We start from the raw sequence: 56,390 nt of genomic DNA on the forward strand, positions 1-56,390 counted from the left end.
TGCCGCCGAGCAGGACTGGGAGTCCCAGAAAACAGAACAGGCTGAAGACAATTCCGAACAGCCCCAGGCACAGCTGCGCCACCGCGATCTGAGTCGAGTCGAGATAAAAGCGGCCGACACCGAACAGGCCGAGGAAGAGCTGAAGCAAGCCGGCCGTCGTGGCGGACTTGTCCGACAGGGGCAGCCCGGTCACCGGATCGCGGCCGAACGGCGCCTGCGGGTCGACGTATCCGTGGTACCCGCCATAGCCCGGGTAGCCCGGGAACCCGGGGTAAGCCTGCGGGGACGGATATCCCGGCGGTGGCGGTGGCGGGATGTGGGGATTCGGTTGTGGCCCGTAGCCGGGTGGCTGCCATCCCCACGGTGGCTCCTCGGCGGGATTTCCGGGCGGTGGGGGCGGCGTCGACATCAATTCGAGTTAACACGCCCGATGCCGGGGCCGTCCACCGGGGCCTCCGGGCTTCCGGCGCGCAAAATCCTTGGGCGCGGTCGGCAAATTACTTCAAACTTCACCCCTGCGAGAGCAATACTGGACGGGTGCCTGATCGAAATGTGCTGGGCGGTCCGCTGGAACCGTGCGGCACAGACCCGCTGACCGGCTTCTACCGTGACGGTTGTTGCTCAGCCGGGCCTCAGGACCTTGGACGGCACACGATTTGCGCGGTGATGACCGCCGAATTCCTCGAGCACCAGCGCTCCATCGGCAATGACCTGTTGACGCCGGTTCCCGAGTATCGGTTCCCCGGCCTGCTGCCCGGCGACCGCTGGTGCGTGACCGCGCTGAACTGGCTGCGGGCTCATCACGACGGATGCGCGGCGCCGGTGGTGCTGGCGTCCACGCACGAGAGCACCCTCGAGGTGGTGCCCCTCGAGGCGCTGCAGGCGCACAAAATCGACGTGCCCGACGATCTGGCCAACCTGTAGCAGCCGACCGTCCCTCGGCGAGGTGGGTGAACCAGGGAATCTGGCCGCGGCTAGCGTCTGTGGCATATTTCTCACCTGACACGCGAAGAGGGGTCCCGGTGGGTTCTGCGGTTGACGACATCGACTTCGATGATCTGACCGCGCCCCGGCTGACTGACATCCAGCGTCAGATCCTGGAGTTCACCGAGGCCAAGCGCGTCGACTTCGACGTCGACCTGATGCTCGCGGAGGCCGTCGAACAGACCGGCTTGGACGCCGCGGCGGCCGATCTCGACGACACCGACGGCTTTGCCGACCGGCTGCGCGCGCACGTCGCGGCGATCGAGGCAGACGAGGGCCTGCGCCAGCTCACCCGCGGTTCGCTGCGGCAGCGCATCGTGCGGCTGCTGCGCAACCGGTTGTCACTCACCGAGCTGATCGCGCGGTACCCCGAGATCGAATCCATCCCGATCGAGCGGCCTTTCATCGTGGTCGGGATGCCACGGTCGGGCACCACGCATCTGGTGAATCTCATTGCCGCCGACCCGCGTCGGCGCGCGCTGCCGTACTGGGAGAGCCAGGATCCCGTGCCCGCGCGCGGGCAGGGTCCCGACGTCTTCGGTGTCGACCCGCGATACGCGCGGGCCAAATCCGAACACGAAGCGCTGATGGCCAGCGCACCTGTGGTGGCCGCCATGCACGACCGCTTTCCGGAGGCGATCGAGGAAGAGGTGGAACTCCTCGACCTCGATCTGGCCTCGTATGTCCTGGAATGGCATGCGCGGGTGCCTGATTGGCGTGACTACTACCTGGGCCTGGACCAAACGCGCCACTACGCCTACCTGCGCAAGGTGCTGCAGGCGTTGACCTTCCTGCGAGGGCCGCGTACCTGGGTCCTCAAGAGTCCGCAGCACTGCGAGCAGCTCGGCCCGCTGATGGCGACTTTCCCCGACGCGACGGTGGCCTTCACGCACCGCGACCCCGTTGCAGTGATCCAGTCGGCGATCACCATGATGGCCTACTCGGATCGGCTGCGACGTAACAACATTGACCCGCAGTGGCTGCTGGAGTATTGGAGCGACCGGGTGCACCGGCTGCTGAGCGCATGCGTCCGTGACCGCGACTTGGTGGACACCGAACGCAGCATCGACGTCAGCTTTCACCAGCTGGGTGGCAACGAGATGCCAGTCCTCGAGCGGCTGTATCAGTGCGGCGGCGTCGAATTGCCGCGGCATGTGCGCGATCGCTTCCAGCGCTATCTGGACGGCAATCCGCGCGGCAAGCACGGCCGCATCCACTACGAACTGCAACGGCACTTCGGCATCTCGGCCGACGAACTCCGCGGCCGTTTCGGCTTCTACTTCGACAAGTTCGACGTCCGCCCCGAATGAAGGAGTCAGCAGCGATGACCGAACCTGTCTATCGCAGCAGGCCCGGCGCCGACGCCATGCGCCCGGCGTCCGCACAGAGGGCGGAAGAAATCGCCCCGGGGTTGTGGTGCTCGCCCGGCCTGTCCAACTCGTACCTGCTCACCACCGCGCAGGGCCGGGTGATCGTCAATACCGGCATGGGTTTCGAGGGTCCGGTGCATCGCGCCAACTTTGATGCCGTGGACTCGTCGCCGGTGCGCTACATCATCTTCACGCAGGGTCACGTCGACCATGTCGGTGGGTTGGACAGCGTGCGCGATGCCGACACGACCGTTGTCGCGCAGGCAAACTGGACTGCGTGGCGGGACGATAACGACCGCCTGATTCCCTACCGGGCCAACCGCAGCGCGTTCGCATTCAAAGACACGCTGGCCAGCGGGATCGAAGCCATCCGACGGCGGCTGGGGACGACGCGGCTGGCGGGTCAGAGCGTGCCCGTCGTCGACCTCGACTTCGAGGACACGCTGACGTTGGAACTCGGCGGCCGACGGATGGAGCTGATCTCGGTGCCCGGCGGGGAGACCACCGACTCGCTGGTGATCTGGCTGCCCGAGGAGCGAATCTGCTTGTGCGGGAATACCTTCGGGCCGTTGATCGGACACATCCCCAACCTGGTCACCATGCGAGGAGACCGCTACCGGGACGCGTTGACGGCCATTGCGTCGGTGGAACGGGTACGCGACCTGCAGCCCGAGCTATTGGTGACCGGTCACTTCGAGCCCGTCGCGGGGGCGCAGCGCATCGAGGCCGAACTGACCCGGCTGCGCAACGCCATCGAGTACATCCACGATCAGACGGTCGCCGGAATGAATGCCGGCAAGGATGTGCGCACCCTGATGCGCGAGATCACCCTGCCCGCGGAATGCGAAGTGGGCCAGGGCTATGGGAAGGTCGCCTGGGACGTGCGGGCGGTCTGGGAGAACTACTCGGGCTGGTTCCACCACGAATCGACCACGGAGCTGTACCCGGTCGGTTTCGACGCCGTCGCCGCCGACGTGGTCGAGCTGGCCGGCGCCGATGTGCTCGTGGATCGCGCCCGGGCGCATCTGGCCGCCGATCGCGCACTGCACGCGATCCACCTCGCGCAGCTCGTGCCCGCCGACCATTCGGGGGCTCGCGATGTGCTACGGCAAGCCCATGAAAAACTTCTCGCCGGCAGCACGAACTTTTGGGAAAGCGCCTGGCTGCGCAACCAGATCGCGAGGAACTCATGACGGAATTCGCACTACGGCCCGAAGATTTCTATCACACCGGCATCATCGTGCCCGACCTGGAGGCGGCGATGGCGCGGCTGAGCGCGTTGGGCGGCTATCGGTGGATCAACCCGGTGAGCTACACCTTGCCCTTTCGCACCGCGAGCGGAACCCGGGAGCTGACTTCGACTTTCGTGTATTCGCTGCAAGCCCCGCATCTCGAGCTGGTCCAGGAGGTGCCGGGAACCCCCTGGGCCGCGGCGCCCGGCAATGCGATCCACCACCTCGGCTACTGGACCGACAACCTCGCCGAGACGGCGCAGTGGTTGGAGGACAACGGCTTCACCTTCGAGGCGACCGCCGATACCGCCCCACCGGACCTCGCGCTGTTTGCCTACTACGTCGACGCGGCGGGAACCCGGATCGAGATCGTCGACCGTGCACTGTTCCCCGACTTTCCCGCGTTCCTGCAGGCGGCGGCCGGGCCGGAAGCCTAGGAATCAGGCCCGAACATGCTGTTGACGGTGCTGCGCTTCAACTTCGCCTCCCCGCAAGGGGATCCGCGCGTGCAGGGCGAGCTCCTGTCCGCCGCCCTGGAACTCGCGCAGTGGGGTGAGTCGCACGGCATCACGTCCATCAGTGTCGACGAACATCACGCGACCGGACATGGCTGGAGCTGCAATCCGATCATGGCCGCGGCGATGTTCCTGGCCCGGACCTCGACGCTGATCGCCAGCGTCGATTGCGCGTTGGGCCCGCTGTGGAACCCGGTCCGGCTTGCCGAAGACATCGCCCTGGTCGACAACATGAGCCACGGCCGGCTGCACACCACGGTGGGCCTGGGGTACCGCGCCGTCGAATATGACGCGCTGGGAGCCGATTTCGCGCGCCGCGGCGCGCTGATGGACAGCCTGCTGGAGCGGATGCTGGCGGTCTGGTCCGGTGATGATCCGGAGTCGGGCATCTGCGCAGGGACGTGGACTCGGCCGCACCCACCGCTGTACGTCGGCGGCGGTGTGCGGGCCACGGCGCGGCGCGCCGCCCGGTACCGGCTGCCGCTCAGCCTGGCCGATCACCTGCCCGAGATTGCCGCCTACTACCGCGAGCTGTGCGCCTCGGCGGACATGGCGCCGTTCATTCTCATGCCGGGGCCGATCAATCGCGGAATGATCTACTTGCACGAGGACCCGGAACGGGCGTGGTCCGAACTCGGCGACCACATCCTCTGGGAGGCAGTCACTTACGGCGAGTGGTCGACGGATCAGCGCTCCCTCATGCACCTGCCGGGTGTTCAGACCCTGGATCAGGTCAGGGCATCGGGGCGATACCGCTTCCTGACTCCCGAACAGCTGATCGCCGAGGTGCGTGCGGCCGAGAATTTCGGCCCGCTCGTCATGCACCCCCTCGTGGGTGGCATGCCGGTCGACGAAGCCTGGAAGTCGGTTCAGTTGCTCACCGACAAGGTGCTGCCCGCGCTGGCCTGACGTCGCCAGCCGCTAACCGTCGCGTCGCTGCTCGAGCCAGTCGGCCAGCGAACGGCCGGCATCCAAGACGTGCCGCTCCGCGATCGCGCGGGCGCGTTCGGCGTCCTTGTCGCCCAGCGCGTCGAGAAGCTGTTGGTGTTCGTCGAGCGAATGCTTTTCGTGCTCGGGGAACAGGGTGAGGAAGTTGCTCGGCACCACGCGCGCGACCTGCTTGATCTGGTTCAGCAGGCGGGGCGAGTGCGCGGCGCGATGGATCATCTGATGGAAATGCCAGTTGGCCTCTCCGATGGTGTCGTCACCGGATCGCGCGACGACGTCGGCCGCGAGTTCCCGTAGCGTGGCGAGTTCGGCCGGCTCAATCCGTTCGGCGGCCCAGGCCGCGGCCTGGCCGGTCAACACTCCCAGAATGGTGAAGCTGTCCATGACGTCGTCCGGGCTGATGCCGAGCACTGTCACACCGCTGCGCGGGGCGACCTGAACCAGGCCCTCGAACGACAGCTCCAGCAGCGCCTCGCGTACCGGCGTACGGCTGGTGGCGAATTCCGCGGTGATGGCGTCGAGATCGACCCGGGAGCCGGCCGGCAGGACGCCGGTCAGAATCCGATCGCGGAGCTCGCGGGCGGCACGCTCCCGGACCGTTCCGGAGATGTCGATCCCTAAGGTCGAAGCCACCTGGGCATAATACCAAACGACAGATCTAGCATTTGAAATCTGAAATATCAGATGTTACGTTTCAAACATGCGCACGGACAAAATGGCCCTCGTCGCCTTTATGCAGGCCGGCAGCACCTCGGTCTACGCGGGCTCGTGGCGGCACCCCGCGACCGAACACCGATACCTGGACGCGTCCTACTACGCGAAGATCGGCCGGCAGCTCGAAGAGGGTTGCTTCGACCTGATGTTCTTCGACGACCGCTTGGCCATGCCCGGGGTCTACGGCGGATCGGTGGGCGAGGCCGTGCATTACGGTGCCCGCCCGGTCAAGCTGGACCTCAGTGTGATCCTCGGGGTGCTGGCACAGGCCACGTCGAAGATTGGGCTAGGCGCCACCTACTCGACGACGTACTACCAGCCGTTCCACGTGGCGCGCACGTTCGCCTCGCTCGACCACCTGTCGGGCGGCCGCGCGGCGTGGAACGTGGTCACCTCCGTCAACGACAGCGAGGCGCAGAACTTCGGGGTCGACGCCCACCTCGGCCACGACGAACGGTACGACCGCGCCGACGAATTCATGGACGTGGTGACCGGCCTGTGGGACACCTGGGAGGACGAGGCCGTCCTGCACGACCGGGCCTCCGGGCAGTTCGCCGACCCCACCAAGGTGCACGAGCTGGGGCACGTCGGCCAATTCTTCTCCGCGCGAGGACCGTTGACGGTGCCGCGCACCCCGCAGGGCCGACCGGTCATCATTCAGGCCGGCTCGTCGGGCCGGGGCCGCGAATTCGCTTCGCGGTGGGCCGAATTGATCTTCACCGGCGACCCGGGCATCGAGGTGGCGCGTAGCCACTACGCCGATCAAAAAGACCGCATCGCCGACGCGGGCCGCGATCCCGGCGCCGTGCGTATCTGCCCCATGGCCTACGCGGTGGTGGGCGAATCCGAAGCCCACGCCAAGGATCGCGAGGCCATGTTCCTCAACGACCTCGTGCATCCGATGGCGTCGCTGACGCTGTTGTCGGAGCTGATGAATTACGACTTCGCGCAACACGATCTCGACGACCCGGTGACCGACGAACTGCTCGCCTCGGTCTCCGGTATCCGCGGCCTGGTGCAAAACCTGCGCACCCATATCGGCGGGGACACGGTCACGCTGCGCGACCTCGCCAACCATCGCGCCACCCTGCTGCAGGGGCCCCGGTTCGTCGGCACCGGCGAACAGGTCGCCGATCAGATGGCCGACTGGTTCGAGACCGGCGCGTGCGACGGATTCGTCTTGGCCGCGACGCATCTGCCCGGCGCATTCGAAGACGTCGTGCGCATGGTGGTGCCGGAACTGCAGCGCCGCGGACTGTTCCGCACCGAATATGAATCCTCCACGCTGCGCGGACATCTCGGGCTGCAGCGTCCGACGAACACCCGGGTGGCCGCCGGTGCCCATGCTTGACGGGCTGCGGGTGCTCGACCTCGCCACGCTGGCCGCCGCACCGCTGGTGGCCACCTATCTCGGGGAGTTCGGCGCCGACGTTATCAAGGTCGAGGAACCGCGCCACGGCGACCCGATCCGCGGCTGGGGCAACCAGCGCGACGGAGTCGGCCTGATGTGGAAGTCGATCGCGCGCAACAAGCGATCGATCACGCTCGACCTACGGTGCGCCGAAGGACAGGAGCTGGTGCGCCGCCTGGTGGAGCACGCCGACGTCGCCATCTTCAATACCCGCCCGCAGACGTTGCGCAAGTGGGGCCTCGACTACGAGAGCCTGCGCGCGGTCAACGACCGGATCGTGATGCTGCACATCACCGGTTACGGCCTGAGCGGGCCCAAGAGTGAGCGCCCCGGCTTCGGCACGTTGGGCGAGGCGATGAGCGGGTTCGCGCACATCACCGGTCAGGCTGGCGCGCCGCCCACCCTGCCGCCGTTCATGTTGGCCGACGGCGTCGCGTCGCTGAACGCCGCCTACGCGGTGATGATGGCGCTGTATCACCGCGACGTGCACGGCGGGCCCGGCCAATTGATCGACGTCAACCTGATCGATCCGCTGGCCCGGCTGCTGGAACAGACGCTGTTGGGCTATGACCAGTTGGGCCTGGTGCCCGAGCGGGCCGGCAACCGGTGGGACATCTCGGCGCCGCGCAACACCTATCGCACCGCGGACGGCAAGTGGCTGGCCATGTCCGGCAGCTCGCCGGCGTTGGCGCTGCGGGTGTTCCGGGCGATCGGCCGGCACGATCTGCTGGACGACGCCGACTTCTCCGACCCGCAGCGACGGCTGGCTCGGGCCCGCGAGGTCGATGCCGTGGTCGCCGATTGGGTTGCCACCAAGACACTTTCGGAGGCGATGGACGCCTTCGAAGCGCACGAGGTGGCGGCGGCCCCGGTCTATGACATCAGCGACCTGGTCGCCGACGAGCAGCTGGCGCATCGTGAGGTGTTCATTTCCGTCGACGACCGACAACTCGGGCCCATGACGGTGCAGGCTCCCGTGCCCCGGTTCTCGTCGGCGCCCGGCACGGTCGGGCACCTGGGACCGCGCCTCGGCGAGCACAACTCCGAGGTGTACGGGGAGCTGCTCGGCATGAGCCACGACGAAATCGACGACCTGCGCGCCCGTGGCGTGTTGTGACAGAAGGAAATTGAAACGATGACGAATCTACTCCGCCGCTCCGAGCTCGCGGTGCCCGCCTGCAGCGACAACATGTTCGACAAGGCCGCCGGGTGCGGCGCCGACCTGGTGTTCCTCGACCTCGAGGACGCGACGCCCGCCGCGTTCAAGGAGGAATCACGCGGCAAGGCGATCAGCGCGCTCAACGACCTGGACTGGGGCCGCACCGCGCGGGCGGTGCGGATCAACGGACTGGACACCCAGTGGTGCCACGACGACGTCATCGAGGTGGTGACCAGGGCCGGCCGCAACCTCGACACCATCATCATCCCCAAGGCGCGCACCGCCCGCGACGTCTGGTGGGTGGACGTCCTGCTCACCCAGCTGGAATCAAAGCTGAACCTCGGCAAGACGATTCGACTCGAGGTACTGATCGAAGAAGTCGAAGGGCTGGCGAACGCCGAAGAGATCGCCGCGGCCAGCCCCCGCCTGGACGCCCTGATCTTCGGCGTGGGCGACTTCTCGCTGTCCCAGGGTGCCCGGGTGGACACCAACTTCGTCCCGCTGGGCGAGTACCCGGGCGAGTTCTGGGCGTACGCCCGCAACAAGGTGATCGTCGCCGCGCGCATCGCGGGCATCGACGCGATCGATGCGCCCTACCCCGACTACCGCGACCTCGCCGGGTATGAGCGCGACGCCCGGCGCGCATCGCTGCTCGGCTACACCGGCAAATGGGCGATCCACCCCGACCAGGTTCCCGTCGCCAACGAGGTCTACGCCCCGACCGCCGACGAGATCGCCCGCGCCGAGGCCAACGTCGCCGCCTACCGGGAGGCCGAGGCCAAGGGCCGCGGCGCCGTCGGGGTGAACGGCGTCCTGGTCGACGCCGCCCACGTGAAGCAGGCGGAGCAGACGCTGGCGCGGGCCGCGCTGATCAACGGCAGCGCTTAGGCGGTCAGCGCTAGTCGATCACCACCAAGAGGTCGCCGCCCTCGACTTGTGCGGTGTGCGACACCGCGATTCGCGCGACCTTGCCGGCCTTGCCGGTGGTGACGGCGGCCTCCATCTTCATCGCCTCGATTGTCGCGATCGTCTGTCCGGCCTCGACCTCGTCGCCGACCTCGGCGGTGACCGTGACGACCCCGGCAAACGGGGCGGCGACGTGGTCGGGATTGGCGCGATCGGCCTTTTCGGCCGCCGGCACGTCACTGGCGATGCTGCGGTCGCGCACCACCACGGGACGCAGCTGACCATTGAGGATGCACATCACCGTGCGCATGCCGCGTTCGTCGGGATCGGAGATGGCCTCCAGCCCGATCAGCAACTCCACACCGCGCTCCAGCTGCACGCGATGCTCGTCCCCCTGCCGCAATCCGTAGAAGAACTGGTTCGCGCTCAATCCCGAAGTGTCGCCATAGGCCTCGCGGTGGTCCTCGAGTTCTTTGGCCGGCCCGGGGAACAGCAGCCGATTCAGCGCCGCCTGGCGCTCGGTACCCGGGGCGGCCAACGCTTTCTCATCGTCGCCCGTCAGCTGCTGTTCGGGCTTTGCCGGCCCGCGGCCATCTAATGCCTTGGTACGCAACGGTTCGGGCCAGCCACCGGGCGGATCACCGAGTTCGCCGCGCAGGAAGCCGATGACCGAATCCGGAATGTCGTAGCGGGCGGGATCGTCGGCGAAGTCCTGCGCGCTGACGCCCGCTCCGACCAGCGCCAGCGCCAGATCGCCGACCACCTTGCTCGACGGCGTGACCTTGACGAGGTGCCCGAGGATGGCGTCGGCGCCGGCGTAGGCGTTTTCGATATCCTCGAACCGGTCGCCGAGCCCCAGCGCGATGGCCTGCTGGCGCAGGTTCGACAATTGGCCACCGGGGATTTCGTGGTGATAGACGCGGCCCGTCGGGGACGGAAGCCCGGATTCGAACGGCGCATATACCTTTCGCAGCGCCTCCCAGTACGGCTCCAGGTCGCATACCGCCGGCAGCGACAGCCCGGTGTCGTAGTCGGTGTTGGCCGCGGCGGCCACGATCGACGACAGCGCGGGCTGGCTGGTGGTCCCGGCGAGCGGGGCGGCGGCACCGTCGACGGCATCGGCCCCCGCGTGCCAGGCAGCCACGTAGCTCGCCAGTTGCCCGCCGGGGGTGTCGTGGGTGTGCACGTGCACCGGCAGGTCGAACCGCGATTTGAGCGCCGAGACCAGCGTCGCTGCGGCCGGCGCGCGCAACAGTCCGGCCATGTCCTTGATCGCCAGGACGTGCGCGCCCGCATCGACGATCTGTTCGGCCAACTTGAGGTAATAGTCGAGCGTGTACAGCTTTTCGGCCGGATCGGACAGATCACCGGTGTAGGACATCGCCACCTCGGCCACCGCCGCCCCGGTGTCGCGCACCGCGTCGATGGCCGGGCGCATCGAGTCGACGTTGTTCAATGCGTCGAAGATCCGGAAGATGTCGATGCCGGTGGCCGTCGCCTCCTCGACGAACGCCGTCGTCACCGTCTCCGGATAGGGCGTGTAGCCGACGGTGTTGCGCCCGCGCAGCAGCATCTGCAGACAGATGTTGGGCATCGCCTCCCGCAGCGCCGCCAGCCGCTCCCACGGATCCTCCTTCAAGAACCGCAGCGCCACATCATAAGTCGCCCCGCCCCAGCACTCCACCGACAACAGTTGCGGCATGGTCCGCGCGAGGTAGGGCGCGACCTTGATCAGGCCGCTGGTGCGGACCCGGGTTGCCAGCAGCGACTGGTGCGCATCACGGAACGTCGTATCCGTGACCGCGACGCCGCCGGACTCGCGGAGCCAGGCCGCGAATCGCTGGGGCCCGAGTTCGGTCAAACGCTGTTTGGAGCCCGCGGGCGGGTCCGTAGACAGGTCGATGTCGGGTAGCTTGTCGTGCGGGTACACGGTCGACGGTCGTTCACCGTGCGGCTTGTTGACGGTGACGTCGGCCAGGTAGCTGAGGATTTTGGTGCCGCGGTCGGCCGAACTGCGCGCCGTGAGCAGCTGGGGGCGCTCCTCGATGAACGACGTGGTGATGCGTCCAGCCTGAAAGTCAGGATCGTCCAGGACCGCTTGCAGGAAGGGAATATTCGTCGACACACCACGGATGCGGAACTCCGCGACCGCCCGCCGGGCCCGGCGCACCGCGGTGGGGAAGTCGCGGCCCCGGCAACTGAGCTTTATCAGCATCGAGTCGAAATGCGCGCTGATCTCCGCGCCCAGGGTCGTGCCGCCGTCGAGCCGGATTCCCGCGCCGCCCGGGGTGCGGTAGGCGGTGATGCGGCCGGTGTCCGGGCGGAAGCCGTTCGCCGGATCCTCGGTGGTGATGCGGCATTGCAGCGCCGCGCCGTGTGGGACGATCGAATCCTGGTGCAGGCCAATATCTTCCAGCGATTGCCCGGACGCGACCCGCAGTTGGGCGGACACCAGGTCGACGTCGGTGATCTCCTCGGTCACCGTGTGCTCCACCTGGATGCGGGGATTCATCTCGATGAACACGTGGTTGCCGCATTCGTCGAGCAGGAATTCGACCGTGCCCGCGCAGGTGTAGCCGATGCTTTGCGCGAACGCCACCGCATCGGCGCAAATGCGTTCGCGCAGTTGTGGATCCAGGTTCGGTGCGGGCGCGATCTCGATCACCTTCTGGTGGCGCCGCTGCACACTGCAATCCCGTTCATAGAGGTGGATCACGTTGCCGTGATTGTCCGCCAGGATCTGGACCTCGATGTGGCGCGGGTTGATCACCGCCTGCTCGAGAAACACCGAGGCATCCCCGAAAGCGGATTCGGCCTCCCGGCTGGCCGCCTCGATCGCCTCCGGCAGCGCCGCCGGGTCGCTGACCCGGCGCATCCCGCGACCCCCGCCACCGGCGACCGCCTTGACGAACAGCGGAAACGTCATCGACTCGGCGGCCGTCACCAGCTCGTCCACCGACGTCGAGGGCGTCGAGGATGCCAGCACCGGCAGGCCCGCCGCCCGTGCCGCCGCGATCGCCCGCGACTTGTTGCCGGTGAGTTCGAGCACGTCGGCGCTCGGGCCGACGAACGTGATGTCCGCCGCCGCGCACGCCGCCGCCAGGTCCGGGTTCTCGGACAGGAAGCCGTAGCCGGGGTAGATTGCGTCCGCCCCGCAGGCCTGCGCCGTGGCGACGATGTCGTCGACCGACAGGTAGGCGCGGACCGGGTGGCCCTCCTCACCGATCTGGTACGACTCGTCGGCCTTCAGCCGGTGCACCGAATTGCGGTCCTCGTAGGGGTAGACCGCCACGGTGGCCAGTTCCAGCTCGTAGGCGGCGCGGAAGGCGCGGATAGCGATCTCGCCGCGATTGGCGACCAGGACTTTCGTCAACACGGTACTTACGATAGAGCGCGCTGCGGCGGTCCGACATACTCGCTCAGCGGACGGATCAACGCGTTGGACGCGGTCTGCTCGATGATGTGCGCCGTCCATCCGGTGATCCGGCTCATCACGAAAATCGGCGTGAAGGCCCCGATGTCGAAGCCCATCAGGTAGTAGGCCGGGCCGGTCGGAAAGTCCAGGTTCGGTTTGATGCCATTGGCCTGCGCCATCCCTTTCTCCAGGACTTCGTAGATGTCGAGCCAGTTCTGGCCGCCACGCGCCGCGGCGACGCGCTTGAGCGCCTCCTTCATGGTCGGCACCCGGGAGTCGCCGTTCTTGTAGACGCGGTGGCCGAAGCCCATGATCTTGTCTTTGCGCTCGAGCTTGCCGTGCAGCCACTCCGAAGCCCGCTCGGCATGGGCGATTTCGAGCATGTCGTGCATGACCGCTTCGTTGGCGCCGCCGTGCAGCGAGCCCTTGAGCGCACCGATGGCGGCCGTGACCGCGCTGTAGATATCGGACTGGGTCGAGGTGACCACGCGCGCGGCGAAGGTCGAGGCGTTGAAGCTGTGCTCGGCGTAGAGCACCATCGATTGTTCGAACGCGTCGACGATCACCTGCTCGGGGACGTCGCCGAAGCACATGTGCAGGAAATTCTGGGCGTAGCTCATGTGGCTGTGGGGCGCGATCGGTTCCAGGCCGCGCCGGCGGCGCATGTCGGCCGCGACGATGGTGGGCAGCACCGCGAACATCCGCAACGCCTTGGCGTAGTTGGCCGCCGGGCTGCTGTCATCCTCGTCGGGGTCTTCGGCGCCCATCGAGCTGATGAAGGTGCGCACCACGTCCATGGGGTGGCAGGTGTCGGGCAACTTGGTCAACAGCGACAGCTGGGACCGGCTCAGCCGCCGGGCCGCCCGTTCCCGCTGGGTGAACAGCGCCAGCTGCTGCTCGTCGGGGAGCTCGCCGTGCCACAGCAGGTAGGCGACCTGCTCGAAGCTGCACGTGGCCGCGAGGTCCTGCACGGCGTACCCGCGGTAGGTCAGGGAGTTGGTCTCCGGGACGACCTTGGAGATGGCGGTGGTGTCGACGACGACGCCGGCCAGGCCCTTGTAGATGCGGGGCTTGTTGTCTTCGACGGTGCTCATGGCGGGACTCCTTAGCGGGGCGGAAGTTTCAAATCGCGAAGTTGTAGACGTCGGAATCGAATTGGTTGTAATCGGCGTAGCGCAGCAATTCGTAGAGCCGGCTGCGGTGCTGCATCCGGTCGGTCAGCCCGGATTGTGTTCCCGTCTCGGCGATTTCACGAAGGCCGATCTCGACGGCGTGCATGGCCAGCCGCAGCGTGGTGACCGGGTAGATCACCGCGTTGTAGCCGATGTCGGACAGCTGCTGCGCGGTCAGCAGCGGCGACTTGCCGAACTCGGTCATGTTGGCCAGCAACGGCGTGTCCACCGCGGCGCGGAATCGCTCGAATTCCGTTGGGCTGTACAGGGCTTCGGTGAAGATCAGGTCCGCACCCGCGTCGGCGTAGGCCTTGGCGCGTTCGATCGCCGACGGCACCCCCTCGATGCCGGCGGCATCGGTGCGGGCGCAGACGATGAAATTCGGGTCGCGCCGCGCGGAGACGGCGGCCCGCAGCCGTTTGGTCATCTCGCCGGGCGGCACCACGGCCTTGCCGTCGAGATGCCCGCAGCGCTTGGGGTTTTCCTGGTCCTCCAGGTGGCAGCCGGCCAACCCGGCGTCCTCGAGCACCGTCACGGTGCGCGCCGCGTTCATCGGCTCGCCGAAGCCGGTGTCGGCGTCGATCAGGGTGGGCAGGTCGGTCACGGCCGCGATCTGGGCGCCGCGCCCGCTGACCTCGGTCAGGGTGGTCAGGCCGATGTCGGGTAGGCCGAGGTCGGCGGCGAGCGCCGCCCCGGACACGTACACGCCGTCGAACCCGAGCTCTGCGACGAGTTTGGCCACCAACGGTGAGAAGGCGCCCGGGAACCGTTGCAGCTGACCACTTTCCAGCGCGGCGCGGAAGCGCGCCCGCTTGTCACTGGCCGGCACGGCGCCGGCGATCAGGCCACTCATCAGAAGATCCCCGGCGGGATCGTCGGCGCCTTGTCGAGCACCAGCGGACTGACCGTGATGTTGAGCGCGCCCAGGGCGCCCGCCTGCAGGTCGGCAAGGGCTTCGGCCGCGGCCAAGAACCGCCGCTGTTCGGCTTCGGCGACCACGCCCTCGGCCAGCTCGGTGAACTTTCCGATGTACTGCTTGCGCTCGAACGGCCGCGCTCCCAGCGGATGAGCGTCGGCGACGGCGATCTCGTCGACGATGACCTCACCGTTTTTGAGGGTGACCTCGGCGCGCGCGCCGAACGCCTTCTCCGCCGGATCCGCGGAGTGGTAGCGCCGCGTCCACTCAAGATCCTCGACCGTCGAGATCTTGTGCCACAGCTCGACGGTGTCGGGCCGGTGCGCCCGCTGCGGCGCATACGAGCGCTCGTGATGCCAGGTGCCGTCCTGCAGCGCGACCGCGAAGATGTACATCACCGAGTGATCCAGCGTCTCGCGGGAGGCGTCCGGGTCGAACTTCTGTGGATCGCCCGAGCCGGTGCCGATCACGTAGTGCGTGTGATGGCTGGTATGCAGCACGATCGTCGCGACCTGGTCCAGATCGCCGATCCGTTCGCGCATCCGGCGGGCCAAGTCGATCAGCGCCTGACTCTGATACTCAGCCGAGTGCTCCTTGGTGTAGCTGTCCAGAATGGCCCGCTTGGGCTCGCCGGGCTCGGGCAGCGGGACGTGATAGGTGTGCTCGGGCCCCGAAAGCAGCCAGGCGATCACGCCGTCCTCGCCCTCCCAGATCGGGGCCGGCGCGCTCTCGCCGCGCATGGCGCGGTCGACGGCCTCGATGGCGACCTTCCCCGCCCAGGCGGGCGCGTACGCCTTCCAGCTCGAGATCAGCCCCTTGCGCGACTGCCGGGTCGACGTCGTCAGGTGCAGCGCCTGCCCGATCGCAGAGTAGATGGTCTCCTTGTCCAGGCCCAACATCGTGCCCAGCCCAGCGGCTACCGACGGACCCAGGTGGGCGACGTGGTCAATCTTGTGCTCGTGCAAGCAGATTCCCTTGACCAGGTCGATCTGGATCTCATAGCCGGTCGCGATGCCCCGGATCAGGTCGGCACCGCCGATCCCCAGCTGCTGCGCCACCGCCACCAGAGCGGGGATGTTGTCACCCGGATGCGAGTACTCGGCGGCCAGAAACGTGTCGTGGAAATCCAATTCGCGTACCGCGACGCCGTTCGCCCAGGCCGCCCACCCGGGGGAGTAGTCACCCTCGATACCGAAAACCTTGGCGCCCTTGGCCACGGCGGGATGTGCCTGCGCCTGAGCCCGCGCGACCGCCACCGGCCGCCGCACCAGTGAGGCCGCCGAGACCGCGGCGTTGTCGATGATGCGGTTGATCACCATCGCCTCGACCTCGGCGGGCACGGCGACCGGATCGGCCGCGACCTCGGCGATCTTCCACGCCAGGTGTTCCCTACGAGGGAAGTCGTCGGCGCTACGACGGGTCCGAACATCATGAATGCGCATAACTCGCACAGTACGCAGGGCTAGAGACCCCGTAAATCCCCTGTAAGAGCGTAATCTTGTGTCCTTATCCGCCTGGATTTGCGAATGTTGTGAAAGGGGTTGGGCGTACGGTGGCATCCGTGGCGAAGACGTTCGCCGGCGCACGGCTACGGCGACTGCGCGAGGAACAGGGGCTGACCCAGGTGGCGCTGGCGCGCGTCCTGGGGCTGTCGACCAGTTACGTCAACCAGCTGGAGAATGACCAGCGCCCGATCACCGTTCCGGTATTGCTCACCCTCACCGAACGATTCGACCTGCCGAGCCAGTACTTCGCACCGGAGTCCGACGCCCGGCTGATTTCCGACCTGCGGGAGGTGCTCGCCGAGGCGCCCGCGACGGTGGGGCAGGTCGAGGAGCTCGTCGCCCGCATGCCCGCGATCGGCCAGACCCTGGTCAACCTGCACCGGCGGCTGCACGACACGACGGCGGACCTGGAAGCCCTGCACAGCCGCGCGAATTCGGAAGTCTCGGACGCGTCGTCGCTGTCCCAGCAACCCATGCCGTTCGAAGAGGTCCGCGATTTCTTCTACGACCGCAAGAACTACATCGGCGAACTGGACCTCGCGGCCGAAGAGCTGTTCACCAAGAACCACTTGCGAATCGGCGGACTCGACGGTCAGCTCGCCGAACTGCTCGCCGAACAGCTCGGCGTCTCGGTGGTGATCGACGACGGTCAGCTGTTGGATCCCAACTCCAAGCGCCTGTTCGCGCCCGAATCGAAAACCGTGTACCTGGCTCGGTGGCTGCATCCGGGCCAGCGTGCCTTTCAACTCGCCACCCAGATCGCCCTGCTCACCCAGCCCGGGTTGATCACCGGGATCATCGCCGGCGACGACCAACTCAGCGACGACGCCCGCGGTGTGGCGCGCATCGGGCTGGCCAACTATTTCGCCGGCGCCCTGCTGCTGCCGTACCTGAGATTCCTCGACGCGGCCGAGGTCGTCCGCTACGACATCGACCAGCTGGCAAGGCGATTCGAGGTGGGCTTCGAAACCATCTGCCACCGGCTGTCCACGCTGCAGCGCCCGAACGCGCGGGGCGTGCCGTTCATCTTCGTCCGCACCGACAGCGCCGGGAACATCTCGAAGCGCCAGTCCGCCACCGCCTTTCACTTCTCCCGCGTCGGCGGCAACTGTCCGCTATGGGTGGTCCATCATGCGTTTTCGCGGCCCGGCCAGTTTTTGACGCAAGTCGCGCAGATGCCAGACCAGCGCACCTACTTCTGGGTGGCGCGGACCACCACCACGGAGCCGAGCCGATACCTGGGCCCGGACAAGAGTTTCGCGATCGGACTGGGATGCGACATCGCGCACGCGGAGAAGTTGATCTACTCGGTCGGCATCGATTTGGCCGACGCCGAGTCGATCGTGCCGATCGGTGCCGGCTGCAAGATCTGCGACCGGCCCGCCTGCCCGCAACGCGCGTTTCCCTACCTCGGCCACCCTGTGTACGTCGACCCGCACAGCACCACCGATCTGCCGTATCCGCCGGCGATCACGCCCTGAGCGCGCTGAGGTCGGGCCGGCCGCCGAGGCGCTGGACCGTGGAGCTGGCGGCCGCGGCCGCCAGCTCGCCGGCCTCCGGCGGTGTGGCGCCATCACGCAGCGCGGCGATCAGACCGGCCACGAACGCGTCGCCGGCGCCGGTCGGGTCCATCACGTCGACGTCGGCGAATTCGAAAAGCTGGCTGCCGCCGCGCCACGACACGAGGTCACCGACCTTCGGAACCGCGATGGCAACCAGTCCCGGACCGCAGGTCAACAGGTTGTCGGCCAGCTCGAACGCCTGCTTCGCCGTGGTGATTTCGCGGCCCGCGATGAGTGAGGCTTCCGTGGTGTCGGCGCGGATCACGTCGACCGCCGCGAGCAGGTCGGCCCGAACGTGCGGGGCGGGCGCGCCGTCAGCCACCACGCGCAGCCCCCGCCGCCGCGCGCGTTGCGCCGCTTCCAACGCGGTGGTCGGCGGCTGCTGCAGCTGAATGGACACGGTATCGCCGGTGTCGAACAACGAGGCTGACCGATCGAGGTCGGCGACCTGAACCAGCGAGCTTTCCGGCACGTCTTCGAGGAGCATGCGTTCCGCCGGTTTTGGGACCACGTCGATCAACAGGGCTGTGGTGCCGCGACGCGCAACGCCGCCGACGTCGATGCCGTCCCCCCGGGCCTGCGCCAGTACCGACTCCCCGACGTCGTCGTCACCGGCCACCCCGATGAGCGCGACCGGTACACCCAGCTGCGCCAGGCCCACCGCCTGATTGGCGCCCTTGCCGCCGAGCAACTCCTTGCGCTGCAGGATCGTGGCGGAATCGTCGGTCGTCGGCGGCCCATCGGTACGCAGCACCAGATCGCGCGCTATCTGGCCGATCACCACAACGCCCATGGGTACACAGTGCCCGGTCTTGACGGGCGCGGCAACGCAATGATCCAGTGAGCCATGCCGTCGATCGGGGAAAATGCGTGCCCAAAGTAGCGATACTCGACGACTACGCCGGGGTGGCCTTGCAGGTCGCCGACTGGGCGCCGGTGCAGATGCGCTCTGACGTAACCGTTTTCGACCGCCACCTCTCCGAAGGCGCGGCCGCCGAAGCGCTGCGGCCGTTCGATGTGGTGTGCACCCTGCGCGAGCGGATGGCGTTTCCGTCGACGTTGATCGCGCGGCTGCCGAACCTGAAGCTGATCACCATCGTCGGCACGAGCCTGCCCAACCTGGACATGGGCGCGGCCACCGAGCGCGGGGTCGCGGTCGCCCATTCCGATTTTGCGCTTCCCCGATTCAGGGCGATGCGCGATGCGACGCCGGAACTCGCCTGGGGCTTGATGATCGCAACGGTGCGCCGGCTGGCAGAAGAGCATCGCAACATGCGCGACGGCGGCTGGCAGAGCGCCGCGGGCATGACGCTGGCGGGCAAGACGCTCGGCCTGCTCGGTCTGGGCCGGGTCGGCAAGCGAATGGCGGAGTATGCCAAGGCGTTTGGCATGGACGTCATTGCGTGGAGCCAGAATCTCACCGAGGACACCGCCGCGAGCGTGGGCGCCCGGCGGGTGGAGAAGGCGGTCCTGTTCGAGGCCTCCGACGTGGTCTCCATCCATCTGGTGCTCTCCGAGCGCACCCGGGGGCTGGTCGGTGCGTCCGAGCTGGCTTCGATGAAGCCGCACGCCTACCTGATCAACACGTCCAGAGGCCCGATCGTCGACGAGGCGGCCCTACTGGCCGCGTTGGAGTCCGGGCGTATCGCCGGTGCCGGGCTGGACGTGTACGACATCGAGCCCCTGCCCAGTGATCACCGGTTGCGGCGGCTCCCGAATGTGACGCTGTCTCCGCACCTGGGGTACGTCACCCGCGAGATGCTCGGCGCCTTCTACTCCGACACCGTGGAGTCAGTGGTGGCCTGGCTGGACGGGAAGCCGATCCGGATCGCTAACCCCGAGGTGTTGTAGCGACGCTGTCCCCGGTCACTTCCGCTTCCAGTGCGGACTCTTGACCGCGTCGAGCGCCTCGGTGACGTAGCGGTCGAGCGGCCAGGGATTTCCGGATTGCCGTACCCACTGCTGGAAGGCGTAATCGGCTGCGGCGAAGGCGATTTGCACGAGCAAGCCGGGACGGAGGTCGACGGCCGGGTCGACGCCCATCCGCTCGGCGATGAGCTTGGTGGCCCGCTCCTTGTCGGCGGGCCGGTGCACCGTGACCTTGTCGAGCAGGTCGGGGACTACCAGCAGCGCCTCACGCCATTCTTCGGTGTCGGTCTGGTCGAACGAGCGGGTGCGGGTGATGATGGCGTTGATCAGCGCGATGTCGGGCGATTCGGCGGCCGGGCGGCCTTCGAGGAGATTGACGATCGCGGCGCCGCCGTAGCGCACGGGCGCAAGCAGCAGCTCCTCTTTTGCCGGCACGTGACGGAAGAAGGTGCGCGGGGAAACGCCTGCTGCCGTGGCGATCTCTTCGGTGGTCACCGCGTCATACCCACGCTCGACGAACAGCCGGAAGGCCGCGCGCCGGATGTCGGCGCGGATCTGTGCGCGCTGCCGATCGCGAAGCGACTCTGGTCTGGTGGGAGAGGTCACCGGAAGCTGCCGATCCCGCCGTCCACGTGGATGGTCTGCCCGGTGATGAACGTCGCGTCACTGCCTAGCAGGAACGCGACCAGCGCGCCCACGTCCGTGCGTACGTCGCCGATGCGCTTCATCGGGACGCGCCCGACGGCCTTCTCGTATTCCTTGGGCGCGAAGGACTTCCAGTATTTGACGCCATCCGACTCCGCGAACGGGCAGATGACGTTGACGCGGATGTTGTCGCGTCCCCATTCGAGCGCCGCGACCTTGGACAGTCCGCGGATGCCTTCCTTGGCGGCCGCGTACCCGCCCCACTTGGGCTCGCCGCCCGTGCCCGTCCCGGAGCCGAGGTTGACGATCGAGCCGCCCCCCTGTCTGACCATCAGCGGGTGTACGGCCTGCATGAGCAGGAAAGTCGCCCGGGGGCCCACGTCGTAGCCGAGCGCGAGGTCTTCGGTGGTGATGTCGACGAACGCCTTGGGCTCGTTGGTGGCGATCGCGTTGTTCACCAGACCATGCACGGCGCCGAAGGCGTCGATCGCCGCGGCCGCGATCCGCTGTGCGCTGTCGGGGTCGCGCAGGTCGGCGACGAGCCGTTCCACCGTCCCGATCGCCTCGAGTTCGGCGGTGGTCGCCGCGAGGGCTTGCTCTTGGATGTCGACCAGCAGCACGGCCGCGCCGCGCTCGAGCAGCGCGGTGGCGACGCCCTTGCCGACGCCCTGGGCGGCGCCGGTGACGATCGCGACGTGCCCGCGCATCGAATCGGGGTGGCTGTAGCTCATTCGGCGGGTCCCATCTGCAGTTGTACGCCGCGGTGCATCTCGTAGGTGCTCCGTGCCCCGTTGGGCAGTTCGATGAACTCCACCGGCGTCCCGTCGGGATCCTTGACGAAAAACATTCGGACACCGCCGATCTCGAAGGGCTCCTGGTCGGGGGTGTAACCGGCGGAGACGATGCGGCGATGGGTGTCGTCGAGGTCGGTCACCGACAGCGAGACGTTGTGGATCCCCGTGATGCCCCGTCGCTGTTTGTGTTCGGTCGGCGTGGCGCCGATCGACAGCAGCTCGATCATCAGCCCACCCAGCAGGCCGCCGACGACGCGGCCCTCCTGCTTGCGGGTCGCGTGCAACACCGCGTCGAAGGGCTCTCCGGAGATGAGCGTTTCGAAGACCACGTCCATGCCGAGGACATCCCGGTAGAACGCCAGCGCGCGGTCCATGTCGGTGACGCCGACGACGAGGTGGCAGAACGACACGTCGCCGAGGATCATGGCGTGCCCGCCGCGAGGTTCGGGCCCGGCCGGCCGGCGAACAACGGCAGGTCGAGGTAGGTCTTGATGCCCGGTTCCGCGGCGCAGACGTCGGGAACGGCGTTGATGCAGTGGTTGGCGGTGACCACGACGCCCGGATTCTTGATCAGCCCTTCGGCGATCGTCTCCGGCTGCAGCCCCTTGAAGGTCAGGTTCACGTCGGGGTCCCCGGTGATCTCGACCTCGAAGCGTTCGCCACGCCCCCCGAAATCCCAGGCGGGATCGAGGTTTTCCTCACCCATCAGCCAGTTGACCGCGGCGGTGATGACCGGCTCGCCATCGACCAGCGCTTGCCAGCGGAAGCGGCGCGCCGCCACGGTTCCGACGGTGATCGGGAACGGGTCGTAGTCGATCTCGGCGGTCGCCACGGCGACGTCCTGGATGGTTCTTATGTTGGGGTCGATGCGAAATCCCATGTGGTCGGCGATCATTCGCACCGACTGTTTGAAGCCCCCGTCGAGCAGCCCGGCCATCGGTCCTTGGGTGGCTTCCTCCGGGGTGCCGCCGAACCCCATGATGTGGCGCACCACGTCGGGTGCGTTGTAGGTGCGGATGTCGGAGAACTCCTCGGCGCGCACGTGCGTGATCGCGGACGACAGCGAGGACACCATGAGCGGGAATCGCTCCGTGATCCCCCCGGGATGGATCCCCGAACCATGCAGCGTCACACCGCTTTCCGCCGCGGCGTCGGCGACGGCCTGGTGACGGGGGTTGGCCGGATCGGGATAGACCCACCCAACCGGTGTGACGACATTCTTGCCGGACCGCAGGATCGCGATGACCTCGTCGTCGTTGGGTATCAGCGGGCTGTACATGACGCAGTCGGCGTCCAGCGCCAGCACCTCGTCAATGCTGGTGGTCGCGGTGACACCCAGGTCCTGCGTGCCGATGATCCGCCCGACGTCGACCCCGTTCTTGTCCGCGCTGTGCACCCAGCACCCGACGAGTTCCAGCTGCGGGTGATTGAGGACGCACTGGATCGCCGCCTTACCCACACCCCCGGTGGCCCACTGGATGACACGAAGCTTGGACGGGCTACTCATCATTGACCTCCCGGACGGCAGTGCGCGGCCTTTACACATCGACGAACAAAATGGCAGGCTATGACTTGCTGACAGTGACTGTCAATGATCGGCGGTTCGGGAAAGGTCTGTTGATGAGCGTCCTCGACGGGAAGATCGCGATCGTGACCGGCACCAGCCGCGGCGTGGGCGTCGGCATCGCCCACGAGCTGCTGCGGGCGGGCGCGACGGTAATCGGCTGCTCCCGTTCGCCGCTCGATGGCCTCCCCGGCATCGAAAAAGACTGGGCGCCCCGCGCTTTCCAGAAGGTCTGCGACCAAGGTGACCATCGCTCGATCGACTCCTTCGTCGCGGACGTCGTGGCCGCCCACGGCCGGGTCGACATCCTGGTCAACAACGCCGGCGGCACCGTTCCGGCGCCGCATGCCGAGGGCATTCCCGAACTGGTGCAACGCATCCAGGGCGCACCCGCCAGCGACGACGAGTACGCGCGCACCGCGCTCTTCCATGCGTTCGCGGTGCAGATGAACCTCATCAGCCCGCTGTGGTTCGCCATCCGCGCCTACCGGCAGATGCAGACCCAGGACGGCGTCGGCGCCATCATCAACATTTCCAGCGGTGCGGGACATCCGGCGGGATCGCCGACGCTGGTCTCCTACGGCGCGGCCAAAAGCGGGCTCAACCACCTCACGCGATCACTGGCCGAGGAGTGGGGCCCGAAGGTGCGCGTCAACTGCGTGGCACTGGGGCCGACGATGACCGAAAATTTCCGATCGTTCGTGCTGCCCAAGGACGATCCGACCGGCGAGAAGTACTTCGCCGCCGTCCCCCTGCGCCGCGCCGGCGAGCCCGCGGAGGTGGGGCGGGTCTGCGTGTTCCTCGCGAGCGGGCAGGCCGACTTCGTCAACGGCACCACCATCGAATGCGACGGCGGGATGCTGCCCGGGGTCCTGTACGACGCGGGCCTGAAGACGATCACCGACCTGCTCTGATCCCGGTCGGCGTGCTTCCAGAACACAGCTAGGGCAAGGAGATTCACGTGAGCAGCCTGGAACCGACTGCCGAACAGCTCGCCGTGCTGGCGGCGCGACCCGCCGACGCGCCGGTGGTGATGGTCAACCTGTTGAAGTTCAAACCCGAGGGCGGCCTTCAGAGCTACCTGCAATACGGCCAGGAAGTCGTTCCGCATCTCGAACGCGTGGGCGCCACCCTGCGCTACGCCGGGGGAGCGCCGTCGGTCGTGATCGGCGAGGGCGAACGGCCTTGGTGGGACGTGATTCTCATCGTCGAATACCCGACGCCCCAGGCCTTCATCGACATGGTGACCACGCAGGAGTATGCCAAGGTGCACGAGCATCGCGCCGCGGGTCTGGACCGCGGAGACCTGATCGCGACGTCGACGTGGTCGGTCGTGGCTGACTAACCGGCGGCAGATCGGCTCATCGCCGATCTGGGCAGACATCCACACGCTGGCGCCAGTCGCGGTCTAATGGGTGGATGGAACTGATGATGCCGACCGACGCGATCTTTCTTTTGGGTGAGTCTCGCGAACATCCCATGCACGTCGGAGGCTTGCAGTTGTTCGAGCCGCCGCCGGGCGCCGGGCGCGGCTTCGCCCGTGAGCTGCACAAGCAACTGGCCGCCCAGCGGGACTTTCAGCCCACGTTTCGCAAGCATCCCGCGAAGTTCGTCGGCGGTATCGCAAACCTGGGCTGGTCCTACGACGACGACATCGATGTCGACTACCACGTCCGGCGTTCGGCGCTGCCCTCACCCAAACGGGTCCGCGAATTGCTCGAGCTGACCTCGCGGTGGCACAGCAGCCTGCTGGATCGTCATCGGCCCCTGTGGGAGACACACATCGTCGAGGGCCTCAAAGACGGCCGGTTCGCCATCTACACCAAGGTTCACCACGCCCTGATCGACGGTGTGTCGGCGCAGAAGCTGATGCAGCGCGCGCTGACCACCGATCCCGACGACCCCGAGATCCGTGCCCCGTGGAGCCTGCGCAAACCCAAGCGCAAACCCAGCCCGTCATCTCCGTTGAGTTCGTTGGCCCGTACGGCGGGATCCCTTGCAGCGCTTGCCCCCTCGACAATTGGGTTGGCGCGCGCGGCGCTGCTCGAGCAGCAACTGACGTTGCCTTTCGGGGCGCCGAAGACCATGTTGAACGTCAAGATCGGTGGCGCTCGCCGCTGCGCCGCACAGTCGTGGTCGCTGGACCGCATCAAGAGCGTGAAGAGGGCTGCGGGCGTCACAGTGAACGACGTCGTCCTGGCGATGTGCTCGGGGGCGCTGCGCTATTACCTGCTCGAGCAGAACGCGCTGCCGGACACGCCGCTGATCGCGATGGTCCCGGTGAGCCTGCGCACCGAGGAAGAGGCCGACGCCGGCGGCAACATGGTCGGCGCCATCCTGTGCAACCTCGCGACCGACGCCGACGATCCTGCGCAGCGTCTGTTGACCATCAGCGATTCGATGCGCAGCAACAAGAAAGTCTTCTCGCAGTTGCCGCGGTTGCAGGCGCTCGCGCTGTCGGCCGTCAACACGTCGGCGTTGGCGTTGGCGGCGGTCCCGGGCTGGGTGGCATCGACGTCGCCCCCGTTCAACATCATCATTTCGAACGTGCCGGGACCCACGGAGCCGATCTACTACGGGGGAGCCCGGCTCGACGGCAATTATCCGCTGTCCATCGCGTTGGACGGCCAGGCGCTGAACATCACCCTGGCCAGCAACGCCGGCAATCTGGACTTCGGTCTGGTGGGATGCCGACGCAGCGTGCCGCACCTGCAGCGTCTGCTACCGCATCTGGAATCCTCGCTGAAGGATCTGGAACGCGCTGTGGGAGAATAGAAGTCGATGCCGAAGCTGAGCGCGGGGGTGATGTTGTACCGGATCCGCGACGGCGTCGTCGAGGTGTTGCTTGCGCATCCGGGCGGACCGTTCTGGGTCCGCAAGGACGACGGCGCGTGGTCGATCCCGAAGGGCGAGTACCCCGAGGGGGAGGACCCCTGGGCGGCCGCGCAGCGCGAGTTCTCCGAGGAGCTGGGCTTGTCGGTGCCGGCCGGGCCGCGCGTCGATCTCGGTCAGCTCAAGCAATCCGGCGGCAAGGTGGTGACCGCCTTCGGCGTGCACAGTGACCTCGACGTCACCGACGCGCGCAGCAACACTTTCGAACTGGAATGGCCAAAGGGGTCGGGCACGCTGCGGGAGTTTCCCGAGGTCGATCGGGTGGGCTGGTTCGCGGTGGTGGCGGCGCGCACCAAGTTGCTGAAGGGCCAGCACGCTTTTCTCGACCGCTTGATGGCCGATCCGGCTATCGCCGGACTATCCGAAGGGACCTGAAATGCAGACGCTGCGCACACCCGACGACCGATTCGACGCGGTTCCTGATTTCCCTTACCCGCCAAGGTATTGCGAACTGTCCGACGATGACGGCGGCACGTTGCGCGTGGCCTGGATCGAAGACGGCCCACAGAACGCCGATCCGATTCTCATGCTGCACGGCGAGCCGTCGTGGTCCTACCTGTACCGCAAGATGATTCCGATACTGGTGGCCGAGGGTCACCGGGTCATCTGCCCGGACCTCGTCGGGTTCGGCCGCTCGGACAAGCCCACCCGGCTCGACGACCACAGCTATGCGCGCCACGTCGAATGGATGCGCGCGCTGGCGTTCGACGTCCTCGACCTCCGCAACGTCACTTTGGTCGGTCAGGACTGGGGCGGGCTGATCGGATTGCGGCTCGCCGCAGAGCATCCCGAACGGTTCGCCCGGGTGGTCGTCGCCAACACCGGGCTGCCCAACGGGGATCAGCCGATGGCCGACATCTGGTGGCGCTTCCGGGAGGCCATCACGTCGGCGCCGGCGCTGGACATCGGCGCGTTCGTGCAGGGCGGCTGTCGCCGGCAGATGAGCGACGCCGAACGTGCGGGCTACGACGCGCCGTTTCCCGCTGACGAATACTGCACCGGCCCGCGGGCCATGCCCGGGCTGGTGCCCACGTCACCGGAGGACCCCGCCGCGGCGGCCAACAAGGCCGCGTGGACCAAGTTGTCGGTCAGCCCGACGCCCATGCTGGTCGCCTTCAGTGACAGCGACCCCATTACCGGGCCGATGGCCGCGATCTTCCAGCGCGAGATGCGCGGCGCGCAAGGGATCGACCACCCGGTGATCCGCGGCGCCGGACACTTTCTGCAGGAAGACGCCGGCGAAGAACTGGCCGGCCACATCGCGGCGTTCCTGCGCCGCTGAGCAGGGTGGGATGCGACGGATCAGACTCCGGGCACAATGTCAGGATGACGACCGCCCCTACCGAGGCCGCCGAATCCCAAGGGCTGTTGCTGCAGCTGCTGGACCCCGCCAACCGGGCCGACCCGTACCGGCTCTGCGCGCAGTTTCGTGACCGCGGACCGTTGCAGCTGCCGGACGCCAACCTGGCGGTCTTCTTGAGTTACCGCGACTGCGACGAGGTGTTGCGCCACCCGTCGTCGAGCAGCGACAACGTCAACTCGACCGTCGCGAAGCGGCAGGCGGAGTCCGGCACGACGCCGGCCCGGCAAGGCCCACCGGGTTTCTTGTTCCTCGACCCGCCCGATCACACCCGGCTGCGCAAGCTGGTCAGCAAGGCATTCGCGCCGAGGGTGGTGAGCGCGATGCAACCCGACATCAGCTCGCTGGTCGACGGACTGCTCGACCGGGTCGCCGAAAAAGGACGATTCGAAGTCGTCGAGGATTTCGCCTATCCGCTGCCGGTCGCGGTGATCTGCCGGCTGCTCGGTGTGCCGCTGGACGACGAGCCGCAGTTCAGCCGCGCGTCGGCGTTGCTGGCCCAGGCGCTGGACCCGTTTTCGACGATCACCGGTGTGCCGGAGGAGGTCGCCAATGAGCGACAACAGGCCGGCACCTGGCTGCGTGAGTACTTCCACGGCCTGATCGACAAGCGCCGCTCACGACCCGGCGACGACCTGCTGTCGGGGTTGATCGCCGTCGAGGAGTCGGGCGATCAACTGACCGAACAAGAGATCGTCTCCACGTGCAACCTGCTGCTCATCGCCGGGCACGAGACCACGGTGAACCTCATCGGGAACGCCGTGTTGGCCATGCTGCGCAACACCGGCCAGTGGGCAGCCCTGGGCGCCGACCCCGACCGAGCTTCGGCGATCGTGGAGGAGACCCTGCGCTATGACCCGCCCGTACAGCTGGTGGGCCGGATTGCGCTCGCCGACATGGTGATTGGCGGCATCGAGGTGCCCGCGGGTGACGTCATGATGCTGTTGCTCGCCGGCGCCAGCCGGGATCCCGCCGAATACGATCGCCCGGACGTGTTCGATCCGGATCGGAAAACCATGCGGCACTTGGGCTTCGGTCGCGGGGCGCATTACTGCCTGGGCGCGCCGCTGGCCCGGTTGGAGGCCGGCGTGGCGCTGGCGGCGGTGGCCGCGCGCTTCCCGAACGCGCGCTTGGAGGGCGAACCGCAGTACAAGACCAACGTCACGTTGCGCGGGCTGTCGGAGCTCGTGCTCGCGACCTGATCAGCGGTCCCAGGGCGGGCTTTCGTCCATCTTCCTGTAGTACTTCGCCAGGTGGCTTTTGATCCGATCGACGTCGGAGTCGGGCACGTCGATGCCGCCGCGCGCACCGTCCATGATCGCGCCGGCCGCCATCACCCCGCGGGGCACCGCCTTGAGGGTGCCGCCGATGACGTCGGCGATCAGGAGCTTGTACCCGGTGAAGTTGTCCTTCTTGTCGCCGTCGTACCAGACGTGGGCGTCGCGGTACTTCTGGTTGGGGGCATCCTCGGCGCCGGCCCACTTGCGGACCCGCTTCTCGGCCGCGTCGCCTTCCCACTTCCGGTCGCGATCGGCCAACGGCAAATCTTGAAAGGCTGTGACTGACATGCGGGCCGCGTGCCCGCTTCGGCGGGGCGTTAAACGCGCGCATTCGAAGTTATCCACAGTTGGAAGTTCGTCCACAAGCTGACTTTTGGGCTGGGTTTCGTGTCCGGGTGCACGGCTACAGTCGAAGGCATGTTCGATTGCGAGTTACCGAGTGCCGAGGCGCTGGCATGCGCCGATGACGCGACAGTGGTGACCGCGATCGCCGAATGCGCGCGGATCGAGGCGGCGGCCGCGGCGCGCCGGCTGGCGGCTACCGCGGAACTGGTGCACCGCCACGCCAACGGTCCCACCGACTGCGCGCACTGGTCATGTGACAACTGGGATGCGATGGCGGCGGAGGTGGCCGCCGCGCAGAACATCGGCCACGCCATGGCCTCGGGACAGATGTATCTTGCTGTGGCCCTGCGTGATCGGTTGCCGCGGGTGGCAGCGTTGTTCGCCGAGGGCGCCGTCAGTGCCAGGCTGGCGGCGACGATTGTCTGGCGCACCGACCTGATCAAAGACCCAGAATCGCTCCGGTTGGTCGATGCGATGCTGGCCGAGGATGCGACCGGCTTCGGGCCGATGACGGCGAACAAAACCGCACAAGCGATCGACGCCGTGGTGGACCAACACGATCCGGGAGCTTTGCGGCGCACCCGCACTGGCGCCCGCGCCCGCGACGTGGTCATCAACCAGGCCGATGACGAGTCGGGCACCGCGGACCTGTGGGGACGGCTCTACGCGACCGATGCGGCCATGCTGGATCGGCGCCTGTCGCAACTGGCCCACACGGTCTGCCAGGACGACCCGCGCACCCTCGGCCAGCGGCGTGCCGATGCGTTGGGTGCGCTTGCCGCCGACGCGGATCGGCTCGCGTGCGCATGTGGCAACCGCGATTGCCCGGTCGGCACCGCCGACGACGAGCGGGCCGGCAGCGTGGTGATTCACGTTGTCGCCCAAGCGTCGACGTTGGACGCCGACCCGGATCCGCACATGTGCGGAGAACGGCCCTCCACGCCCATCACACCGGAGATGACCCTGGCCGAGGCTCTGACGCCCGACCCGGAACCCGACGTGCCCGCCGAACGCAAGCCTCCCGCTCTGATCACCGGCGGCGGCGTGATTTCTCCCGCGCTGGTCGCCGAGTTGGTCCGCGGTGGGGCGAAGGTTCGGCCGGTACACCATCCCGGCGACGCCCCGCCCGAATCGGGATACCGGCCATCGGCCGAGCTGGAACGGTTTATCCGCTGCCGGGATATGACCTGCCGGTTCCCCGGTTGCGACCGGCCCGCCGAGTTCGCCGATATCGACCACACGGTGCCCTACCCGCTCGGGCCGACTCACGCGTCCAACCTCAAATGCCTGTGCCGAAAACATCATCTATTGAAGACTTTCTGGACGGGCTGGCATGACGAGCAACGGCCCGACGGCACCATCGCTTGGACATCGCCAAGGGGGCACCGCTACGTCACCCGGCCAGGCAGCCGACTGTTCTTTCCAACCCTTTGCGCGCCAACCGGCAAATTATCAACCGCTCCAGGGCAATACCGCCCTCCCGGCAATCGCGGCGTCATGATGCCCGCGCGACGGCGGACCCGTCAGCAAGACCGTGCCCGCCGCATCGATGCCGAACGCTCGCTGAACGCCGCACGTGTCGCCGAACGCAACCAGCCGCCGCCGTTCTAGCCCGGGCCGAGGCCCGGCACGATCTCGCCGAGACTGAACGTCACCGGCTGTTCCAGCTGCTCGTAGGTGCACGAGCGCGGGTCGCGGTCCGGGCGCCACCTGTTGAACTGCGCGGTATGACGAAACCGCCGCCCCTCCATGTGGTCGTAGCGGACCTCGACCACACGCTCGGGGCGCAGCGGCACAAAGGAGAGATCCTTGCCGGCGTTCCACCGCGAGTATTCGTTCTTGCGGGGCGTCCGCTCGCCGGCTTCGTGGGCGGCCCAGTTCCACGGGTGATCGGTGAAGTCGGTGACGAGCGCCTGCAGTTCGGCGAACAGCCGGCGCCGCTCGGCCATCGGGAAGGCGCCGATGACGCCGACCGACGCCAGCTGCCCATCATCCTGGTAGAGCCCCAGCAGCAGCGACCCGATCGCGTCGGCGCCGGACTTGTGCACCCGGTAGCCGGCGACAACGCAGTCCGCGGTCCGTTCGTGCTTGATCTTGAACATGACCCGCTTGTCCGGCTGGTAGGTGACGTCCAGCGGCTTGGCGATCACGCCATCGAGGCCGGCACCCTCGAACTCGTCGAACCACCGCTGCGCGGTGCTCAGATCGGTCGTGGCGGGCGTGACATGGATCGAACGCCCCGGCCCGCCCACCGCATCGACGAGGGCCGCCCGCCGCTCGCTGAACGGCCGCCGGGTGTAGTCCTCGTCGCCGAGCGCCAGCAGGTCGAACGCGATGAAGGACGCGGGCGTCGCCTCGGCCAGCATCCGCACCCGCGAGTCGGCCGGGTGGATGCGCTGTTGCAGCGCCTCGAAGTCCAATCTGGTGCCGGTGGCTCGCGTAGTGGATATGACGATCTCCCCGTCGATCACGCAGCGCGGCGGCAGCTCGGCCTTGACGGCGGCGACCAACTCCGGGAAGTAGCGGGTCATCGGCCGCTCGTTGCGGCTGCCCAGCTCGACGTCGTCGCCGTCGCGGAAACAGATCGACCTGAATCCGTCCCACTTGGGCTCATACGACGCGTCGGGCGGAATCGAGCGAACCGACTTGGCCAGCATCGGCGACACCGGCGGCATGACAGCGAGGTCCATAGCCTGATTGTGCTGGAATCGGTGGTATGGCTGCTGCAGAGGAGCTCGAAGTCGACGGCATTGCGGTCCGCCTGACCAATCCGGACAAGGTGTATTTCCCCAAGCTGGGGTCCAAGGGCACCAAGCGCCACCTGGTCGAGTACTACCGCGCCGTCGCGGGCGGGCCCATGCTCGACACGCTGCGCGACCGGCCCAGCCACCTGCAGCGATTCCCGGACGGCATCGACGGCGAGGAGATCTACCAGAAGCGGATTCCCCAGCACCATCCCGACTACCTGGAAACCTGCCAGGTGACGTTTCCGTCGGGACGGACCGCCGACGCGCTGAAGGTCACCCATCCCGCCGCGATCGTGTGGGCGGCGCAGATGGGCACGATCACCCTGCACCCGTGGCAGGTGCGCTGCCCGGACACCGACCACCCCGACGAGCTGCGCATCGATCTGGATCCGCAGCCCGGCGTCGCCTTCGAACAGGCGCGCACCGTCGCGGTCGACGTGTTGCGGCCGCTGCTCGACGAGCTCGGTCTTGTCGGCTACCCGAAGACATCCGGGGGCCGCGGGATCCACGTCTTCCTGCGGATCGCCACCGACTGGGATTTCATCGAAGTGCGCCGCGCGGGCATCGCACTGGCCCGCGAAGTGGAGCGCCGCGCGCCCGACGCCGTCACCACGGCGTGGTGGAAGGAAGAACGGGGCGAGCGCATCTTCGTCGATTTCAACCAGAACGCCCGGGACCGCACCATGGCATCAGCCTATTCGGTGCGGCGCACGCCGATCGCGACGGTGTCGATGCCGCTGACATGGGACGAATTGGCCGGCGCCGAGCCCGACGAGTACACCATGGCGACCGTGCCCGAACTGGTCTCGCGCCGGGAAGACCCTTGGGCCGCAATGGATGATGTCGCTCAGTCGATCTCACCGCTGTTGGAGATGGCCGCGGCCGACGAAGAGCGTGGCCTCGGCGACATGCCGTATCCACCGAACTATCCGAAGATGCCCGGCGAGCCCAAACGCGTTCAGCCCAGCCGGGATACGGATCGCAAAAACGGGAAAAAATAAACCGAAATCCGTTACCCGATCATCCCGAGGTAACGGGCTTGCCGCCCGCGATGGGCCCGCGGTTACCCCTCTCACATGACTGAACCGCCTGCCCATGCGAGCGTCTCAACGCTATCATTCGCCGGGGGTGCGCGGAAGTGAACCTCTTGTGCCCCAGGGAATTAGGAAAGTGGACCCGAACCACACGAATTCCCCTACCCGAACTGCCAGGGTGTCGGGGCCGACCGCGTCCAGCGCTGTTTCGCTGAGGCGATCAGTCTACCGCGAACCCGTGTAAAGGGCACCAACGAATTCGCGACGGGCGTGCGCACGGCCCGAAGGGTGCGCACGCCCTCGCGTCGCCGAGATGCCGCGCCCGCTGAGGAGTGGTCGGGACAGGACTCAACGCGCAGCGCTAAAGCCTAGGTGCCCAGTCACTTTCGCGAGCCGCGGCCGCGCCGGTGTTGTCACGGCGTCGTCCGATACGCGAGGGGATGGTATCGGCTTCGGCCGTGCGAGGAACTGGCACCCAATGCCGATAAGGGGAAGGGGTACCGGTTGAGGCGACGCCAGTAGTCGGGGCGCGCCTTATGTGCAGGTGAGGCCCGCGGGAGTGCAGTCGATAGTAATCGGCACCATGCATCCCGAGGTTGTCAACGCGGTGGCGGCAAGAAAAAGGCCGAGAACAACTTTGTACTTCAAACGAGACATGACCACTCCATTCGTCCAGAAGGAATGCTTCGCCCGAGGAGCGTTATATTACGTGAGTACAATGCGGAATGCTATGGGATCCAGTGAAATAAAGGCGATTTACGTCAACTGATTGAATTTCTTCGGGCCGCATCTTTTGCCGGTCCAAGGCCCCGCCTTGGCTGCGGTTTCCGCCTATCGAGAACGACGCCAAACGTATTCGGGGGAGACGGGATACCCGTTAAGCGGGAGAACGCCACCGGCGAAGCCGACGTCGGTCGCGTCGCGCGAACGGGCAACACCGCAAATATGTTTCGCGCCGCCAGGGGCGAAGTTGGATGCCAAGAAAAGTAAGCTCTGTTGCCATGCCAGTGGCTTCTCGAGCGTGGATTGCGGCCTGCGCGCTGATGCTGTGGGCCGGCGCCGGGGTCATCGCACCCGCTGCGGCCGAGCCTCCGGCCGCCGGCCTCGGCGAGAAGATGGTCGGCTGGGACACCTACCGTCGATTGGATCGGCTGCCCTATCTGGACACCGAATCGCAGACCCTGCAGGTGTCGAGTTTCGACCGCAGCGGCGGTGATTTCGACATTTCCACCGGGAACCGAAACGGCACCGGCGGCTGTTTGGCGTCGGGTGGTGCCGGCTGCCTCATCGCGGAGGATCGCGGTGCCGGGGAGGTTGATTCGATCTGGTTTACCCGCGACGGGGGCAATGTTCATGCCATCGGAAACATCCGCATCGAGCTGGATGGGCAGACCGTCGTCGACGCGCCATTGCAGTCCCTGGTCGACGGTGAACTGGGCGCACCGTTCGCGTGGCCGCTGGTGGCCAACGCCGCCCAGTCGCCGGGCGGGGTCTATATCAAGGTGCCGATGCCGTATCGGCGATCGATGCGGATCAGCGTCGCATCCCATCTGGAGTATTACCACGTCGACTATCGCCAGTTCGCGAATGCCGATGGGATAAACACTTTTTCGCCCACCGATCCCGCGCTCGATGTGCTCAACACTCTGCGCGCCGCGGGAACCGCCGATCCCAAACCGCCGACCGGCCCTGCAACACACAGTAATCGGGTCGTCGACCTTGCCGCGGGGACCGAACAGACCATCGCCGAATCCAGCGGCCCGGGCAGCATCTCGGCGCTGCGACTGCAGCTGCCGGGGCCGGCGGATGAATTCCTGGCCGGGTTGCGCCTGCGGATCCAATTCGACGGCCGGACAACGGTCGACGCGCCCCTCGGGGAGTTCTTCGGCGCGGGACTCGGTGCCAACCCCGTGCGATCGCTGATGTTCGCCGCCACGCCGCAGCCCGACGGTCCACTGGTCTTGCGGGCTTGGTGGCCGATGCCGTTCGCGAACACGGCCCGCGTCACGCTCGTCAACACCACCGCCGCCACGGCGCCGGGGATAGCCAGTGACGTCACCACCACACCCGACCCCCAATGGGCGGCGGCGCTGGCCGGCGGTCGCGCCGGCTACTTCACCGCCCGCGCCCACGCCGGCCCGACCCTCCAGGGTCAGGACTGGGCGTTCGCCGACGAGCAGGGCCACGGCAAATTCGTCGGAGTCAGCCACACCATCCGCGGCCGGCGGACCAAAACGGCGTTCAGTGAGGGCGCCCCTTACTTTCTCGAAGGGGCCGAACGGGTCTACACCGACGGCGCCGCATCCCCGCAGTGGTACGGCACCGGCACCGAGGACCTCTACGAGGGGGGCTGGTACTTCAAAGACGGCACCCACTTCAGCGACCCGCTCAACGGTCAACCCGACCAGCGCACGGCGACCGGCGGGTGCGCGGACTACTGCGTCGCCGTCTACCGGATCATGCTGGCGGACGCGATCGGGTACCACTCCGCGCTGCGCTTCGGCATCGAGCACGGCAAACGCAACATGGTCCAACCCGACTACAGCTCAACCGCCTTCCTCTATACGCAGCCGGGCGCGGTCCTGACCGGCAGCGACGACGTCCGCCCCGCAGATCCCGTCGATCGTGTCCTACACGGCTATACCGACGACGACGCCACCGATCAGCTGTTGGTCAGTGAGTACGAGGGCACCGAGGACACCCTGCCCGTCATCGGCTCGGTCCGCAGCACCGCGGGCGCGATCACCTTCCATGTCCAGCTTGATCCCGACAACCACGGTGTCCTGCTGAGGCGCACGTCGGATCAGGCGAGCGGTTTTCAATCGGCGGATGTCGCGGTGGATGGTCTGGCCGCGGGTACGTGGCTCCAGCCGCGCAGCAACACCTTTCACCGCTGGCTGGATGACACCTATCTGGTGCCGCAGTCGGTCACCGCCGGCAAAGCGCAGCTGACGATCACCCTCACGCCCAGCGCGGATTCGCCGCCCTGGACCGCCAGCCGCTACCACGTCGATGCCCTGACGGGTCCGGCCTAGAGAGCGGTGATGGCGGCGACGGCCGCGTCGGCGGTCACGATGGCCGAGGCGTAGTCGGGCAGATTGACCTCGAGGGCGGCCCGCATCTCGGTGTCCGAATAGTCGGCCCGGGCGCATGAGTTGCAGATCCAAATCGGCTCGGCGACCTTGACGGATTCGCGGACATGCTGCTAGACATGGCCTGCGCCACAATTTTGGGCGATCGCCCAAAACTCGATGGGTGCGGGGATGCCGGCGGCTGCCCGAAGCGAGGAAATCGATGACCGTCACCAACGACACCGACGTCTATTACGATCCCTACGACGTCGGTATCAATGCCGACCCGTATCCGACCTATGCGCGGCTGCGCGACGAAGCGCCGATCTACTACAACGAAAAGTACGATTTCTGGGCGCTGTCACGGCATTCCGATGTCGAGCGGGGCTTGGCCAACTGGGAAGCCTTCTCCAGCAAGCGAAGCGACATCCTCGAGCTGGTGCAGTCGAAGTTCGACATGCCCGGCGGCGTGATGATGTTTCAGGACCCGCCCGAGCACACGAGGCTGCGCGGCCTGATGTCCCGCGTCTTCACGCCACGCCGGATGGCCGCCCTGGAGGACCAGATCCGGCAGTACTGCGTTCGGTGCCTGGACCCACTCGTCGGGTCCGGCGGATTCGACATCATCGCCGAGCTGGCTTCGATGATGCCGATGCGGGTCATCGGGATGCTGTTGGGAATCCCGGAATCCGAACAGGTTTCGGTGCGTGATGCCAATGACGCCAATCTGCGCACCAAGCCCGGTGCGCCCCTCAAGGTCGCCAACGCCGACTCCATCGCCGACGGCCGGATCTACGCAGATTACGTCGAATGGCGTTCGAAGAACCCATCCGACGACCTGATGACGACGCTGCTCAACGTCGAGTTCGACGACGACCGGGGCGTGCACCGCAAGCTGACCCGCAAAGAGGTGCTGCACTACACGCAAGTAGTCGCCGGGGCGGGCAACGAGACGACCGGCCGGCTGATCGGCTGGCTGGCCAAGGTGCTCGCCGAGCACCCCGATCAACGCCGCGAGGTATACCGGGACCGGTCGCTGTTGACCCGCACCGTCGACGAGACCCTGCGGTTCGAACCGACCGGTCCCCACGTCGCCCGTTGGATGGCACAGGATTTCGAGTGCTACGGGACGACGGTTCCGGCCGGCAGCGCCATGCTGCTGCTGTTCGGCGCCGCCAATCGCGACCCCCGCCGCTACACCGATCCCGACACCTACAACATCCGCCGCGACAACATCTCGCACATCACGTTCGGCAAGGGCGTGCACTACTGCCTGGGCGCCAACCTGGCCCGCCTCGAAGGCCGCGTCGCGCTGGACGAGATCCTCAACCGTTGGCCCGAATGGGACATCGACTACGACACAGCGCAATTGGCGTCGACGTCCACGGTTCGCGGCTGGGAGCGCCTGCGGGTTGTGCTGCCCTGACGGGGGCTAATTCTGCAGCTCGAAGCGGTCGATGAGCCGGTGGACCAGGGCGACGGCCTCCTCATGGCCGCCCGTGGTGCCCAGCGCCTGTTCCAGGATGAGCATGCGACCGATCGCGGCGATGATGACAGCGATCCCGGCGGGCGGAAACTCGCTCTGGTCCAATCCGCGTTCGCGAACGATGAAACTCAATGCGGCGGTTTGTGTTTCGCGCCATCGCTCCGACCACGCGGCGATCTCGGCGCCGATCTCCTTGCGATGATTGGCCAGCCCCATGAACTCCAGCAGCAGTCGGGTGTCCTTCGGCTCGATGAGCGTGTCCCAGAAGGCGTGAAGTGGGCGGTCGGAGGCCAGCGCTTGCTGTTGGCGCTCCAGATAGGCGGCGGCCCCGCGCCGGAAGACGTCAAGATACAACTCGTCCATGGTGGGGAAGTAATAGTGGACCAAGGCGGGCTTGACGCCGGCTTCGTTCGCCACCCGCCGCGAGGTCGCCGCGGCGTATCCGTCCTCGACCATGACCCGGATCGTCGCGTCGATCAGCATGTCGCGAGTGTTGGAGTCGCGCGCTTTCGGCCGTCGGGATGCGGTCATGTTGTACGTCTTTCCCGCAAGGGGTGGTGGGAGCCGGTTTTGGGCAATCGCCCAAAAGCTTAGCCCAGCCCGGAACCGGCCCGCGATTAGGAAGTCGGCCGATCGGGCAATTGACTTGCTATTGCTCCGATCCAGCCAAATCCGTAGGAAGGCAAGGCAGTGGCCCCCAGCTTCACCGACGTCATTCAATCCAAGTACTTGCTGCTGACCACGTTCACCAAGGACGGCCGGCCCAAGCCGACGCCCGTCTGGGGGGCGCCCGACGGCGACGGCAAGCTATTGGTTATCACCGACGACGGCTCGTGGAAAACCAAGCGGATCAACAACACACCCAGGGTGACGATCGCGAAGAGCGCGGCGCTGGGCAAGCCCAAGAGCGACGAGGTCGAAGCCGTGGCCCGGGTGATGCCGAAGTCCGAGACGCGGCGCGTCTACAACGCCGTGCTCAAGCGGTACTGGTACCACGCGTGGTGGTTCTACGCGCACACGATCGTCCGCGGCGGCATCGACAAGGTGCACGTCGGCCTGGAGATCACACCCGCCGCCTGAACCGCCTGAAACGCCCTGCGGCTATTCGCTTTCCACGCGCATCGCCGCGAACGTGTCCGCCACCGTCTCGTGGGGATCGCGATAGGTGATGCCCAGTTCCCGTTCGCTCGGGGAATCGTCGGAGGCCGGCATCTGGGTGTAGTACTGCATTCCCGCCCAGGTGAACGGAGTCTCGAAGGGCAGGAAGCGATTCGCCCGATCCAGCACCGCGCCCGCCACCCGCAGCGCGGTGTCCGGGATCGGGACGGCCACCATCGGCGTCCCGGCGACCTGGCCGAGCAGGTTCGCGAGGTCGGCCGCGGGCACCCGGTGACCCCCGGCGGTGTAGCGCCGCGGCCCGCGCCCGGGCTCGAGCAACGCCGCGTGCACGGCGGCCAGGTCGCGGACGTCGACGATCAGCCATGCCGCGCTGCGCCCCGGGATCGCATGCATCTGCACGGCCGCCCGCACGCCCTCGCCGGCCTCGCCGAACTGGTCGCCGACCGGCGGACCGAGCACCATGCCCGGATACGTGATGTTGACCGGCGCGCCCGCATCCTGCAGGCCGCGAGCATAGATCTCGACCTGCGCCTTGGACGTTCCGTAGCCGTCCGCCCCGCCCACCACCGGCAGATCCGCCGTCAGCGTCTCCAGGTCCGGATGGAACAGCGCGGTGAAACTCGACACGTGGACGATCGGATCCAAACCGAGCTCGACGGACTGACCGAGCACGTTCTGGGCGCCCTGCATGTTGGTGGCGAGCATCTGCGGTGTCTGGCGCGGATCGGTGGCCACCAGGGCGGCGCTGTGCACGACGGCGTCGCAACCCTGCAACGCGTCGCGTACCGCGACGCGATCGGTGATGTCGGCGACGGCGAAGTCCGAGGTGTCCACACCCAGCTGCGCGACGGTGGTCTGCAGCTTTGCGGGATTGCGGACCAGGAACCGCACTGAATGCCCCGCATCGGAAATGGCCTTGGCCGTCCACCCGCCGACAAAGCCCGTACCGCCCGTGATGAGAACCCGCATGACGGCCTACAGGTGGCCGGCGGCGAAGTCGGCGGCTTGGCTGGTCATGCCGTTCCCCGGATAAGAGGTGTGGGCGGCCAGGCCCCCGTCGCCGCCACTGGCACAGACCGGATCGCCCGGCGCGCACAGTTTGATCGTCTTGGGCTGATACAGCGGCCCGATGGTGAGCGGCGGCGCGTTGTACTTCTGCAGGAACTGCCCCGTCGGCGTGCCGAACAGCGTGACGGCGGCGACGTGTTGCGCGACGGCCGGCGGCATCGGCGGTGGCACCTTGTCAGCGGGAACGCCCGGCGGCACGGAGGCCGAGGTGGTGTAGCCGGCCACCGCGGCGCCCTGCGAGTAACCGCCGAGCACCTCACGGGTGTTCGGGCAATCCGCCACCATGGATTCGAGATGCGAACTCGCGTCGCGGATTCCGTCGACGACGGTCCCCGGGAAGGCGGGATTGTCGAAGTCAGTGCTGGCGGGGTAGTTGACCGCATACACCGTCAGCGACTTGGCACCGATCTGCGAGCGCAGCGCGTCGACGAAGGGCCGACCGATGCCGCCGATGCCGGGCGGCTCGCCGGATCCTCGGGCAAACACCACCTCGACGTCGGGACACGGTTCCGCCGTCGCCGAGGGCGCGCTTGCGACCGGGGAACCGAATACGGCTGCCGCTGCCAACAAGGGCAGCGGCAGGCGGCGCATCGACCGGACGGTCAACACATTCCGGATTGTCATTACTTTCTGAACGCGTCCTTCACCTTTTCACCGGCATCCTTCAAAGCGGACTTCGCTTGATCGGCCCGCCCTTCGTCCCGGGTTTCTGCATCGCCCGTGGCTTTGCCGAGGGTCTCCTTGGCGCGGCCGCCGAGGTCCTCGATCTTATTCTTCAACTTGTCTTCTGCACTCATGGCGTGCTGGCTACCCGGCGGCGGGAGACATCGAAACACCGGCCCTGTCATCATGGACTCCGTGAGCACCGCGATCGTGGTGGCAGTAGTGGCGGGCTTGATGCTGCTGGGCATCGGCATGGTGGTCAATCAGCTGCTGCGGCTGCGGCGCTATCTGAGGGAAGCGCCGCCCGATCAAACCCCCGGTATGAATCCCGAGCCCCCGCGGCATCCCGACTGATAGCTTCATCCGATGAGCGCTCGAGGCGTCGCGGCGCAGTGACCCCGTCGACCCTGCTGGTCACCGACGACGGTTTGCCACGCGGCGTGTCCGGCGCCGCCGATCCGCGGTTCGCCAATGTCATCAGGCTGTTCGGCCGCTTGTTCCCCGGGCGCCGGTTCGGCGGGGGAGCGCTGAGCGTCTACGTCGACGGCGTGTCCGTCGTGGACGTCTGGACCGGGTGGTCGGACCGCGCCGGCACCCAGCGCTGGGCCGCCGACACCGGCGCGATGGTGTTCTCGGCGACCAAGGGCATCGCGTCGACGGTGATCCACCGGCTCGCCGACCGCGGCCTGCTGTCCTACGACGCGCCCGTCGCGCAGTACTGGCCCGAGTTCGGCGCCAACGGCAAGGCCGACATCACGGTCCGCGACGTCCTGCGGCACCGATCCGGCTTGTCGCACCTGCGGGGCGTCACCAAAACGGACCTGATGGACCACCTCCTGATGGAGGAGCGGCTGGCGGCCGCGCCCGTCGATCACCTGCGCGGTGTGCAGGCCTACCACGCCCTGACCTACGGATGGCTGTTATCCGGTCTGGCCCGGGCGGTCACCGGCAAGGGCATGCGCGAGCTGATCCGCCAGGAGGTCGCCCGCCCGCTCAACACCGACGGGCTGCACCTGGGCCGCCCCCCGGAAGGTGCACCGACCCGGGCCGCCGAGATCCTGATACCGCAGGGACGGCTGCGCGCCCCGGTGTTCAACTTCATCGCACCGAGAATGGCCGGCCTGCCGTTTTCCGGCGCGCTGGGCGCGATGTACTTCCCCGGTGTCATCTCGCTGATCAAGGGCGACACCCCGTTCCTGGACGGCGAGGTCCCCGCCGCCAACGGCGTGGTCACGGGGCGGGGTCTGGCCAAGATGTTCGCCGCGCTGGCCAACGACGGCCGCATCGACGGCAAGAAGTTCCTGTCCGACGAGCTGGCGCGGGGACTCGCCGGGCAGGCGCGCCGGAAGTGGCCCGACGCAAACATGGTGGTGCCCATGCCTTTTCACCTCGGCTACCACGAGTCGCCGGTTCCCGGCCTGCTCCGCGGCTTCGGCCACGTCGGGCTGGGCGGAACGCTCGGCTGGGCCGACCCCGAGACCGGCAGCTCCTTCGGTTTCGTCCACAACCGGCTGCTGACGCCGCTGCTGTTCGACATGGGATCCTTTGCGGGCCTTGCTCGTCCGCTGCGCAACGCCATCGAGGCCGTCCGCGAGCAGGGCCCGCTCGCGGTGCCGCCACTGGGCGCCCGCTACGCCAAACCCGCGAGGCGGCGCAGCGCGGCCCTATGAACCGATGTGTGCGTTGCCGCGGGGCAGCGTCAGCGGGAGGTCGGCGTAGGTGGCGATGCCGGGCGCGGCGGCGACGACGGCGGGGATCGCGTTGATGGCCGGCATCGCGGTCATGATGTGACCGAGGTCCATGAACTCTTCGATGGTGGTGGCCTCGAAGTAGGGCGGCGGCAGGAAACCCACTTTGGTGGTCACCGTGGGCTGCCCGTCGATCTGGATGACCCAGCCGTCCTGCTCGATCTTCCAATCCGGATCGAGCGTCTGCCCCTTGCGCCACCGCACGTTCAGGTCGATCAACGTCTTGCCGTTGACGATTCCCTGCCAGCTGATGTATGTGCCCGCGACGTGTCCAGCGGGGATGGTCCAGGACGCCATCACGAGGTCCTCGGTGGTCTGGGCGAACTCGGCGACGCAGCGCACCTCGTCGAGCTCGACGCCGAGGGCGTCGCCGACCAGCCGGACGGCCTCGCCGAAGATGGCCGTCCCTTTCGCCGCCATCGCCGGCAGGTCCGGATGGTCGATCGGCTGGCCGAAGCCCACCGGCTTCTCGGTCTCGGGTGAGTCGTAGAACGTGGTGTCGGCGGCCTCGTTGACCGTGACCTTGTCGATCCGGTTGCACACCATCGCCGAGACGATGGCCAACAGCTCCGCGAAGCCCGGGCTGACGCCGGAGCCGAAGATCGTGGCGCCGCCCTTCTGGCAGGCCTCCACGATGCGGTCGCGGCCGTCGCCGAGGTTTCCGCCGGTGATGAACGACGCGGTGGTCACCACGTTGACGCCCGCGGACAGGATGCGAACCAGCTCGTCGACGTCGAACCACATCGGGTTGTAGACCACGCAGTCCGGCTTGAGGCCCAGGAGCTCGTCGACGTCATTGGTGGCCGCGACGCCCACCGGCGCGATCCCGACGAGCTCGCCGGCGTCGCGCCCGACCTTGTCCTTGGACCAGGCGAAGCACCCGACCAATTCCAGCGTGGGGTTGGTGACGATCGACTTCAGCGAGCTCTTGCCGACGTTGCCGGTGTTCCACTGAACCACTCGATAGTTGTTTGGCACTCGCTCAGCATAGGGGAACTTAGCAGGCCTTAGTAGGCAGTTCGGAAGCCAATATTTCGGCGGGGAAGGGCACGGAAGCGGGGTCGACGGCGCCGCTAGTCCTCGCTGACGGTGTCGTCGACGGCGGTGCCGGCCGTCGTGCTCCGGCGCCGCATCCGGTGCGACCCCTTGCCCGTCGGGCGGCGGTTCTGCAACTTGGCCCGCGGCTCTTCGCTCTCCGCGGTCGCGGCGGCGGTGTCTGCTACCGGGGCCGCCTCGGTCTCGGCGGGTTCGTCCACGGCTTCTTCGGCGGCGTCCGTCTCGTCCGGCTCGCTTGCCTCGGCCTCGGCCTCGGCCGTCTCGTCGGTGGCCGTCTCGTCGGTGGCCGCTTCGGCGTCGGCCTCCTCGCCCTTCTTGCGGCGCAGGCCCCTCTTCTTGGTTTCCTTGGGCTTCTTCGCCTTGATCGGTTTGGGCGGAGGCGGTGGCAACTCGGCGACAAAGGAGAGATAGAAGGCAAAGAAACCGAGCAAGGCGATCGCGGCGGCCGCCCCGTAAATCCCGAACAACCACCGCCCGGCCACGTCCAGGCTCAGCCAGATCTCGCTGATCGCCGTCCCGATGATCAGCACACCGGCCAGCACGTGGGCCACGATCGAGATGACCCGGATGGACAGCGCCAGCTGCGGGGTGCCCAGCTCCGGCTTGCGGGTGCGCAGCAACGTGAACACCACCGGCAACGCCGCGAGCGCGACGAGCGCACCCGTCACGATGCGCAGCGCCGTCCCCAACGAATGCGCGGTGTCGCCCATCAGCTCAGGCCAACGGGGCAACACGAAAAAGAAGTAGAGGAAGCCGGCGGCGATCGCGAATGACGCGTGCCACGGGATGGCGACCTTGCGCCCCATAAGCCTCCTCATGCTGGGTTGGCTCGAGCCGGCCTAAGGGCGACCGACTCGACACCACGCCGCTTTGTGCGTGCCCGCTGGGCGGACCGATGGCGGAGGATGCGGGATTTGAACCCGCGAGGGCTGTTAACCCAACCCGCGTTCCAGGCGAGCGCCATAGGCCACTAGGCGAATCCTCCGTGGCAATGGTAACCGAGGGCCAGACGGCCACCGCCGGTTGCTCCGCGGAAGGTATTAGACTCTCGGTGGACCCCGCGCGGCGTCTATCCTGTGAACTCCCCCAGGGCCGGAAGGCAGCAAGGGTCAATGGGCTCTGTCGGGTGCGCGGGGTCCCCCATGTCGGGGGCCGAGGCTCGTCCACTGCAACAACCCCGAAGTCACCGCGTTCCACAGCGAAAGGGTCCATGGTGTCGCTGGAGTCCCTCGGCCCCGCCGAGCTTGCCGCTGCACACGCTCGCCACCAGCAGGATTACGCGGATTTGCAGGCTAAAAAGCTGGCCCTGGATCTGACCCGCGGCAAACCGGCACCCGCCCAGCTCGACCTGTCCAATCCCCTGTTGAGCCTGCCCGGCGACGACTACCGCGACGGCGACGGCACCGACACCCGCAACTACGGCGGCCTGCACGGCCTGCCGGAGCTGCGAGCCATCTTCGGTGAGCTGCTCGGCATCCCGGTGCAGAACCTGATCGCGGGAAACAACTCCAGCCTGGAACTGATGCACGACCTGGTCGCCTTCTCGATGCTGTACGGCGGCGTGGATTCGCAGCGGCCCTGGAAGGACGAGGCCGCCGTCAAGTTCGTATGCCCCGTTCCCGGCTACGACCGGCACTTCGCCATCACCGAGACGATGGGCATCGAGATGATCGGTGTCCCGATGCTGGCCGACGGACCCGACGTCGACCTGATCGAGGAACTCGTCGCGGCGGACCCCGCCATCAAGGGCATGTGGACCGTGCCGGTGTTCGGCAACCCGACCGGGGTCACCTACTCCTGGGACACGGTGCTGCGGCTCGTCCAGATGCGCACCGCCGCGCCCGACTTCCGGTTGTTCTGGGACAACGCGTACGCGGTGCACACCCTGACGCACGACTTCATCCGGCAGGTCGACATCCTCGGCCTGGCGGCCGCGGCCGGAAACCCCAACCGCCCATACGTGTTCGCGTCGACCTCCAAGATCACCTTTGCCGGCGCCGGCGTGAGCTTCTTGGGCGGATCGCTGGGCAACATCGCCTGGTATCTGCAATACGCGGGGAAGAAGTCGATCGGACCGGACAAGATCAACCAGCTGCGGCACCTGCGCTTCTTCCGCGACGCCGACGGGGTGCGCCTGCACATGCTGCGGCACCAGCAGATCCTGGCGCCGAAGTTCGCGCTGGCGGCCGAGATCCTGGATCAGCGGCTCAGCGATTCCAAGATCGCCTCGTGGACCGACCCCAAGGGCGGCTACTTCATCAGCCTCGACGTCCTGCCCGGTACGGCCAAGCGGACCGTCGCGCTGGCCAAGGACGCCGGGATCGCGGTGACCGAGGCGGGCGCGTCGTTCCCGTACCGCAAAGATCCCAACGACACGAACATCCGGATCGCGCCGACCTTCCCGTCGCTGCCGGATCTGCGCGACGCGGTCGACGGCCTGGCCACCTGCGCGCTGCTGGCGGCCTCGGAGTCGCTGCTGGTCCGCGACCCGGTGTGAGTCCACGCCGGGCGCGCGCTGAGGGTGGGAAAATCGCCGAAATCCCGCCCTGTGTTCACACTCGACGCCGGGCGGGTTCTCGTCACCGCGCGCCGGTAGCCTGCTGACCGTGGCCCTCTACCGCAAGTACCGTCCGGCAACCTTCGCCGAAGTGGTGGGGCAGGAGCACGTCACCGAGCCGCTGTCGATCGCGCTGGAAGCCGGCCGCATCAACCACGCGTACCTGTTCTCGGGTCCGCGCGGCTGCGGCAAGACCTCCTCGGCGCGCATCCTGGCCCGGTCGCTGAACTGCGCCCAGGGGCCGACGGCCACCCCCTGCGGGGTCTGCGACTCGTGTCTGGCGCTGGCACCCAACGCGCCCGGCAGCATCGATGTGGTCGAACTCGACGCCGCCAGCCACGGCGGCGTGGACGACACCCGTGAGCTGCGGGACCGGGCCTTCTACGCGCCGGCGCAGTCGCGCTACCGGGTGTTCATCGTCGACGAGGCGCACATGGTGACTACCGCGGGGTTCAACGCGCTGCTCAAGATCGTGGAGGAACCGCCCGAACACCTCATCTTCATCTTCGCCACCACCGAGCCGGAGAAGGTGCTGCCGACGATCCGGTCGCGCACCCATCACTACCCCTTCCGCCTGTTGCCGCCGAAGACCATGCGGGCGTTGATCGGGCGGATCTGCGAGCAGGAGGGCGTCGTCGTCGACGACGCGGTGTATCCGCTGGTGATCCGTGCCGGCGGCGGCTCGCCGCGCGACACCCTGTCGGTGCTGGACCAACTGGTGGCCGGCGCCGAGGGCGCCCACGTGACCTATCAGCGCGCGCTGGGCCTGCTGGGGGCCACCGACATGGCGTTGATCGACGACGCCGTGGACGCGCTGGCCGCCGCGGATGCCGCGGCGCTGTTCGGCGCGGTGGAGTCGGTGATCGATGCGGGCCACGACCCTCGCCGTTTCGCCACTGATCTGCTGGAGCGGTTCCGCGATTTGATCCTGTTGCAGGCCGTCCCGGACGCGGCCGCCCGCGGCGTGGTGGACGGTCCGGAGGACGTGCTGGAGCGGATGCGCGACCAGTCGACCCGGCTTGGGACGGCGACGCTGACCCGCTACGCCGAGGTGGTGCAGGCGGGGCTGGGGGAGATGCGGGGCGCGACGGCGCCGCGGCTGCTGCTCGAGGTCGTGTGCGCGCGACTGCTGTTGCCCTCGGCCAGCGACACCGAAGCCGCACTGCTGCAACGCGTCGAGCGGATCGAGACCCGGCTGGACATGTCCATTCCCGGCTCCGACACCGCGGCCGGGGCTCCCCGCAGTGCGCCGGCCGAGCCCGTCGAACAGCCGGTCCGCTTCACCCGACCGTCCGCGGCGGCCGCCAAACCCGAGCCGAAGGCCGAGCCCAAGCCTGAGCCGAAGGCCGAGCCCAAGCCCGAGCCTGCACCGACACCCGAGCCGGCCACCGCTCCGGTCCCGCCACCCGCTCCAGAGCCCGCCCCCGCGGCCGAATCACCCTCTGCGCCTGGGGAACTCAATGCCGCCGCGGTGCGGAGCATGTGGTCGACCGTGCGCGACAAGGTCCGTCAGCGCAGCCGCACCACCGAGGTGATGCTGGCCGGCGCCACCGTCCGGGCGATCGAGGGCAACACGTTGGTGCTGAGCCACGAATCGGCGCCGCTGGCCAAACGGCTGTGCGAACAGCGCAACGCCGACGTCATCGCCGAAGCGCTCAAAGACGCGCTGGGAGTCAACTGGCGGGTGCGTTGTGAGGCCGGCGCCCCGGCGCCTGTGGCGGCCAACCCGCTGACCCCCAAGCCGGAAGAGCCTGCACCCGAACCGGATTCGGCCCGGCGGGCCGAAGAAGAACACATGCTTGCCGAGGCGGTCCGCGACGAGCCGCCCGGCCCGCGCCGCGATCCGGAAGAGGTTGCGCTCGAACTGCTCCAGACCGAGCTGGGCGCCCGCCGCATCGACAACGGCTAGTGGCTCGGAGCCGTCAGGCCGTCCACCACGGCCGTAGCGGCAGGTCGTCGTCGCCCCGCGCGTCGGTCTTGGCCGCCAGCACGTGATGCAGCTGAAGGTTGTTCTGCTCGAACGCAACCCGTGACGCCGCCATGTACAGGCCCCATACCTTCGCGGTCGGCAAGCCGACCTCGCTGACCGCGGCGTCCCAGTTCTCAACCAAGTTCCGGCACCAGTCCCGCAGCGTCATCGCGTAGTGGTGGCGGAAGTTCTCCGCGTGCAACACCTCGAAGCCGCAGTCCTGGACATCGCTGGTGATGCGGCCCGAGCCGGTCAGCTCCCCGTCCGGGAAGACATAGCGATCGGTGAATCCGCCGGCGAACGACGTCGAGGTGTTGTCGTGGCGGGTGATGCAGTGGTTGAGCAGCAGGCCGCCGGTGCGCAGCTTCGACTTCAAGAACCCGAAATAGGCGGGATAATTCTTGACGCCGATGTGCTCGGTCAGCCCGATCGAGGACACGGCGTCGAACGCGGCCTCGCCCACGTCCCGATAGTCGCTGTGGCGCACCTCGGCCAGGTCCGCCAGGCCTTCCTCGGCGATCGCCTGCTGCGCCCACTTCGCCTGCTCGGCCGACAGGGTGGCGCCGATGACCCGGACGCCGCGCCGCGCGGCGTAACGCACCATGCCGCCCCAGCCGCATCCGACATCGAGCAGCCGGTCGCCCGCCTTCAGCCGCAGCTTCTCGAAGATCAGCCGGTACTTGTTCTCCTGCGCCTCTTCCAGCGTCGCGTCGGCATCGGGATACACCGCGCAGGTGTAGGTCATCGACGGCCCGAGCACCAATTCGTAGAAGGTGTTGGACACGTCGTAGTGGTGGTGGATGGCCTCGGCGTCGCGGGTCTTGGTGTGCATCAGCCCGTCGGCGATGCGGCGCCACCGGGGCAGCGCCTCCTGCGGAGGCGGTGCGACCGGCAACAGCCGCTCGACGCCCAGCGAGCGCACGACGTTGGCCAGCACCCGCGCCGGCGGCCGCTTGAATTCCACCCGATCGGTCAGCGTCTTGAGCAGTTGGTACGGGTCGCCGGGATGAACGCCGTAGGCCTGCAGGTCGCCCGACACATAGGCCCGGGCGAGACCGAGCTCGCCGGGAGCGGTGGCCAGGTACGTGGCGCCGCGGGGGCTGCGCAGGTCCAGGCCCAGTTCGGCGTCCTCGCTGCCGGCGGTGCTGCCGTCGTAGGCGGTGAACTTCAGCGGATGTCGACCGGTGGCGGCGAAGACCTCCAGGATCTCGGCCATGCTGAGTTTCCCGTGCGCCGTGCGGTGGGGTTCCCTGGTAGTCGTCATCGCCGTTGTACCGCCTTTGCGTAGAGGTCGAGTAAACGAGAATCGGGGTCGTAGGTTTTCTTGACGGTGTTGTAGGCCTCGCCGCCGTACAACTCGTCGAAGTCCTCGCGGGAGTAGAAGGAATCGGAGTACAGGGATTTGTGCCCGTCGAGTTCGCTCACCTTGGCTTCGATCATCCGGTTGGTGGCGCCTTCGGTCGCGCCCCCCGGCACCGACGACCAGAAGCCGACGTTGACGTACGTGTGATCCGGTCGCATCGGGTACAGCGGCCAACCGTGGCGATCGCGAAGGCGTAACGGGCACAACCAGATTGGTGTGATGGGCACGTTGTCCAGGAACCACTCCAGGAAGTCGCAGGTCCGTTCGACCGGAACCTCGACGTCCTGCACCACCCGTTCGCGCGGGGGCCGGCCGTTACGCGCTTCGATGCGGTCGGACAACCCGAAGCGCTGGTCCATGGCGATCAGTTTGGAGTAGACGCTGCTGCGCCGATAGCGGCGCGGCCACCAGCGTCGCAGCCGCGGGTTCTGCGCGCCGAACGCGCGCGAGCACCAGAACCAATCGGTGTCCCAGCGCCAGAAGTAGTCGTGCATGGTCAGCCGGTCATCCTTGGTGGCTTCGGGGCCCGCTGCGTCGTGCCGGATGGACTGGTAGTAGATGTCCTTGCCCGTGTAGTCGCTGACCGGGCCGGGGGTGGTGGTCCGTCGGCCCACGCACAGGTAGCTTTCGTCGGCGCTGAACACCACCCCGTCGAGATAGTCGACCGGGGTTCCGCCCTGTCCGCCGGTGTCGATGATGCGCTCGACCGCCGCGATCAGGGCGGGCAGCGAGCGGAAGCGGATGTGACGCAGCGCCACAAACGGTGCGACGGATTCCAGCTCGATTCGCAACCGCGTCGAATACCCTAGTGTCCCATAGGAATTCGGGAAGGCACGGAACAGATCCGGGTGCTGGGTGCGTGAGGTGGTGAGCAAATCGCCAGCGCCGGTGAGGATATCCATCTCCAACACCGATTCATGTGGCAACCCGTTGCGGAACGACGACGACTCGATCCCCAGGCCGCTGACCGCCCCGCCGAGGGTGATGGTCTTCAGCTGCGGGACGACCAGCGGCGAAAGGCCGTACGGCAACGTCGCGGCGACCAGGTCCGCGTAGGTGCACATGCCGGCGACGTCCGCGGTGCGGGTTTCGGGGTCCACGCTCAGCACGCCGGTGAGTCCGGAGGTGTCCAGGCCGGGCGCGTCGCGTTTGGTGCGGGCGCGGAACAGGTTTGACGTCGGCTTGGCCAGCCGGACCGCGGACGTCGCGGGGATGGATCGATAGCTTGCCAGCAGCCGGTCAACGCCCGACTTGTGGGGCGAGAGTGCAGATCCAAGGACAGGCACCACATATACCCTAGTCTTCGACAACGGCCGGTGCATCCGTCGCGAGCGGCCGCACCGGGGAATTCATCACGAGGAGGGGTCGCCTTGGGACAGGTGAGCGCCGACAGCACCATCTTGATCAACGCCGAGCCTGCGGCAACCCTGGCCGCCGTCGCGGACTATCAGACGGTGCGTCCGAAAATTCTCTCGCCGCAGTACAGCGACTACCAGGTGCTGCAGGGCGGGCAGGGGGCGGGCACGGTCGCCAAGTGGAGGCTGCAGGCCACCAAATCACGCGTCCGCGACGTGCAGGTCAACGTGGACGTGGCAGGGCACACCGTCATCGAGAAGGACGCGAACTCGACCATGGTGATCAACTGGACCGTGGCGCCCGCCGGGCCCGGCTCCAGCGTCACCGTGAAGACCACGTGGACCGGCGCGGGCGGCGTCAAGGGCTTCTTCGAAAAGACCTTTGCGCCCTTGGGCCTGAAGAGGATTCAGGGCGAGGTGCTGGACAACCTGAAGAAGGAACTCGAAAGCTAAGCGCTTCAGCGCGCCTGGCCCTGCGAGGCCAGGAAACCCGCGACGCCGCGGACCATCGCGTCGGCGTATTTCTGCCGGCCCTCCGCGGACTGCATCAGCGCCGAGTCCGCCGGATTCTTCATGTTGCCGCACTCGACCAGAACCGACGGGTACTGCGCGAGGTTCAACCCGGCCAGGTCGGAGCGCCCGTACAGCCCGTTCTGCCCGATGTAGTTGGCCGGCGGGATGCCCGACGCCTGCATCTGGTCGCGCATGATGCGGGCGTACTGCACCGAGGGCCCGGCCTGCGCCTGGTTGAGCGGGGGCGCCGAATAGTTGACGTGGAACCCGCGGCCGGACGGCGGGCCGCCGTCGGCGTGGATGGACAGGATCGCGTTGGGGTGCAGCGCGTTGGCCATGCTGGCGCGCTCATCGACGCACGGTCCCAGCCCGGTGTCGTTGGCGCGCGCCAGGGCGGTCCGGACTCCCAGCGCGGTCAACTCGGCGCGCACCCGCAGCGCGGTGTCCCAGGTGAAGGTGTGCTCCTGATAGCCGGCGGTGGATGCCGTCCCGCTGGCCTGGCAGTCCTTGGTGCCGCCGCGGCCGGTCGGCACCTGCCGGTTGATGGACGCGTCGTTGGAGCCGTTGTGGCCCGGATCGATGAAAACCACCATGCCGGCGATGTTGGAGGGAACGCCCCACGCCGCGGGGGTGATCGCCGTCGAAGCGGCAACGAGCACCCCAACCGCCACTTTGATCCCGACACGTCTGCTCAGTCGTAGGTCCACGGCGCAAAGGTAACGGCGCGCGGTTTACGCTGGGTGTTCCGAATCGCCGGAGACTCACGAGCGAAATCAAGTCGAGACCAAGATGCGAGGGGACTGTCATGCAACCCGGAGGCGATATGTCGGCGCTGCTGGCCCAGGCGCAGCAGATGCAGCAAAAGCTCATGGAAGCCCAGCAGCAACTGGCGAACGCCGAGGTGCATGGTCAAGCCGGCGGGGGTTTGGTCAGCGTCGTCGTCAAGGGCAGCGGCGAGGTGGTCGCCGTGAAAATCGATCCCTCCGTCGTCGACCCGTCGGACGTCGAGACGTTGCAGGACTTGATCGTCGGCGCCATGGCCGACGCGTCCAAGCAGGTCACCCGGATGGCGCAGGAGCGGCTCGGGTCGCTGGCCGGTGGGTTCGGGGCGCCACCGGGGCAACCGCCCGCGCCGGCGCCGGGGATTTAGACCCCGCTCCGACATGTTCGAAGGACCCGTCCAGGATTTGATCGACGAGCTGGGCAAGCTGCCGGGCATCGGGCCCAAGAGCGCCCAGCGCATCGCGTTTCACCTGTTGTCCGTTGAACCGCCGGACATCGACCGGTTGACCGCGGTGCTGGCCAAGGTGCGTGACGGCGTGCGGTTCTGTGCGGTGTGCGGCAACGTCTCCGACAACGAGCGGTGCCGGATCTGCGCCGATCCCCGGCGGGACGGCTCGCAGGTGTGCGTCGTCGAGGAACCGAAGGACGTGCAGGCCGTCGAGCGCACGCGCGAATTCCGCGGCCGCTATCACGTGCTGGGCGGCGCGCTCGATCCGCTGTCCGGGGTGGGGCCCGAGCAGCTGCGGATCCGCGAGCTGCTGAGCCGGATCGGGGAGCGGGTCGACGACGTCGACATCACCGAGGTGATCATCGCCACCGACCCGAACACCGAGGGCGAGGCGACGGCCACCTACCTGGTCCGGATGTTGCGCGACATCCCCGGCCTGACCGTGACGCGGATCGCCTCCGGGCTGCCGATGGGCGGGGACCTGGAGTTCGCCGACGAGCTGACGCTCGGCCGCGCGCTGGCCGGCCGCCGGGCCATGGTCTGACGTTCGTCAGGTCTTGCTCAATTGGAACGACCTGGTGAAGGTCTTCCCCGCCTCTCCACCGCACGCGTCGGTCGTCGTCTGCTGGCCTTCGCCGGCAAGCGTCACGGCGTCGAAGCTGTAGTTGACGGTCACCGGAGCCGATGCGCCGTTCGGGCACGGGGCCGGGGCCGTGCCGCTGTGCGTCCATCGTCCATTGGCGAGGTGGAATTCCCAGCTGATGACGAACGTCCCGCCGTCTTGGGAGGTCGCCAGGATGCAGTCCGATCCGCACGGGACGAAAAGCCAGGTGGTCGGTTTGTCGTTGTCCGCGTAGAGCACGTTGTACCGGCCGTTGAGCACTTCGGGGTTGGCGTGCGCCGGTGTCGACGACGCGATGAACGCGGTGACCAGTGCGGCACCGGCGGCCAGGCTTTGGCGGATCGTCGTCATCTCGGCAAGCCTCATCGCGCCGCCAGCCGCTCGCGGCGCAGCAGGTCCACTTCCGGCATCGGCAGCGGGGACAGCTCACCGACGACCGTGGTCAGCAGTAGGTCGGCCAGCTGCGGGTTGCGGGCCAGGCAGGGCCCGTGCATGTAGGTCGCGATCACGCTGCCCTGCACGACGCCGTCGAATCCGTCTCCGGTCCGGTTGCCGGCGCCCTTGACCACTGCGCCCAGCGGCGCCGCCGACGGGCCCAGCACGGTGCCGCCGCGGTGGTTCTCGAACCCGGTGAGGCGCTCGGTCAGACCGGCCAGCAGGGGCTTGGTCGCCAGCTCCCCGATGGTGCGCGCCTCTTGCGGTGACGTCGTCGCGTCCAGCATGCCGACGCCGTCGACGCGTTCCCCGGCCGAGGTTTCGTACCAGTGCCCGAGCACCTGCACGGCCGCGCAGATCGCCAGGACCGGCGCGCCCCGTTCGGCGGCACGCTGCAGGCCCGGGTGCTTGATCAGGTGCCGGGTGGCCAGCCGCTGCGCGTAGTCCTCGGCCCCACCCAGCGTGTAGAGGTCCAACGACTCGGGCACCGGGTCGGCCAGGGTGATCTCGACGATCTCGGCGGGGATGCCGCGCAGCAGTAGCCGCTGCCGCAGCACGAGCGCGTTGCCGCCGTCTCCGTAGGTGCCCATCACGTCGGGCAGCACCAGCCCGATCCGCACCACCGAGTCAGCCATGGCGCGCCAACGCTCGCTGCAACTGAAGGAAGGCGGTGTAGTTGGCGACGACCTCCACCCGCCCGGGCGGGCATGACGCGATCGCGGCGACGGTGTCGTGCACCAGGCTGTGCTCGACGCCCGCGTAACCGAGGCGCACCGCGAGGTCGGTGCCGCGCTCGCCGGCGGCCACGACTTCCGTTTGCTCGAAGTGCTCGAACCGCACGTCCCACAACCAGGACAGGTCCTCCCCGTCGGGCACCTGGCCGTTGACGGAGATGACGACCCCGGCGGCGCGCTTGTCGACCATCGACAGCGCCTCCTGCCAGCCCGCCGGATTCTTGGCCAGCAGCATCCGCACCTCGTGGTCGCCGACGCGGACGATCCGGTAGCGCCCGGCGACCTCGTCGACCGCCGAGACGGCCGCGACCGCCGCCGTGGGATCGGCGCCCAACGCGACCGCGGCGGCCACCGCCTGAGCGGCGTTGCCCCGATTCACCGCGCCCGGCAGCGTCAACCGCATCGGCAGGGACAACCCGTCGGGGCCGTGCAGGGCGTGATCGTCGAACCACCACTGCGGGCTGGGCCGCTTGAAGTCGGCGCCGGTGGAGAACCAGTGCCCGTGCTCGCGGACGATGACCTCGCCGCTGCGCGGGCAGCTCACCGAGTCGTTCGACCACGAACCCCCGGCGGCCACCCACACCACATTGGGGCTGTCGTAGGCCGCCGACGTCATCAGCACGTCGTCGCAGTTGGCCACCACGACCGCGTTCGGGTGTCGGGCCAGCCCCGCGCGCAGGGTCCGCTCGATGACGTTGATCTCGCCGACCCGGTCCAGCTGGTCGCGCGACAGGTTGAGTAGCACGACGACGCCGGGCTCGACGGCGTCGGAAACGTGCGGGACGTGCATTTCGTCGACTTCCAGCGCCGCCAGGGACGCATGCCGGTTGGCGGCCAGCGCGGCCACCAGGCCGGCGTCCATGTTGGCGCCCTCGGCGTTGGTGGCGACCGGGCCCAGCGTTTCCAGCGCGGCCGACGTCATCCGGGTGGTGGTGGACTTGCCGTTGGTGCCGGTGACCACGACGGTGCGCCGCCCGGTGGCGAGTTGGCTGAGAACCGAGCGGTCCAGCGTCATCGCGATCAGGCCGCCGATCATCGCCCCGGCGCCGCGACCCGTCACCCGCGACGCCCAACGCGCGCTCGCTCCCGCGGCGAGGGCCAGACGGGCGCGGGTGGTAAGCACCCGGGAAGTTTAAGGGCAGCGGGTCACCCGCATCGATTCCCGGGCGATCGGCAGCGCGGCGCTTGCCGCCGGGCGCAGCGGGTCGCCCGCATCGATTTCCGGGCCGACACGGCGCCGCGTGACACCGGCGATGTCGGTCGGCCGTGCCATCCTCAGTGCATGAGCGCGGTGTGCTGGGGTCGGCCTGCCAGCGAACCGGACGCGGGGTGGGCCGTGATCGACGTCGAAACCTCGGGCTTTCGCCCAGGTCAGGCACGGATCATCAGCCTCGCGGTGCTCGGTCTGGACGCCGACGGCGAGGTCGAGCGGTCGGTGGTGAGTCTGCTCAACCCGGGCGTCGATCCGGGGCCCACCCACGTGCACGGCCTGACCGCCGCCATGCTGGAAGACCAACCGCAGTTCGCCGACGTCGCCGCAGACGTGATCGACGTGTTGCGCGGCCGCACGCTGGTGGCCCACAACGTGGCGTTCGACTACGCCTTCCTGGCCGCCGAGGCCGAACTCGCCGACATCGAACTTCCCGTCGACTCGGTGATGTGCACGGTCGAGCTGGCCCGGCGCTTGGACCTCGGCGTCGACAACCTGCGGCTGGAAACGCTGGCGGCGCATTGGAGCGTGACCCAGGAGCGACCTCACGACGCCTTCGACGACGCGATGGTGCTGACCGGCGTGCTGGCCTCGGCGCTCAAGCTCGCCCGCGACGGCGACATCTGGCTGCCGGTGCATCCGGTGACCCGGCGCCGCTGGCCGAACGGCCGGGTCACCCACGACGAGCTGCGGCCGTTGAAGGTGCTGGCCTCCCGGATGCCCTGCCCGTACCTCAACCCGGGCCCCTACGTGGGCGGCCGGCCACTCGTCCAGGGCATGCGGGTCGCCCTGGCCGCCGAGGTCGGCCGCACCCACGAGGAACTCGTCGAGCGGATCCTGCACGCCGGGCTGGCCTACAGCGACGCCGTCGATCGGGAGACGTCGCTGGTCGTCTGCAACGACCCCGCCCCCGAGCAGGGCAAAGGTTATCTGGCCCGCAAATTGGGGGTGCCGGTGATCTCCGACGCGACGTTCATCGACCGCGTCGGCGCCGTCATCGGCGGCACCAGCATGGACGATTTCACCGACACCACCGACTCGGACCCGCAGCTCGCACTCTTCTGATCAGGCGCGAGTCTGATCAGGCGCGAGCGGCGCGGTTGACCGCCGACACCACCGCCCGCAGCGACGCCGTGGTGATGGACGGCGCAATGCCGACACCCCACACCGTGCGGCCGTTGACCGACGCCTCCACGTAGGCCGCCGCCTGCGCGTCGTCACCCGAACTCATCGCGTGCTCGGAGTAATCCAGGACGGCCACGTCGAAGCCGACGTCGCCCAGCGCGTGGACGAACGCGGCCAGCGGGCCGTTGCCGGCACCACTGATCTCGGTCTCCGCCCCGTTGAGCTTGACCGTCGCGGCGATGCTGGTGACGCCGCTGTCCTCCTCGGAAGCGTCGACGCGCTGCTTCACCCGCTCCAGCGGCCATACCGGGGCCAGATACTCCTCGGAGAACGCGTCCCACATCTCCTTGGGGCTGACCTCGCCGCCTTCCCCTTCACTGATCTTCTGCACGACCTGGGAGAACTCGATCTGCAGCCGCCGCGGCAGGGCCAGCCCGTGATCGGCCTTCATGATGTAGGCGACGCCGCCCTTGCCGGACTGCGAGTTGACCCGGATCACCGCCTCGTAGGTGCGCCCGACGTCCTTGGGGTCGATCGGCAGGTACGGCACCTGCCAGAGCATGTCCTCGACGTCGGTGTCCGCCGCATCCGCGTCGACCTTCATCTGGTCCAGGCCCTTGTTGATGGCGTCCTGGTGGCTGCCGGAGAACGCGGTGTAGACCAGATCGCCGCCGTAGGGGTGACGCTCGTGGACCGGCAGCTGGTTGCAGTACTCGACCGTGCGGC

Annotated in this window: 56 protein-coding genes, 1 tRNA gene and 1 other RNA gene (2 of these 58 running past the window's edge); 30 read left to right on the plus strand and 28 right to left on the minus strand. The window is 67.7% G+C overall.

Features of this window, described 5'->3' with window-relative positions; genetic code table 11:
* A protein-coding gene (locus G6N26_RS19220) for an NINE protein (RefSeq protein ID WP_083016684.1) crosses the window boundary here: on the minus strand, positions 1–409 show its 5' portion. 77 nt of this gene lie to the left of the window's left edge; the window shows 409 of its 486 coding nt (coding positions 1–409); its start codon is at positions 407–409; the stop codon falls past the left edge of the window.
* A 128-nt stretch (positions 410–537) separates the two neighbouring features.
* Here G6N26_RS19220 and G6N26_RS19225 point away from each other — a divergent pair, with 128 nt between their 5' ends.
* From G6N26_RS19225 to G6N26_RS19245, 5 genes are all read left to right on the plus strand, one after another.
* The gene (locus G6N26_RS19225; protein ID WP_067173294.1) at positions 538–924 is read left to right on the plus strand and encodes a DUF2237 family protein; all 387 of its coding nucleotides are present in this window, start codon (positions 538–540) and stop codon (positions 922–924) included.
* A 98-nt stretch (positions 925–1,022) separates the two neighbouring features.
* Positions 1,023–2,294: a sulfotransferase family protein gene (locus G6N26_RS19230; RefSeq protein ID WP_083016681.1), complete on the plus strand. Its 1,272-nt coding sequence runs from the start codon at positions 1,023–1,025 to the stop codon at positions 2,292–2,294.
* Between the two features lie 14 nt (positions 2,295–2,308).
* Positions 2,309–3,547 carry an MBL fold metallo-hydrolase gene (locus tag G6N26_RS19235; protein WP_083016679.1) on the plus strand — a complete coding sequence of 413 codons (1,239 nt, stop codon included), beginning with the start codon at positions 2,309–2,311 and terminating at the stop codon, positions 3,545–3,547.
* Positions 3,544–4,023 carry a VOC family protein gene (locus G6N26_RS19240; RefSeq protein WP_083016676.1) on the plus strand — a complete coding sequence of 160 codons (480 nt, stop codon included), beginning with the start codon at positions 3,544–3,546 and terminating at the stop codon, positions 4,021–4,023. The genes G6N26_RS19235 and G6N26_RS19240 overlap by 4 nt, the downstream gene beginning before the upstream one ends.
* A gap of 15 nt (positions 4,024–4,038) precedes the next feature.
* On the plus strand, positions 4,039–5,010 hold the full coding sequence (locus G6N26_RS19245) for an LLM class flavin-dependent oxidoreductase (RefSeq protein ID WP_083016674.1): 972 nt from the start codon (positions 4,039–4,041) through the stop codon (positions 5,008–5,010).
* A 12-nt stretch (positions 5,011–5,022) separates the two neighbouring features.
* Here G6N26_RS19245 and G6N26_RS19250 read toward each other — a convergent pair whose 3' ends face one another.
* On the minus strand, positions 5,023–5,682 hold the full coding sequence (locus tag G6N26_RS19250; protein ID WP_083016672.1) for a GntR family transcriptional regulator: 660 nt from the start codon (positions 5,680–5,682) through the stop codon (positions 5,023–5,025).
* Positions 5,683–5,749: 67 nt separating this feature from the next.
* Between G6N26_RS19250 and G6N26_RS19255 the strand changes: the two genes are divergently transcribed.
* From G6N26_RS19255 to G6N26_RS19265, 3 genes are read left to right on the plus strand one after another with little or no spacing between them, the layout of a single operon-like run.
* Positions 5,750–7,114: an LLM class flavin-dependent oxidoreductase gene (locus G6N26_RS19255; protein WP_067173275.1), complete on the plus strand. Its 1,365-nt coding sequence runs from the start codon at positions 5,750–5,752 to the stop codon at positions 7,112–7,114.
* Complete coding sequence (locus tag G6N26_RS19260) at positions 7,107–8,291, plus strand: CaiB/BaiF CoA transferase family protein (RefSeq protein WP_083016670.1); 1,185 nt, start codon at positions 7,107–7,109, stop codon at positions 8,289–8,291. The genes G6N26_RS19255 and G6N26_RS19260 overlap by 8 nt, the downstream gene beginning before the upstream one ends.
* An 18-nt stretch (positions 8,292–8,309) precedes the next feature.
* Positions 8,310–9,221, plus strand: a complete 912-nt coding sequence (locus tag G6N26_RS19265) for an HpcH/HpaI aldolase/citrate lyase family protein (RefSeq protein ID WP_083016666.1) — start codon at positions 8,310–8,312, stop codon at positions 9,219–9,221.
* 10 nt (positions 9,222–9,231) lie between these two features.
* Here the strand turns inward: G6N26_RS19265 and G6N26_RS19270 are convergent, their stop codons facing one another.
* From G6N26_RS19270 to prpD, 4 genes are read right to left on the minus strand one after another with little or no spacing between them, the layout of a single operon-like run.
* Entirely contained in the window at positions 9,232–12,615 is a 3,384-nt protein-coding gene (locus G6N26_RS19270; protein ID WP_083016663.1) for a pyruvate carboxylase, read from the minus strand.
* A gap of 5 nt (positions 12,616–12,620) precedes the next feature.
* Positions 12,621–13,748: a bifunctional 2-methylcitrate synthase/citrate synthase gene (locus G6N26_RS19275; RefSeq protein WP_083016659.1), complete on the minus strand. Its 1,128-nt coding sequence runs from the start codon at positions 13,746–13,748 to the stop codon at positions 12,621–12,623.
* A 28-nt stretch (positions 13,749–13,776) separates the two neighbouring features.
* Positions 13,777–14,679: a methylisocitrate lyase gene (prpB, locus tag G6N26_RS19280; protein ID WP_083016656.1), complete on the minus strand. Its 903-nt coding sequence runs from the start codon at positions 14,677–14,679 to the stop codon at positions 13,777–13,779.
* Entirely contained in the window at positions 14,679–16,184 is a 1,506-nt protein-coding gene (gene prpD, locus G6N26_RS19285) for a 2-methylcitrate dehydratase PrpD (RefSeq protein ID WP_083016652.1), read from the minus strand. Before prpD ends, prpB begins: the two co-directional genes overlap by 1 nt.
* 110 nt (positions 16,185–16,294) lie before the next feature.
* Between prpD and G6N26_RS19290 the strand changes: the two genes are divergently transcribed.
* On the plus strand, positions 16,295–17,728 hold the full coding sequence (locus tag G6N26_RS19290) for a short-chain fatty acyl-CoA regulator family protein (RefSeq protein WP_083016649.1): 1,434 nt from the start codon (positions 16,295–16,297) through the stop codon (positions 17,726–17,728).
* Here the strand turns inward: G6N26_RS19290 and G6N26_RS19295 are convergent.
* Positions 17,718–18,602 (minus strand): PfkB family carbohydrate kinase, encoded by an 885-nt coding sequence (locus G6N26_RS19295; RefSeq protein WP_083016647.1) that lies wholly within the window; start codon positions 18,600–18,602, stop codon positions 17,718–17,720. The genes G6N26_RS19290 and G6N26_RS19295 overlap by 11 nt on opposite strands.
* 77 nt (positions 18,603–18,679) lie before the next feature.
* Between G6N26_RS19295 and G6N26_RS19300 the strand changes: the two genes are divergently transcribed.
* Complete coding sequence (locus G6N26_RS19300; protein WP_083016644.1) at positions 18,680–19,660, plus strand: D-2-hydroxyacid dehydrogenase family protein; 981 nt, start codon at positions 18,680–18,682, stop codon at positions 19,658–19,660.
* A gap of 15 nt (positions 19,661–19,675) precedes the next feature.
* Here G6N26_RS19300 and G6N26_RS19305 read toward each other — a convergent pair whose 3' ends face one another.
* Genes G6N26_RS19305 through G6N26_RS19320 form a run of 4 tightly spaced genes read right to left on the minus strand, consistent with a single transcriptional unit; the run spans position 19,676 to position 22,624 of the window.
* On the minus strand, positions 19,676–20,284 hold the full coding sequence (locus G6N26_RS19305; protein WP_067173245.1) for a TetR/AcrR family transcriptional regulator: 609 nt from the start codon (positions 20,282–20,284) through the stop codon (positions 19,676–19,678).
* Entirely contained in the window at positions 20,281–21,054 is a 774-nt protein-coding gene (locus G6N26_RS19310; protein WP_083016641.1) for an SDR family NAD(P)-dependent oxidoreductase, read from the minus strand. Before G6N26_RS19310 ends, G6N26_RS19305 begins: the two co-directional genes overlap by 4 nt.
* The gene (locus G6N26_RS19315) at positions 21,051–21,542 is read right to left on the minus strand and encodes a VOC family protein (protein ID WP_067173241.1); all 492 of its coding nucleotides are present in this window, start codon (positions 21,540–21,542) and stop codon (positions 21,051–21,053) included. Before G6N26_RS19315 ends, G6N26_RS19310 begins: the two co-directional genes overlap by 4 nt.
* Entirely contained in the window at positions 21,539–22,624 is a 1,086-nt protein-coding gene (locus G6N26_RS19320; RefSeq protein WP_067173582.1) for an NAD(P)H-dependent amine dehydrogenase family protein, read from the minus strand. Before G6N26_RS19320 ends, G6N26_RS19315 begins: the two co-directional genes overlap by 4 nt.
* A 113-nt stretch (positions 22,625–22,737) precedes the next feature.
* On the opposite strand from G6N26_RS19320, the gene G6N26_RS19325 reads away from it, so the two are divergent.
* The 6 genes from G6N26_RS19325 (at position 22,738) to G6N26_RS19350 (ending at position 28,135) form a co-directional block, all read left to right on the plus strand.
* Positions 22,738–23,595, plus strand: a complete 858-nt coding sequence (locus G6N26_RS19325; RefSeq protein ID WP_067173580.1) for an SDR family oxidoreductase — start codon at positions 22,738–22,740, stop codon at positions 23,593–23,595.
* 47 nt (positions 23,596–23,642) lie between these two features.
* Entirely contained in the window at positions 23,643–24,026 is a 384-nt protein-coding gene (locus tag G6N26_RS19330) for a DUF1330 domain-containing protein (protein WP_067173239.1), read from the plus strand.
* 74 nt (positions 24,027–24,100) lie between these two features.
* Positions 24,101–25,456, plus strand: a complete 1,356-nt coding sequence (locus G6N26_RS19335; RefSeq protein WP_083016637.1) for a WS/DGAT/MGAT family O-acyltransferase — start codon at positions 24,101–24,103, stop codon at positions 25,454–25,456.
* Positions 25,457–25,462: 6 nt separating this feature from the next.
* Entirely contained in the window at positions 25,463–25,948 is a 486-nt protein-coding gene (locus G6N26_RS19340; protein WP_083016634.1) for an NUDIX domain-containing protein, read from the plus strand.
* Between the two features lies 1 nt (position 25,949).
* Positions 25,950–26,855 carry a haloalkane dehalogenase gene (locus tag G6N26_RS19345; RefSeq protein WP_083016631.1) on the plus strand — a complete coding sequence of 302 codons (906 nt, stop codon included), beginning with the start codon at positions 25,950–25,952 and terminating at the stop codon, positions 26,853–26,855.
* A gap of 44 nt (positions 26,856–26,899) precedes the next feature.
* On the plus strand, positions 26,900–28,135 hold the full coding sequence (locus G6N26_RS19350; RefSeq protein ID WP_083016627.1) for a cytochrome P450: 1,236 nt from the start codon (positions 26,900–26,902) through the stop codon (positions 28,133–28,135).
* On the opposite strand, the gene G6N26_RS19355 is transcribed toward G6N26_RS19350, so the two are convergent.
* A complete protein-coding gene (locus G6N26_RS19355) occupies positions 28,136–28,501 on the minus strand; it encodes a hypothetical protein (protein WP_083016625.1) in 366 nt (121 codons plus the stop codon). It lies immediately after the preceding gene.
* 129 nt (positions 28,502–28,630) lie between these two features.
* Between G6N26_RS19355 and G6N26_RS19360 the strand changes: the two genes are divergently transcribed.
* The gene (locus G6N26_RS19360) at positions 28,631–30,169 is read left to right on the plus strand and encodes an HNH endonuclease signature motif containing protein (protein WP_083016623.1); all 1,539 of its coding nucleotides are present in this window, start codon (positions 28,631–28,633) and stop codon (positions 30,167–30,169) included.
* On the opposite strand, the gene G6N26_RS19365 is transcribed toward G6N26_RS19360, so the two are convergent.
* Positions 30,166–31,248: an ATP-dependent DNA ligase gene (locus tag G6N26_RS19365; RefSeq protein ID WP_083016621.1), complete on the minus strand. Its 1,083-nt coding sequence runs from the start codon at positions 31,246–31,248 to the stop codon at positions 30,166–30,168. The two genes, G6N26_RS19360 and G6N26_RS19365, sit on opposite strands and share 4 nt — an antisense overlap.
* A 26-nt stretch (positions 31,249–31,274) precedes the next feature.
* On the opposite strand from G6N26_RS19365, the gene ligD reads away from it, so the two are divergent.
* The 3 genes from ligD (at position 31,275) to G6N26_RS19385 (ending at position 36,836) form a co-directional block, all read left to right on the plus strand.
* Positions 31,275–32,306 (plus strand): non-homologous end-joining DNA ligase, encoded by a 1,032-nt coding sequence (ligD, locus tag G6N26_RS19370; RefSeq protein ID WP_067173215.1) that lies wholly within the window; start codon positions 31,275–31,277, stop codon positions 32,304–32,306.
* Between the two features lie 1,076 nt (positions 32,307–33,382).
* Positions 33,383–35,374, plus strand: coding sequence for a glycoside hydrolase family 172 protein (locus tag G6N26_RS19375; protein ID WP_083016618.1), 1,992 nt, complete (start codon positions 33,383–33,385; stop codon positions 35,372–35,374).
* 259 nt (positions 35,375–35,633) lie between these two features.
* On the plus strand, positions 35,634–36,836 hold the full coding sequence (locus tag G6N26_RS19385) for a cytochrome P450 (RefSeq protein ID WP_083016614.1): 1,203 nt from the start codon (positions 35,634–35,636) through the stop codon (positions 36,834–36,836).
* Positions 36,837–36,842: 6 nt separating this feature from the next.
* Here G6N26_RS19385 and G6N26_RS19390 read toward each other — a convergent pair whose 3' ends face one another.
* The gene (locus G6N26_RS19390) at positions 36,843–37,427 is read right to left on the minus strand and encodes a TetR/AcrR family transcriptional regulator (RefSeq protein ID WP_083016612.1); all 585 of its coding nucleotides are present in this window, start codon (positions 37,425–37,427) and stop codon (positions 36,843–36,845) included.
* A 159-nt stretch (positions 37,428–37,586) separates the two neighbouring features.
* Here G6N26_RS19390 and G6N26_RS19395 point away from each other — a divergent pair, with 159 nt between their 5' ends.
* Positions 37,587–37,976 carry a PPOX class F420-dependent oxidoreductase gene (locus G6N26_RS19395; RefSeq protein ID WP_083016607.1) on the plus strand — a complete coding sequence of 130 codons (390 nt, stop codon included), beginning with the start codon at positions 37,587–37,589 and terminating at the stop codon, positions 37,974–37,976.
* A 21-nt stretch (positions 37,977–37,997) separates the two neighbouring features.
* Here the strand turns inward: G6N26_RS19395 and G6N26_RS19400 are convergent, their stop codons facing one another.
* The 3 genes from G6N26_RS19400 to G6N26_RS19410 are packed head-to-tail and all read right to left on the minus strand — an operon-like array spanning position 37,998 to position 39,880.
* Positions 37,998–38,984 (minus strand): SDR family NAD(P)-dependent oxidoreductase, encoded by a 987-nt coding sequence (locus G6N26_RS19400; RefSeq protein ID WP_067173199.1) that lies wholly within the window; start codon positions 38,982–38,984, stop codon positions 37,998–38,000.
* Positions 38,985–38,990: 6 nt separating this feature from the next.
* Entirely contained in the window at positions 38,991–39,707 is a 717-nt protein-coding gene (locus tag G6N26_RS19405) for a cutinase family protein (RefSeq protein ID WP_067173196.1), read from the minus strand.
* A complete protein-coding gene (locus G6N26_RS19410; RefSeq protein WP_083016604.1) occupies positions 39,707–39,880 on the minus strand; it encodes a CsbD family protein in 174 nt (57 codons plus the stop codon). Before G6N26_RS19410 ends, G6N26_RS19405 begins: the two co-directional genes overlap by 1 nt.
* A gap of 61 nt (positions 39,881–39,941) precedes the next feature.
* Between G6N26_RS19410 and G6N26_RS19415 the strand changes: the two genes are divergently transcribed.
* Positions 39,942–40,100, plus strand: coding sequence for a hypothetical protein (locus G6N26_RS19415; RefSeq protein WP_163648687.1), 159 nt, complete (start codon positions 39,942–39,944; stop codon positions 40,098–40,100).
* Positions 40,101–40,138: 38 nt separating this feature from the next.
* A complete protein-coding gene (gene lipL / locus G6N26_RS19420) occupies positions 40,139–41,416 on the plus strand; it encodes an esterase/beta-lactamase LipL (RefSeq protein WP_067173190.1) in 1,278 nt (425 codons plus the stop codon).
* Here lipL and G6N26_RS19425 read toward each other — a convergent pair.
* The 3 genes from G6N26_RS19425 to G6N26_RS19435 form a co-directional block, all read right to left on the minus strand.
* Positions 41,411–42,472 (minus strand): NAD(P)H-dependent amine dehydrogenase family protein, encoded by a 1,062-nt coding sequence (locus G6N26_RS19425; RefSeq protein WP_083016600.1) that lies wholly within the window; start codon positions 42,470–42,472, stop codon positions 41,411–41,413. The two genes, lipL and G6N26_RS19425, sit on opposite strands and share 6 nt — an antisense overlap.
* Before the next feature lie 95 nt (positions 42,473–42,567).
* Positions 42,568–43,356, minus strand: a complete 789-nt coding sequence (locus G6N26_RS19430; protein WP_083016596.1) for a hypothetical protein — start codon at positions 43,354–43,356, stop codon at positions 42,568–42,570.
* Positions 43,357–43,446: 90 nt separating this feature from the next.
* A tRNA-Ser gene (locus G6N26_RS19435) sits at positions 43,447–43,535 on the minus strand.
* 64 nt (positions 43,536–43,599) lie between these two features.
* On the opposite strand from G6N26_RS19435, the gene ffs reads away from it, so the two are divergent.
* The 3 genes from ffs to G6N26_RS19450 all read left to right on the plus strand — a co-directional run bounded on the left by ffs (position 43,600) and on the right by G6N26_RS19450 (position 47,016).
* An RNA gene (ffs, locus tag G6N26_RS19440) (signal recognition particle sRNA small type) lies at positions 43,600–43,696 on the plus strand.
* 67 nt (positions 43,697–43,763) lie between these two features.
* Positions 43,764–45,047, plus strand: a complete 1,284-nt coding sequence (locus tag G6N26_RS19445; protein WP_163648942.1) for an aminotransferase class I/II-fold pyridoxal phosphate-dependent enzyme — start codon at positions 43,764–43,766, stop codon at positions 45,045–45,047.
* A gap of 109 nt (positions 45,048–45,156) precedes the next feature.
* The gene (locus G6N26_RS19450; RefSeq protein ID WP_083016588.1) at positions 45,157–47,016 is read left to right on the plus strand and encodes a DNA polymerase III subunits gamma/tau; all 1,860 of its coding nucleotides are present in this window, start codon (positions 45,157–45,159) and stop codon (positions 47,014–47,016) included.
* A 13-nt stretch (positions 47,017–47,029) separates the two neighbouring features.
* On the opposite strand, the gene G6N26_RS19455 is transcribed toward G6N26_RS19450, so the two are convergent.
* Together G6N26_RS19455 and G6N26_RS19460 are read right to left on the minus strand one after the other, a co-directional pair.
* On the minus strand, positions 47,030–48,340 hold the full coding sequence (locus G6N26_RS19455; RefSeq protein ID WP_194164290.1) for a class I SAM-dependent methyltransferase: 1,311 nt from the start codon (positions 48,338–48,340) through the stop codon (positions 47,030–47,032).
* Complete coding sequence (locus tag G6N26_RS19460) at positions 48,337–49,728, minus strand: FAD-binding oxidoreductase (RefSeq protein WP_179960233.1); 1,392 nt, start codon at positions 49,726–49,728, stop codon at positions 48,337–48,339. The genes G6N26_RS19455 and G6N26_RS19460 overlap by 4 nt, the downstream gene beginning before the upstream one ends.
* An 81-nt stretch (positions 49,729–49,809) precedes the next feature.
* Between G6N26_RS19460 and G6N26_RS19465 the strand changes: the two genes are divergently transcribed.
* Positions 49,810–50,247: an SRPBCC family protein gene (locus G6N26_RS19465; protein WP_083016582.1), complete on the plus strand. Its 438-nt coding sequence runs from the start codon at positions 49,810–49,812 to the stop codon at positions 50,245–50,247.
* A 5-nt stretch (positions 50,248–50,252) separates the two neighbouring features.
* Here the strand turns inward: G6N26_RS19465 and G6N26_RS19470 are convergent, their stop codons facing one another.
* Positions 50,253–51,014, minus strand: coding sequence for an Rv3717 family N-acetylmuramoyl-L-alanine amidase (locus G6N26_RS19470; RefSeq protein WP_194164289.1), 762 nt, complete (start codon positions 51,012–51,014; stop codon positions 50,253–50,255).
* Positions 51,015–51,112: 98 nt separating this feature from the next.
* On the opposite strand from G6N26_RS19470, the gene G6N26_RS19475 reads away from it, so the two are divergent.
* Both G6N26_RS19475 and recR read left to right on the plus strand, forming a co-directional pair.
* Complete coding sequence (locus G6N26_RS19475) at positions 51,113–51,457, plus strand: YbaB/EbfC family nucleoid-associated protein (protein WP_082991490.1); 345 nt, start codon at positions 51,113–51,115, stop codon at positions 51,455–51,457.
* Between the two features lie 13 nt (positions 51,458–51,470).
* The gene (recR, locus tag G6N26_RS19480) at positions 51,471–52,082 is read left to right on the plus strand and encodes a recombination mediator RecR (protein WP_067173162.1); all 612 of its coding nucleotides are present in this window, start codon (positions 51,471–51,473) and stop codon (positions 52,080–52,082) included.
* 6 nt (positions 52,083–52,088) lie between these two features.
* On the opposite strand, the gene G6N26_RS19485 is transcribed toward recR, so the two are convergent.
* Genes G6N26_RS19485 through G6N26_RS19500 form a run of 4 tightly spaced genes read right to left on the minus strand, consistent with a single transcriptional unit; the run spans position 52,089 to position 54,602 of the window.
* Positions 52,089–52,511 carry a hypothetical protein gene (locus G6N26_RS19485; RefSeq protein WP_083016579.1) on the minus strand — a complete coding sequence of 141 codons (423 nt, stop codon included), beginning with the start codon at positions 52,509–52,511 and terminating at the stop codon, positions 52,089–52,091.
* An 11-nt stretch (positions 52,512–52,522) separates the two neighbouring features.
* Positions 52,523–53,218 carry a type 1 glutamine amidotransferase gene (locus G6N26_RS19490; protein ID WP_179960382.1) on the minus strand — a complete coding sequence of 232 codons (696 nt, stop codon included), beginning with the start codon at positions 53,216–53,218 and terminating at the stop codon, positions 52,523–52,525.
* A gap of 4 nt (positions 53,219–53,222) precedes the next feature.
* Complete coding sequence (locus G6N26_RS19495; RefSeq protein ID WP_067173153.1) at positions 53,223–54,452, minus strand: Mur ligase family protein; 1,230 nt, start codon at positions 54,450–54,452, stop codon at positions 53,223–53,225.
* Positions 54,453–54,461: 9 nt separating this feature from the next.
* Positions 54,462–54,602, minus strand: a complete 141-nt coding sequence (locus tag G6N26_RS19500; RefSeq protein WP_163648843.1) for a hypothetical protein — start codon at positions 54,600–54,602, stop codon at positions 54,462–54,464.
* 9 nt (positions 54,603–54,611) lie between these two features.
* Here G6N26_RS19500 and G6N26_RS19505 point away from each other — a divergent pair, with 9 nt between their 5' ends.
* Positions 54,612–55,604, plus strand: coding sequence for a DEDDh family exonuclease (locus G6N26_RS19505; protein ID WP_083016572.1), 993 nt, complete (start codon positions 54,612–54,614; stop codon positions 55,602–55,604).
* A gap of 16 nt (positions 55,605–55,620) precedes the next feature.
* Here the strand turns inward: G6N26_RS19505 and leuA are convergent, their stop codons facing one another.
* Positions 55,621–56,390 carry the 3' portion of a 2-isopropylmalate synthase gene (gene leuA, locus G6N26_RS19510; RefSeq protein ID WP_083016568.1) on the minus strand. 1,030 nt of this gene lie beyond the right edge of the window, so only the last 770 of its 1,800 coding nucleotides appear in the window; its start codon lies beyond the right edge, outside the window; the stop codon is at positions 55,621–55,623.

The organism is Mycobacterium marseillense, from assembly GCF_010731675.1.
Classification (GTDB): Bacteria; Actinomycetota; Actinomycetes; order Mycobacteriales; family Mycobacteriaceae; genus Mycobacterium; species Mycobacterium marseillense.

Coding starts and splice junctions, on each gene's coding strand:
- G6N26_RS19235 (WP_083016679.1), top strand. CDS start 2,309: ATGACCGAACCTGTCTATCGCAGCAGGCCCGGCGCCGACGCCATGCGC.
- G6N26_RS19240 (WP_083016676.1), top strand. CDS start 3,544: ATGACGGAATTCGCACTACGGCCCGAAGATTTCTATCACACCGGCATC.
- G6N26_RS19245 (WP_083016674.1), top strand. CDS start 4,039: ATGCTGTTGACGGTGCTGCGCTTCAACTTCGCCTCCCCGCAAGGGGAT.
- G6N26_RS19255 (WP_067173275.1), top strand. CDS start 5,750: ATGCGCACGGACAAAATGGCCCTCGTCGCCTTTATGCAGGCCGGCAGC.
- G6N26_RS19260 (WP_083016670.1), top strand. CDS start 7,107: ATGCTTGACGGGCTGCGGGTGCTCGACCTCGCCACGCTGGCCGCCGCA.
- G6N26_RS19265 (WP_083016666.1), top strand. CDS start 8,310: ATGACGAATCTACTCCGCCGCTCCGAGCTCGCGGTGCCCGCCTGCAGC.
- G6N26_RS19275 (WP_083016659.1), bottom strand. CDS start 13,748: ATGAGCACCGTCGAAGACAACAAGCCCCGCATCTACAAGGGCCTGGCC.
- prpB (WP_083016656.1), bottom strand. CDS start 14,679: ATGAGTGGCCTGATCGCCGGCGCCGTGCCGGCCAGTGACAAGCGGGCG.
- prpD (WP_083016652.1), bottom strand. CDS start 16,184: ATGCGCATTCATGATGTTCGGACCCGTCGTAGCGCCGACGACTTCCCT.
- G6N26_RS19295 (WP_083016647.1), bottom strand. CDS start 18,602: ATGGGCGTTGTGGTGATCGGCCAGATAGCGCGCGATCTGGTGCTGCGT.
- G6N26_RS19310 (WP_083016641.1), bottom strand. CDS start 21,054: ATGAGCTACAGCCACCCCGATTCGATGCGCGGGCACGTCGCGATCGTC.
- G6N26_RS19315 (WP_067173241.1), bottom strand. CDS start 21,542: ATGATCCTCGGCGACGTGTCGTTCTGCCACCTCGTCGTCGGCGTCACC.
- G6N26_RS19320 (WP_067173582.1), bottom strand. CDS start 22,624: ATGAGTAGCCCGTCCAAGCTTCGTGTCATCCAGTGGGCCACCGGGGGT.
- G6N26_RS19325 (WP_067173580.1), top strand. CDS start 22,738: ATGAGCGTCCTCGACGGGAAGATCGCGATCGTGACCGGCACCAGCCGC.
- G6N26_RS19335 (WP_083016637.1), top strand. CDS start 24,101: ATGGAACTGATGATGCCGACCGACGCGATCTTTCTTTTGGGTGAGTCT.
- G6N26_RS19340 (WP_083016634.1), top strand. CDS start 25,463: ATGCCGAAGCTGAGCGCGGGGGTGATGTTGTACCGGATCCGCGACGGC.
- G6N26_RS19345 (WP_083016631.1), top strand. CDS start 25,950: ATGCAGACGCTGCGCACACCCGACGACCGATTCGACGCGGTTCCTGAT.
- G6N26_RS19350 (WP_083016627.1), top strand. CDS start 26,900: ATGACGACCGCCCCTACCGAGGCCGCCGAATCCCAAGGGCTGTTGCTG.
- G6N26_RS19355 (WP_083016625.1), bottom strand. CDS start 28,501: ATGTCAGTCACAGCCTTTCAAGATTTGCCGTTGGCCGATCGCGACCGG.
- G6N26_RS19360 (WP_083016623.1), top strand. CDS start 28,631: ATGTTCGATTGCGAGTTACCGAGTGCCGAGGCGCTGGCATGCGCCGAT.
- G6N26_RS19365 (WP_083016621.1), bottom strand. CDS start 31,248: ATGGACCTCGCTGTCATGCCGCCGGTGTCGCCGATGCTGGCCAAGTCG.
- ligD (WP_067173215.1), top strand. CDS start 31,275: ATGGCTGCTGCAGAGGAGCTCGAAGTCGACGGCATTGCGGTCCGCCTG.
- G6N26_RS19375 (WP_083016618.1), top strand. CDS start 33,383: ATGCTGTGGGCCGGCGCCGGGGTCATCGCACCCGCTGCGGCCGAGCCT.
- G6N26_RS19385 (WP_083016614.1), top strand. CDS start 35,634: ATGACCGTCACCAACGACACCGACGTCTATTACGATCCCTACGACGTC.
- G6N26_RS19390 (WP_083016612.1), bottom strand. CDS start 37,427: ATGACCGCATCCCGACGGCCGAAAGCGCGCGACTCCAACACTCGCGAC.
- G6N26_RS19400 (WP_067173199.1), bottom strand. CDS start 38,984: ATGCGGGTTCTCATCACGGGCGGTACGGGCTTTGTCGGCGGGTGGACG.
- G6N26_RS19405 (WP_067173196.1), bottom strand. CDS start 39,707: ATGACAATCCGGAATGTGTTGACCGTCCGGTCGATGCGCCGCCTGCCG.
- G6N26_RS19410 (WP_083016604.1), bottom strand. CDS start 39,880: ATGAGTGCAGAAGACAAGTTGAAGAATAAGATCGAGGACCTCGGCGGC.
- G6N26_RS19430 (WP_083016596.1), bottom strand. CDS start 43,356: ATGGGGCGCAAGGTCGCCATCCCGTGGCACGCGTCATTCGCGATCGCC.
- G6N26_RS19455 (WP_194164290.1), bottom strand. CDS start 48,340: ATGACGACTACCAGGGAACCCCACCGCACGGCGCACGGGAAACTCAGC.
- G6N26_RS19475 (WP_082991490.1), top strand. CDS start 51,113: ATGCAACCCGGAGGCGATATGTCGGCGCTGCTGGCCCAGGCGCAGCAG.
- recR (WP_067173162.1), top strand. CDS start 51,471: ATGTTCGAAGGACCCGTCCAGGATTTGATCGACGAGCTGGGCAAGCTG.
- G6N26_RS19485 (WP_083016579.1), bottom strand. CDS start 52,511: ATGACGACGATCCGCCAAAGCCTGGCCGCCGGTGCCGCACTGGTCACC.
- G6N26_RS19500 (WP_163648843.1), bottom strand. CDS start 54,602: ATGGCACGGCCGACCGACATCGCCGGTGTCACGCGGCGCCGTGTCGGC.
- G6N26_RS19505 (WP_083016572.1), top strand. CDS start 54,612: ATGAGCGCGGTGTGCTGGGGTCGGCCTGCCAGCGAACCGGACGCGGGG.